The following is a 57,671-nucleotide window of genomic DNA, read 5'->3' as shown; positions in this document are numbered from 1 at the left end:
CAACGTCCACGATCGTCCCTGCTACTGGAACCAGAACCGGGATCTGCAAGGCTCCGATCCGCATCTTTGCCACCACATCTCCCGGCTGCACCAAGGTTCCGACTGTCGCCAGTTCCGTCAGGACCAGAGTGCCGAAATATGGCGCACTGACTGCAATACGGCTCGAGAGAGCCTCGACAGGCGGAACATTTTCTGCAACCTGCACATCCGATTTCACGACAGAGGACGTTACACGCATAAAACAGCGTGCACCCTTGCCATCGGAAAGCTCGATTGTCTCCAGCCCGGCCTTGATCAGAAAATCCGCAATCCGTGCAAGATCCTCTGCAGACGGAATGCCTTCAAACTCCGGAACCTGATTTTCTGCGGCGTTCATGATGGCGACCTCTCTGCAAGCCAGCGTTCGAGATGGTGAATATCGACGCCTCCCTCCTGAAACTGCGGATCGGCCAGAAGCGCTTGATGAAGAGCAATATTGGTAGAAATGCCCTCAACCCGTATTTCGGCCAGCGCCACGCGCATTCGGGCAATCGCCTGTTCGCGCGTTGCGCCATGGCTGATGATTTTCCCGATCAGAGAGTCATAGTAAGGCTGCACGGTATAGTTACTGACCACATGCGTATCCACGCGAATGCCTGGACCACCAGGCAGGTCCCACCGTGTCACCGTTCCCGGAGACGGCATGAACGTTGCCGCATCTTCCGCATTCAGACGACATTCAATCGCATGACCCTGCATCAAGATATCGTTCTGGCGCAGGCCAAGTGTTTCACCCTGTGCAATCCGAATCTGCTGGGCCACGATATCAATGCCGGTCGTTTCTTCCGTAATGGGATGCTCGACCTGCACGCGTGTGTTCATCTCGATGAACGCGAAGATCCCGTCTTCATACAGGAATTCGAAGGTCCCTGCCCCGCGATAGGCAATCTGTCGGCAGGCCTGAACACAGCGCTCTCCGATCTCGGCGATGGTTTCGGGCGGGATACCAGGTGCCGGGGCTTCTTCCAGAACCTTCTGATGACGCCGCTGCAAGGAGCAGTCCCGCGCGCCAAGCCAGAGTGCCGTTCCATGCGTATCACACAGGACCTGGATTTCGACATGGCGCGGCTTCTGCATGTATTTTTCAAGATACAGCGTTGGGTTACCGAAGGCCTGCTGGGCCTCCTTGGCCGTCAGTGCTACGGCGTTCTCCAGATCGTCCCCACCATGCACGACACGCATGCCACGCCCCCCACCGCCGCCGGAGGCCTTTACGATCACGGGAAAACCGACTTCGAGCGCAATAGCCCGAACTTCTTCCGCAGAAGCCGGAAGTGGTCCGTCCGAACCCGGCACGCAGGGCACCCCTGCCTCCCGCATGGCCCGCTTGGCGGTAATCTTGTCCCCCATCATACGGATGGAGTCTCCGGTCGGGCCGATGAATGTCAGCCCCGCGGCTTCAACCGCATCGGCAAAATCCGCATTTTCCGAAAGGAACCCATATCCCGGATGGATAGCTCCTGCTCCCGTCACTTTCGCAGCCAGAAGCAGGCCGTCCCTGTCGAGGTAGCTTTTCGATGCAGCCGCAGGGCCGATGCATAGAGACACATCCGCTTCACGGACATGCCGGCTGTCCGCATCGGCCTCCGAATAGACCGCCACTGTTTCCAGCCCAAGCTGACGACAGGCGCGCTGGATGCGCAGAGCAATTTCCCCACGATTGGCAATCAGAACTCTTTTGAAACGCTGCATTTTATTCATACCAGACGGAACAGAGGCGTTCCCATATCGACTTCAGTGCCACCCGCCACCAGAACTGCCTCAATCGTTCCTGCAATACCCGCACGGACTGGATTGAAAACCTTCATGGCCTCCAGCAATCCAACCTGCTGCCCTGCTTCCACTTTCTGTCCGACAACAACGTAAGACGAGGCATCCGGTGAAGGCGCAAGGTGGAAGACACCATAAGACGGTGCGGTAATGGTCGCCTGCGCATCTGAGGCAGGTGTCATCACGGAGGATTGAGGTACGACTGGTGTCGCTTCTGCTGGCTTTGCCGCAACAGCCCTCTGTCCGTTCTGCGCTTTCGCAAGGCGGACCCTGCGGCCATTTTCCTCAATCTCAAGCTCCGCAATCGGAGCCTGAGCCATGAGATCGATCAGGCGTCTGATCTGTGAGAGATCCACTGATATCAGCCCGGAGCAGAGGTTTTCTTTGCAAAATTCAGCCCACCCACGACCTGCATCGTCGGCAGCACTTCCATGAAGCTGACATTCATGCGTTGCGGCGCCAGAACCGCAAAGGCCACGGAGTTAGCAATGTCTTCAGGCAGCAGGGAATCATACTCATCGAAGAAACGCTTTTTCGCCTCGGCCATATCACCAATCAGGCGGCCGAAAACCTCGGTCTCCACACGGGCGGGCGAGACTTCCGTCACCCGGATCTGACGGCCGAACAAATCGCACCGCAACTGCTGGGATAGTGAGTGCACGCCGGCCTTTGTGGTATGATAAACCGTGTTGCCGCCTGCAAAGGCGTAGTGACCGGCAATCGAACTGATATTCACGATATGCCCGCGGTTGCGCTCAATCATTCCCGGCACCACCAGACGCGTCAGTTGCAGAACCGCACGCAGATTCACGTCCACAAGCGCATCAATATCGTCAGGCGTCGTGTTGGTGATGTTTCCTGTCCGGGACTGGCCCGCATTGTTGACCAGAACATCGACTTCCAGACCAGCGATGAGCGCCTCGAGCCCGGCCTGATCCGATACGCTGACGGCATGGGGGATACATCCCGTATCGCTTGCCAGGGCTTCAAGACGCTTTGCGTCACGGGCCAGGGCATGAACTTCAATGCCGCCTTCGCTCAACCGCCGGACAATGGCCGCGCCAATGCCTGAAGAAGCACCTGTGACGAGGGCTGTGCGGTAAGGAGTATTACTCATGCGAAGAAAACCCATTGCTGAAATAAGAGAAAGACTGCCATCAGCTTGACCCGCAAGACGGAGCATCAGACCGGAATATCAGCCTGACGCTAATGGAGTTACTGTGCAAACACCAAGAGTCGTTCGTTCTTGCCCCATAACATTATCCGATGGAACTCGTACTCCATCACTCAACCATAAGATTATCCGATGACCTCAAACGCCGAATTCCTCTGGTCATCATTCCCATGCCAGTCATATCGTTTCGATGCCGCCTCAAAACGGCTTTTGAGAGAATGAGACGGATCCGTCACAGCCCAGGAACTGCATGTTTTGACCGCAGACACGCTTCTCACATCTGATCGGCATCACGCCAGCAGCGCGCCAGTTATCAGCATGATGGGCACGCGCGCCATACTGTTCGAAGCACCCGGCGCCTTTACCATGGAGCAACAGCAGCGGATCTGGGCACTCATTGAGCATGCCGAAAAGCGTCCTGACATTCAGGAACTCGTCCCCGGCGTCACCAACCTACTTCTGATCTTCACCCACGCCCCGGAAGATCCGGAACAGATTACTGACTGGCTCCACAACGCCTGGGAGAGCCTTCCGCCCCGCCAGATCACCGGACGTCTCTTTGAAGTGAATGTTCGCTATGGTGGCTCGCTAGGCGAAGATCTGGCAGCAGTCTCCGCTCATACTGGACTGCCTCCCGAAGAGGTTATCCGGTTGCATCATGAAGGCGAATATACCGTATGCGCGGTCGGAAGCGCACCCGGGTTCGGGTACCTCCATGGCCTGAATCCGCGTATCGCAACGCCGCGAAAATCCGTTCCCTCACTCAACATGCCTGCAGGAACCGTGACGATCGGGGGGATGCAGGCAGGGATTTCCGCACTGACCGGCCCCAATGGCTGGAATTCGATCGGTTATACCGACATCTGTCTTTTCGACCCGTATCGCAGCTCTCCTTCTCTGTTTGCCTTAGGCGATCGCATCCGTTTTTGCCCGGAGAGCATTGAGCTGTGATCACTATCCTCGAAACCGCGCCGCTCAACACCATTCAAGATCAGGGACGTCCGGGCTATCGTAATCTTGGGGTTGGAAGCTCAGGCGTCATGGACTCGCTTGCCCTGGAAATTGGCAATATTCTTCTGGGAAACGCGCCGGAAGCGGCCTGTATCGAGCTTCAAACCTATCCTTTCGTAATCCGGTTCGACACCCCAACCAGCTTCGCCATCACGGGAATTGAAGCGACTCTGACACTGGACGACAGGCCTGTTCTTACGTGGTCCGTGGAAACCGCGGCTCCAGGACAGGTGCTACGGGTGGGTATCCCCAAAACGGGTGCTCGGGCATATATCTGTGTGGAAGGCGGCATTGACGTTCCTGTGGTGCTGGGTTCACGCAGCACCCAGCTTCGAGGCGGTTTCGGCGGAATGGATGGGCGCTTTCTCGAGGCCGGTGATGAGCTTGCCACGAAACCTGCGTCCGCTTCGCTCTCGGGTTATGGCGCGGTTCCACCAGCGCGCGTTCTTGAAAATCAGTCTGGCGACGGGAAAACCGTTCTGCTGCGCGCAGTGCCCGGAGCGGATTACGCGCGTTTTACACCTGAGTCCCGGGAGCGTTTCTGGGATCAGGGCTGGCGCATCACGCCCCAGAGCAATCGCGTAGGATATCGCCTAAGCGGCACCCCACTTACCCTGCTCGAACGGATCGAGCTGCGATCATACGGCATTATTCCGGGCATCGTACAGGTTCCTCCAGCAGGTGAGCCTATCGTCCAGCTCGCCGATGCGAATACCGCTGGGGGTTACCCTCGCATTGCAACCGTGATCGAGGCCGATCTGTGGCGTCTGTCCCAGGCGCGGATTGGAACATCTATCCGCTTTGTCGAATGCAGCCATAAGACAGGCATCGCGGCCCAGCAGCCAATCGACAGTTACCTTGATGATCTTCGCCTGATGGTCGCCCATTACCGCGCCTCCTGTCAGTCACGAAACGGTACAAACTCCCGAGGCACAGCATGAAGATCGACCTAAATTCCGACATGGGCGAAGGCTTTGGCCGCTGGCGTATCGCTGACGATGATGGGCTGATGGACGTTATTTCGTCTGCCAATATCGCCTGTGGCTTTCATGCCGGTGACTACGCCATCATGAACCGCACGGTTCAGCGCGCAAAAGCAAAAGGTGTCGGAATTGGTGCACATCCAGGATTACCGGATCTGATCGGGTTCGGCCGCCGTTCCATGTCTATTTCGGATGCAGATATGGAGGCCATGATGGTTTACCAGATCGGCGCGCTTCAGGCCGTGGCCGCCTTGCACGGACATCGAGTCACGCATGTCAGCTATCACGCTGCCTTCGGAAGCATGGCCAATGCCGATACTGGTCTGGCGTTGAGGCTTGCCCGCGCCATCGCCGCGCTGGATCGTGAACTGACAGTGTTCTGCATGCCCGGACAACTGACGGAACGTGCAGCGGAGACGGCAGGACTTCGTGTTCAGACACTGTTTCTTGCAGACCGGGCCTATACAAGTCTTGGAACGCTTGTTCCGCGCGACCAGCCGGGCGCCGTCATCCACGATCTGACTGCCATCAGAGCGCGGGTCAGGCAGTTTCTTGAAGACGGGTCTGTTATGACCTCTGTGGGATCAAGGCTTCAGGTCAAGGCACAGTCCATTCTGGTGCATAGCGATACGCCGGGATCACTGGAACTGGCAAAAGCCATCCGCTCAGAAATTGAAGCGACCGGGGCAGTCCTGACACCGGCGTTCCGACTTCGCGATTGCCAATCATAATGCCTCTGACCAGTCCTTCAGACACTGCTGCGTCAGTATCGTGCATCAAGGTATGAGTTAAAATGAAGCATGATCTGAAACGCGGCGCCCTGCTTCTAGCATCGGCCACGTTTTTTATTGCGGCGCTCAATGCTCTTCAAAAGCTCACAGGAACGCGGCTTCCAGCTCTTGAAATTATCTTTTTCCGCAATCTCTTTTCTCTGCCTTTTGTACTTCTGATCGCCTTCAGAACAGGTATGGTCCTCAGAACGCATCACTTTTCTGGTCACCTGACCCGATCTGTTGTCGGACTGATCAGCATGATCATGATCGTCATCACCGTGACACGGTTGCCGCTGGCAGAACAGCAGGTCCTTTCCTACACACAGCCCCTGTTTCTTGTGCTTCTCTCAATCCCGTTGCTAGGCGAACGGCCCTCCCTTCAGCGCTGGATTGCAGTTCTGATCGGGTTTTCAGGTGTCGTGATTGTTGCTCTTGGAAAAGGGCTTCTAAATACGAACGCTACATCAGTGTCCACCATCATCTATCTGCTGGCGCTGGCACAAGGAGCGGTCGGTGCGCTGACGACCATGCAGATCCGCCAGCTTTCGGCCACCGAGGCCAGTACAACGATTTCGTTATGGCAGGCCATTCTCATGACGCTCATGACGGCTGCGCCCCTCCCTTTCATCTGGGTCACACCGGGATGGCAGGATGGTTTGTGCCTGGTGGTCGTGGGCGCTTTTGCCGGAATTGCACAGGTTCTTCAGACTGAGGCTTTTGCTTCGGCGCAGGTCTCTGCCATTGGTCCATTCGCCTATACGGGTCTGCTCTGGGCTGCACTGATCGGTTGGCTCGGCTTTGGCGAAATTCCCAGCTCCGCCATGGCTGCCGGAGCAGTTCTGATCATCGGGTCAGGCGTCTGGATGCTGCGCCATGACCGGGCAACGAAAGCCAGATCGACAGTCGCGGCAACAGTTGAAGCTGCCGAGGGCTCTTGAGCTTTCCTCGTCTTTCCATACCCATCACCACACCTAACTGCAAAAACTCCCGGAGAATGACAGCGTGACACCCGATCAAGCCACAACGTTCATATCCCGGAAACTGAATATTCCGTCTCGATACATATTTTTTCTTTTGGTCTTTCTGATGTACGTCATCAGCTACGGTGACCGTGCAGCGCTTTCCATTGCCCTGCCCACGCTCGGAAAAGAATTCACACTTTCTCCCGTACAGATGGGCTGGGTCTCCTCCAGCTTTCTCTGGTCGTATTTCCTGTTGAATCTTCCTTCAACCATGCTCCTCGACCGCAAAGGCGCGCGGCTGATCGGCAGTCTAGCAGTATCAATATGGTCTTTTGCAATGTTGCTGGGGGGAATGGCTCACAACATTACCAGATTCCTGATGACGCGTATTCTCCTCGGCGTCGGAGAAGCACCGACCTTTGGTGTCGGCGCTACGGTTGTCCGTAGCTGGGCGCTCCCAAAAGAACGCGGCTCCGTTATGACGATTCTATTGACCGGCATGCAGCTTGGACTGGCCGGAGGCACGATCGCCGGTGCTTATCTGATCGCGTTCTTCGGCTGGCGCTTCGAATTCATGGCACTCGGAGTGATCGGGCTGGTCTGGGCCGTAATCTGGTGGTTGGTCTATCGCGCTCCAGCCGACAGGACGTCTCGCCCTGCCCGCGCGCCCTTCTCCCTCGGATCAATCCGGAATCTTTTCAGATCACGGTCTTTTCTGGGTATTCTCATTGTCCAGTGTACCCAGAACTACCTGAATTTTCTGGTCATGTCTTGGATGCCACTTTACCTCATTCACGAGCTTCATATTGATATTACCGGAACAGGTAATCGGACAGCACTCTGCTATCTCGCCGCAGCTGCTGGTGCGATCGTCATAGGCCGTATTCTTGAACATTTCACTTTCCGGAACGGCATCCATCCACCACGCCGCAGGTTCATCGTTGCAGCTTGCCTGGGAGGAGCCGCAACGATCGGCTTTCTCCCCCGGTTCCATACCATGACACCCATTCTCCTCATCCTTGGCGGCTCGCTAGCCTGCCTTATTGCAGCGAACGGGGCGAATACAGCGTTACTTACGGACCTAGTTGAGGAAGGAGATAAAATTGGCACGGTGACAGGGGTTACTCTTACATGCAGCAATTCTCTTGGTCTTTTTGCACCAATTATAACAGGATATATAATATCATATACTGGTCGCTTCGATATCGCCTGGTATGCATGCTCAGCATCCCTAGTGTTAGCAGGAGCTATTTCAATTATTCTAGTAAAAAATCCAATTTCCATAATATATTATGAAAAATAATCATCAACACATAGATAAAATAATCGAAATACCACTGCTTTTAAGAACTTCTGCGTAATTCCACTCTTCCGCTTCTGATTAGGCTCAAGCCCAATTAATATGAGTGATTGGGTGTGATTCAGGCACTGTGAAAAGACTGAAGATGAGCGACCTGTTTTCTGATCTTCGACACTCTGTCGCTTCCGCCACTTTGCAACGGTTTTCGGATTGATCCCGAACTCCTTGCTCAGCGCCGCGAGCGAGACCTGCGATCGCTGTATTGCTGGCTCGTACGCCGTACATGGTCGTGGCGCTGCCATGACGTCTCTGTCCCATAAGGCTTCCTTCCACTCTCGTGAAAATATCACACCACTAAAATACGGGACTAGACAACTAGAAGAAGCCCGCGACACGCAGACGGCGTTTGAAACTATCTAGAAAGGCACGCACACTGGCCTGCGTATATTTCCGGTTGGGCAACACGGCGTGAAGGTCGATTTTCTCTCCCTGCAAATCAGGAAAAATCCGCACGAGCCTTCCCTGTTCCAAGTCATGATGAACATCACAGAGCAACTTGTAGGCAATCCCTTCCCCCGAAAGCGCCCAGTCATGAATGATCTCGGCATTTGTACTCGAAAGACGGGGTTCGACCGTGATGATCTCGGTCTGTAGGTCGTTGCCGATAACCCAACGGTCCAGAAGAGCCATTGTCTTGTTGCGCCTCAGACAGAGACAATCATGGGCAGCTAGGTCTTGCGGCGTCACCGGTTGAGGGCGACGGGCCAGATACTCAGGTGATGCACACAGGACCCGCACTGTCGAGGCCAACCGGGTGACAACCGCATCGGGAGAATCAGGAAGGCCCAGACGCAGAACGACATCGAGAGAGTCACTGGTATCATAAAAACCTTCCGAGGCCAGTGCCAGATTGACCAGAAGATTCGGATATGTGGCGCTGAAAGTCGCCAGAAAAGGTGCGATCAGGCGTCGTCCAAGTTCTACCGGAGCGCCGATCCCGAGTGTTCCCCGGGGAATGTTGGTGTTGGACGAAATTTCTTCTTCCAGACCGTCAATGAGCGCCAGAATTTCCACCGCGCGCTCGTGGTAGATCCGCCCGTTTTCACTCAGCCCAAAATGCCGCGTATTCCGGACAACCAACAGGCTGCCCAGCCGACTTTCCAAACGGGCAAGACGACGAGACACCGTCGCAGGCGATGTCTGGAGATTGCGAGCACAGGCGGTCAAACTGCCGGAGGCGACAAGATGGGCAAAGAAGCGCAGGTCCCCTGTTTCGTCATGGCGCATCCTGCCCCCCCTAAAACGAAATTCGATTCATTATTGCGCCTGACGTAATATTCCCTTTCGAATGATGCGCCTACTGAAAGATGATCGGCCTGCGTTATAGAACGCCCGGAAACGCTACACAGGGTCGGGAAAACAGCATGGCTTCAGTCTTTCCAGTCACGACGTCTGACGACGGAAGTCCAGAAAAGCCAACCCTAAAAGATCAGCTTGTCGGCACCTGGAAACTCGTATCCTACCAGGTGGAAGAAAAAGATACGGGAACATTCATCAATGCGATGGGCCCTTCACCACGGGGACGGGTCATTTTTACGCCTGATGGATGGGTGGCGTTCAATCTAGAGGGTAGCCATCGCCACCCGGCTGAAACGGAAGCCGATTATCCGGGCCTTATGAAAACGCTAGTGGCCTATATCGGGCGCTATCGTGTCGAGGGAAACCAGTGGATTACGCAGGTCCAAACAGCCTGGGCGCCAGAATGGGTGGGCACGGAGCAGCGCAGAACCGTTGTGATCAGCGGCACAACCGCAGACGTCACGACACCATGGCGAAAGATGCCGAACTGGGCTCAGGGAAGACTGTCGCGCAGCCTGATCCGCTTCCAGCGCGCAGATGACGGCGCGTAAGAGCTCAAAAAGGGAGCCGTCTTTCAGAGACCGCCACGGTTAGGTTGTGCTGTTCACCCACCGTAACCGTGAGGATGGCTTTCCCGCCAGCGCAGGGCCGTCTCCACAATACTGTCAATATCCCCGAATCGGGGTGCCCATCCCGTATCTTTTCGGAGAGTCGTGGAATCCGCCACCAGAAGGGCTGGGTCCCCATCACGTCTTGGAGCAGGCTCCCAAGGCACTCTGCGGCCACTGACGCGCTCGACACTCTGGATGATCTCAAGGTTTGAGTAGCCTTGGCCATTGCCGATATTATACGTAACGCTACGATGATCGATCTGTGCAAGAGACCTGATATGGGCGTCGGCAAGATCCGTAACATGGATATAGTCGCGAACACAGGAACCATCCCGGGTCGGATAGTCGGTACCAAACAGCTTTAGTGCGGGACGGCGACCGAGTGCCGCATCAATGGTCAGGGGAATCAAGTGGGTTTCGGGACGATGATCTTCACCTGCCCGTCCCTGGGGATCCGCGCCAGCCGCGTTGAAATATCGCAGACATGCGCTTCTGAGGCCATAGATCGCATCTGCCCAGTGCAGCACACGTTCAATCATGAATTTGCTCTCACCATACGGAGAACCGGGCTGCACAGGCGCTGTTTCCGGGATAGGGTCGATCCGCTCCGGTCCACCGAAAAGAGCGGCCGTAGAAGAAAACACTATCTTCCTGACGCCATGTCCAGCACAGATCTGTACAAGGTTCAGGGCCGTCAGATAGTTCTGCCGCAGATAATGAAATGGATCGCGCATGCTGTCGCCGACGAGAGAAAGTGCCGCAAAATGCAGGACGCCATCCCATTCTCCCTGCGCCACCACGGCTGATGTAGCGGCATAATCCAGAAGATCCACTTGATGGAAAGGCACGCCGGCGGGGACCGCCTTACGATATCCCGTGCTCAGATTGTCCAGCACGGCAACATCATGACCTGCATCGAGTAGAGCGAGAACAACATGGCTACCGACGAAGCCTGCCCCACCGGTAACAAGATAGCGCATGCAAAACTCCCCAAAACACCGCCGCATCAGATGCGAGAAAGGCTATCAGAAACCTCTTGAAGAAGAGATACCATTAGCCAGACATTAAAGAGAACCCATTAACATCATAGTCATTTTGTGGTTCAGGGCGGATAGATACTCCGTGGATATCGGAGTGATCTGAAGAGTTCAAAAAAAACCACTGGTTTTGGGCGTCTCTGTGTAATTCCATCACTCTTGCGTCAGGCTCAGGACTCATTGATTTGATTTCGGAAATCTGATTCAGGCTCTGCAAGGAAACTGAAGATAAACGGTCTGACTAACGGAAAGGCAGAGCACCAGACGATTATGATTGATGCGACCTATCTCAAGGCACAGCGCACGGCTTCGAACCTGCGGCTAAAAAAGGGGATCCAGCCCGCCTGATCGGACGGACAAAAGGCGGCATGAACACGAAGCGGCATGCGGTCACCGATCAGAACGGACGACCGCTGAACTTTTTCATGACAGCAGGACAGGTCAGCGATTATGCTGGAGCTTCTGCTCTGCGGAACATCCTTCCCATGGTACAGTGGATGCTGGCAGCCCGGAGTTATGATGCTGACTGGTTCAGGGATGCCCGACGCCTTCTTCTCAGCAATCTGCCTCGCTACAACCCTCATCTTCTGCCTATGAGGTCTGAGCTTAGGGCCGGTAGCCCGTATGTCTAGGTTTCAATGATGAAGCGAGAATATGATTCCTTGGTTTTGTCATATCAGGTGGCGATACGTCGGCAATTCCGGAATTTATTGAAGAGACGCTCGACGAATTTACGCTAGCGAGATTCAGCCCTGTCATGAAGGACAGGGGGACGACGATTTCTTTTGCTCGAGATGACGGCTTCGATTTCAGCCAGGGTTTCAAACATCGCATCAAACACGTCCGTCATTACCAAGCGCCGGTAGCGCCGGAACACACTGTTCCATTTCCCATAATCATCAGGCAGAGGGCGCCATCTGCGATCCGGTTCGGGCAATCCACATCATCAATTCGAAAAACAGGCGATTGTCTTACGCAGGACGGCCGACCCGTCTCAGCCGAAAGCAGCACCCCGATAATGGCTCACTCTTCGCCCGAGAACCCAAGACGCTCGCTCAACAATGCCTCTAAAAGACAGCGTTAAATCAATCAGGAATCTTACTATCAATCTTCGTCAACGAACCCTAATTAGGAAGTTTTATTGCTATAATTGGAATATATTTTTTTCCATTGCGGAAAACAGAATATAGTTTGACATTGAGATCATATATTTGCCTCAATGCGGAGCGTGGCCTCGGGTTCACCGCTTCCGATTGCGGTCGGTTCAGCATTTCCAAGTCATCATCCGGCGTCAGGCCGTACGAGAAAGGTTGAGCGATGAATGTCAGGGATCTGGAATATTTCATTTCTGTAGCGGAATGTGGATCATTTTCTCGCGCGTCGGTCCAGCTAGGACGCCCTCAACCCGTGCTCAGCCGGCATATTCGTGAGCTTGAGACCGAGCTGCGGGTTCCACTTCTCTATCGAAATGGTCGCGGCGTCGTCATGACACAGGCAGGTGAGCGCCTCAAACAGCTTGGTGCCACGATCATTCGCCAGATCCAAGACGCACAGAACCAGATCCGCCACCTCTCACCAGACTATCTGGACTCTGCCTCCATCGGGATGCCTGCGAGCGTCAGCGCCATTCTACTACCACCGCTTGCCCGTGCCCTGCGCAACGCCCATGCGGATGCCGAACTCCGTTTTCTCGATGGCTGCAACGGCGATCTTCTGAACAACCTAAATGCCGGTTCACTGAATGTCGCACTGCTTTATGATGCACCAGGAATTGCTCATCCCAATCTGGAAGCCGTGCTCTCGCAGCCACTCTATCTCATCGAAGCCTGTCCTACCGCCTCGGAAGCAGCAGACATCGGGGCGACGATTGAGGCGGCTGAGCTTGCCGGGATCCCGCTAGTTTTACCAGGAAAGCGACATGGCCTGCGGCAGATCGTCGCCTCATGGGCCAACCGGAACGCGCTTGATCTGACCGTACAATGCGAATGTGATTCTTATTCTTCTATGCTTCAGGTGGTCTCTTCCGGGATGGCAGCGACCCTGCTACCGGCAGCATCCCTGAAACGCGAAATTCTCTCCGGCTATTTTCGCTGCCGACTGATCACTAAACCAGCACTCTACCGTACCATTGCACTCGCAGCGTCCCAGAGCCGCCCGGTTAACGCCGGGCTTGTCACCCAAATTAAGAAAATGATCGAAACTGTTCGGGACGATTTTCTCTGGCCCCAACTTCCCGCGAATACACAGCCAAACATACGGGCAATCCAGACATCCTCTCTGAATAGCGCATTACAGACAGCAGAAGAAATTGTTTTCTGAGGCCATTCAGAACGAATGGCCTCCCCCACTGCCGTCAGACTGAAATCCTGAGATATTCCTGCGGTTGTTTCGAAACGCCACGGATTGCCGTGACTTCAAATTCCACCTTCAGATCATCGCGCGCCAGAGGTGTGCAGGCCATTGTCGCGGCCGGATCAATTCCCTTGAAAACCTCCCCCAGAACCAGAGCCACGGGAGCCATGTTCGCGCGATCTGGAACATGCGTAATAATTCGCACCACATCCGCAAGAGACGATCCCACCGAATTGAGCGCCCCCTCGATCGTCTGAAGCGCGCGCCGGGCCTGGACCGCGACGTCAGGCGAAATTTCCCGCGTTCTATAATCAATACCTGCCGTATTAGCGACGAAAAGCATGTCACCAACTGCCACCAATCGCGAATAGCTGTTGCGCTCTTCGTACATGCTTCCTGATTTAACCTTGATGATATCCGGCATCTGTCTTTCTCCGAGAAAAGAAGAGGTTTCATCAAAAAGTATTGCTCACCGCAGCATTTTTTTCCTTCCATAACAGCTATACATAAAACCGCCTTGGTCCCCTTCCAGCGTCATGAAACAACACCGGTTGCACCTTTAAGCACAGGAATTCGCATCATGACTGAACAACCCATTATTTCCCTGGGCCGGGACGTCGCTATACCTCAGTTGGGGCTGGGTGTCTGGCAAACTCCCGCCGATCAGACGGCGGATGTCGTCAAATGCGCAATTGCTGCTGGCTACCGCGCTGTCGATACCGCCACGATCTATGGCAACGAAGAAGGTGTCGGGACAGGCTTAGAAGAGCATCCCGAAACTTTCCTCACAACCAAGCTCTGGAATACGGATCAAGGCTTCGATAAAACCCTCCGCGCCTTTGACGTGAGCAGCCACAAGCTGGGCCGAGCGTCAGTCGATCTCTACCTCATCCACTGGCCAGCACCCCGCCTTGATCTCTATGTCGAAAGCTGGAAGGCCATGATCCGTCTGCGGGACGAAGGCCGTGTTCGCGCGATTGGTGTCTCGAATTTTACACAAACCCATCTTGAACGAATTATCGGAGAAACGGGTGTCACCCCAACACTCAACCAGATCGAGCTTCATCCCGAATTCCAGCAACATAGCCTGAGGAGCTTTCACGCCTCAAAAGGCATCCATACCCAGTCGTGGAGCCCACTTGGGCAGGGACGTACGCTCAACAGTCCGATCATCGAAAAGATCGCCGCGAAGCACAGCAAATCTCCCGCGCAGATCATCATCCGCTGGCATCTCCAAAGCGACCTGATCGTGATCCCGAAATCAGTCACGCCTTCCAGAATCGCCGAAAACATTGACGTTTTCGATTTTACGCTCGACGCGACTGATATGGAACAGATCGCGGCGATGGACCGCCCCGATGGCCGCATCGGACCTGACCCTCTGACAGCAGACTTCTGAAACTTTCAGGTCTTATCCGGGAACAAACCCGGATAAGACCTCCCAACAACGGATTGGAGCAGGGCTTAGCGCCCTGTTTCAACAATGAGATTGAGATGTGGTTCGACAATGGCGCGTGTTCCCGGCGGCAATACCGTCGTGGCATCCATCTGTTCGATGATCGCTGGCCCGGCGACCTCATTCCCACTTCTGAGCAGGCTACGTTCATAAATCGGGCACGACACAAAGCCTTCCGTCTCAGGAAACCACACATCGCGCGCACCCGTAATAGCGGACTGCGCATCAGGGCCAGAATCCGGATGTGACGTAAATGCGGCTTTTTCCACTTTCCCGATCGCTTCGATACGGAAGGTCACGAACTGAACGGGATCCGTCTGTGAGGCAAAACCGTATTGCGCTTCATGCGTCGCAATGAAACTGCGGACCATATCAGTCACACTTTCATCACTCATGGCATCGATCGAAACCGGCATGTCCACCGCTAGCTCGTAATTCTGCCCAACATAGCGCATATCCGCACTCATCCTGAGGCCACGATCTTCCTCACGGACATTTTCCTGAGCGAACCAGTGATTAGCCTGTTTCAGAAGGTCCCGGAAAATCGACACGATATCAGTGTACATACCCGGATGCGCGACCATAATCTGCGTACTTGAAAAATCTGCCCGCAGATCTGTCAGCAGTAGGCCAAGTGCACACATCACACCGGGTGTCAGCGGGATAATAACACGCTTCATGTCCAGCTCCTGCGCCAGACGCACCGCATGCAGCGGACCCGCCCCGCCCAGCGCCATCAGGGCATAGTCACGCGGATCATGTCCCTTCTGCACGCTGATGACACGCACGGCGCGTGCCATGTTGGCGGTCACGACCGAAATGATTCCCTGCGCTGTCGCCATCACATCCATGCCGAGCTCTTTGGCCAAAAGACCAATGCGCTCCATGGTCAGATCCCGCCGGATCGCCATACGGCCGCCCAGCAGGAATTCCGGATTGAGAGTCTGCAATGCGACATTGGCGTCGGTTGTGGAGGGTGTGAGATTGCCCTGATCGTAGCAGACGGGTCCGGGGAAAGCGCCGCAGCTCTGGGGGCCGACCTTCAGCAGGCCACCATTATCGCGATAGGCCAACGAACCGCCCCCTGCACCGACCGTATGGATATCCAGCATAGGCGCCTTGACCGGATAGCCATGCACTTCCGCTTCACCGGTCAGACGGCAGGTGCCGTCCTTCAGCAGCGCAACATCCGTGCTGGTGCCTCCCATATCAAAGGTGATGATGTTGGGGATGCCGATGACGCGTCCGATGGCCTGCGCCGCGACAACTCCGGTGGACGGCCCCGAAAGAACCGTTCGCACCGGCAGGGCGCGCGCCAGATCGAAACTAATGACACCACCATTGGACTGCGTAATCCGAGGCGCAACCGAGAGACCCAGCTCCAGAAGACGTGCCCCCAGACGGGCAATATAGACTTCCATGACCGGGCCGAGATAAGCGTTCACCGCCGTGGTCGAGAAACGCTCATATTCACGGAATTCAGGGGCGACCTGATAGCTTGCGCAGGTAAAGGCTTCGGGAAACTCTTCCCGAACGATCTCATAGGCACGGCGCTCATGTTCCGGCTTTATGAATGCATACAAAAAGCCGATCGCCACCGCCTTGACGCCTGCTTTTTTCAGGGCCCGTGCCGCGTCGCGCACGCTTTCCTCATCAAGCGTGACCTCCACCGTGCCATCGTGCCGCACACGTTCCGGCACCTCGAACCGCAGGGCCTGAGCCACCAGAGTTTCCGGCTTGTCTTCCTGCGTATCATAGAGGCTAGGACGTTGCTGGCGACCAATCTCCAGAAGATCACGAAAACCATCCGTAGTGATAAACCCAGTCAGCGCGCCTTTATGCTGGATAAGCGCATTCGTGCCGACAGTCGTGCCATGACCCAGAAAGCTGATATCCGAGGTTTTGGCCGAAACCGTTTTCAGTCCTTCGGTAATACCGGTCAGAATTCCGCGTGACGGATCATCCGGCGTCGAAGAGACTTTCCAGATCGCAAATCTTTTCGATTCCGTATCATAAAGACAGATGTCACAGAACGTTCCACCAGAATCGACACCAAGTCTCCACGCCATTTTCCGCTCCGCTCATTGATTGCGTCGTGATCTGTTGAGGATACCCACCTCTTTCGGCGCGGAATAAGACCCGTTTTGAAATAACAGCTATGCCAAGACACGCCGCAAAGAGTCATGGCACGTCTTGTCATCGATAAAAAACGACCCTGTTTTCAGTTCGAGGACCAAAAAAGATGGCGCCGAAGGTCATTCCCGTGAAGTCGGATGAAAACCTGCCTGAAGCTGTCGATGTCGTCGTGATCGGCGGCGGCATTATCGGCGTAACGACCGCCTTTTTCCTGGCGCGCGCAGGCGTTTCCGTTGCGCTCTGCGAAAAAGGCGTTATCGGGGGCGAACAATCGAGCCGCAACTGGGGCTGGACCCGCGTCATGGGGCGCGACGAGCGTGAACTCCCTCTGGGAATGAGCAGTCTCAATCTCTGGCGCGAGATGAACAGACTGACCGGACGCGAAACCGGCTTCCGACAGTGCGGCATCCTCTATGCCTGCGATAACGAAAAGCAGCTCAACGAATTCCGGAACTGGAAAGATATCGCCGACCGCTACCAGATCCAGACAACGCTCCTGGATGGTGCCCGGACGGCCGAGATGGCAGCGGGATCACAGCGCACCTTCCAGGGCGGTCTCTTCTGCGGCACAGACGGCAGGGCAGAACCGACCATGGCCGCATCGGCCGTCGCCGAAGCCGCGCGGGAGCACGGCGCGGCGATCCTGACGCATTGTGCCGTTCGTGCTCTGGATCATCAGGGCGGTCGGATCTCGGGTGTCATCACCGAACGCGGGCGCATCAGATGCAGCACCGTTGTTCTGGCCGGGGGAGCATGGTCGCGGCTTTTCGGGAGGAATGAAGGCATCAACCTTCCAGCGCTCAATGTCCTTGGCAGCGTCATGCGCGTGGACAATGTGGAAGGCGCTCCGGAAGAAACAGTGGGCGGCAGCGACTTTGCCTTCCGACGCAACATTCAGGGCGGCTATAACATCAGTCGCCGGAACGCGAGTGTTTCGGAAATCACCCCGGATTCATTCCGTCAGCTACGCCAGTTTGCCGGCTCCTATCTGAAGAACCACAAGGAGCTGCGCCTTCGTCTGAGCCGCGCGTTTCTGGACGAATGGAAAATGGAGCGTCGCTGGACGCCCGACAGTGTCACACCTTTCGAAAAGATCCGCACACTGGACCCCGAACCATCACACGGCCTTCTGGAAGAGGCAGCACGGATCATCAAGCGAGATTTTCCGCCCTTCCGTACCATGCGTGAAGTGGAACGATGGGGTGGGATGATCGACGTCACACCGGATGCCGTGCCCATCATCGACCGTGCCGAAAAAATTCCGGGTCTGGTTCTTGGAGTTGGCTTCTCCGGTCATGGCTTCGGCATCGGACCAGGGGCCGGCAAGCTATTGTCCGAAATTGTCCGGAACGTGACGACCTCTGTCGATCCGGCCTCCTTCAGCTTCAACCGTTTCCGTTAACCTTTTCTGCCTTCTCTCAACATTCTGACGACGCATCGGAGATCCTGAATCATGACGTCTTTCCAACGCATCGCCCTCGACCCCGTCACCGTCGAAATCATCGGAAGCGCACTCGCTTCTGTCGTGGAAGAGATGGGCGAAGCCCTCGTACGCACCAGTTATTCAACGAACATCAAGGAACGCCGCGACTGCTCCACAGCACTGTTCGACCAGTTCGGCTACACGCTGTGTCAGGCTGAACACATCCCAATGCATCTGGGATCGTTCATCGAATTCATCCCCCTCGTCATGGAGCGTTATCCGGCAGATCAAATTGAACCGGGCGATGTGTTCATCGGCAATGATGCCTTCGTAGGCGGCGGCACGCATCTGCCCGACATCGTCCTGGCCGAACCGATTTTCGTGGACGGCGCGCTTGTAGCCTGGGCCATCAACACTGCCCATCATTCGGATTTCGCCGATCGGGGTGATGCCCACATCTTTCAGGAAGGCATTCGGATCCCACCGATCAAGCTCTACAAACAAAGTGTTCTGCAACAGGACGTGCAGGACCTGATCCTCCTGAACTGTCAGGTACCGGACGAGCGCATCTCCGACCTTCGCGCCCAGATGGCTGCAAACCGGCTCGGCGTGAGCCGTTTCAAGAGCCTCTGCACGAAATACGGCGTTGACGTCATGATCAGCGCAGGTCTGACCCTCCAGGATTATGCCGAACGCAAGATGCGCGCGGGCATCGCAGCCATCCCGGATGGCACCTACACAGCCTCCGACCTGTTCGAAACCATCGACCATCCCGAGATCATGGAAATCGGCTGCCTGATTACGATTGCGGGCGATGAAATGACCCTTGCCTTTCAGAGCCCGCCACAGGTCCGTGCCAATCTCAACATGACGCGTTCGGCTCTGCTGGCCACTGTGTATTACGCCATAAAATCAATCGTCGATCCGACGATCCCACCCAATGCCGGTCTGGCCCGACCGCTCCATGTCGAGGCTCAGTCCGGCACCCTGCTCTGCTGCGCACTTCCCGCTGCCGTCATGGGACGGATTTCGACGTGCCAGCGGGTTGTTGACGTCATCATGGCCGCACTGGCCCCTGTCTGCCCCGAAAGCATCACTGCAGCGGCCAATGGCTGCGTCGGCTCCGCAACGTTCAGCGGAACACGCAATGGCAGCAACAAGTTCTGGATCTATCTCGAGACCATCGGCGGCGGGTCCGGTGCGCGATACAACAAGGATGGTCTGGATGGGGTTCAGGTCCATCTAACCAACACCTCAAACCTGCCTATCGAAGCACTGGAGACTGAATACCCGCTAACCCTGCTACGATACGAACTGGTCGAAGGCTCCGGCGGAAACGGAAAATTCACCGGTGGCCGCGGCCTGCGTCGCGTTTATCGGGCAGAAGAGGAATGTTACGTTTCCAGCAGCATGTCCCGCCTCTCGACGGCACCCTGGGGCCTGGATGGCGGCGGTCCGGGTGGTATGGCGCAGGTGAAATGCACGGCGCCGATGGTCCGTGGCAATGCCACGCTCGCCCCCTCGGATATCGTGGAAATAGTTACCCCCGGCGCGGGCGGCTACGGAACACCAGACGTTTTATGACCCAAACGAGGAGATCACATCATGTCGGAACAGTGCTCTCCCCTGCCCTCCGGGCGTGTTGCCCTGATCTCAGGCGCATCCCGGGGGATCGGCCGCGCTATTGCGAAGCGTCTTGCAGATCAGGGCTGGCGCATCAGCGCCGGCATGCGGAACGTGGATGGAAGCTGGCTGACAGCACCCCATCTGACCTGTCCATATGATGCTGCAGATCCGGCTTCGGAAGAGGCCTGGGTGGCAGAAACGATGCGTGTGTTCGGCCGGATCGATGCCGTGATCCTGTCAGCAGGCATCATGATCCCCGGGTCGATCCTTGAAACCGACGACACCGATCTGGATCGCATGTTCCAGATCAACGTCCGCTCCCCCACACGACTGGTCCGGGCGGCGTGGGACGCCCTTGCGGCTGGCGGGCGGGGGCGCGTCGTTCTGCTATCATCCATGTCGGGAAAGCGCGTCAAATCCGCACGATCGAGCACTTATGCCATCACGAAATTTGCCACGTCCGGCCTTGCCGCTGCAATCCGGCGGACAGGCTGGAACAACGGAATCCGCTCCATCGTAGTATGCCCAAGCTTCGTCGCCACAGACATGACACGAGACACCGCCGGCTGGACAGCGCAAGACATGACGCAGCCTGCCGATATCGCTGTCATGGTTGCAACAACTCTTGCCCTGCCCAACACAGCCAGCGTTTCCGAACTCTGCTTCACGTGCCAGGATGAGGACATGGCCTGACCCCGAAACATAAGGAGGATCAGATTCCCAACGTCAGGACAGGAGCTCGAGATAACTCCTGATTTTCTCTATGATCTGTCCGGCCTCCTGGTCAGACAGATCATCCGTCGGTTTAGCAACAGTCACCGCCGCCCGACATGTCCCGTCTCCTTCAAGGATGGGTAGGGAAATACCGGAAATGCCCTGAATCACCGCGTTGCGTCGGGAATCGTAGCCCGCCTCACGGACGTGAGCCAGAAGATCCTGCAACGCCTCAAGGTCAACGTTCAGTGCCTGATAACGCGATGCATTCGCCTGCAGGATTGCCAGCTGATTGTCCGGGTCCTGATTCGCCAGAATAACTGTGCTTCCCATGCCGTAACCGAGCGGTAAACGTCCCCCCAACCCGTCATGGCCCAGAATGGGAAGACGACTATCGGTAATGTACATATCGGTAATGATCGCATCCAGCCCCGTCCGTTCGAGCAGGAACACCGAAGCCTTGAACTCCCGCCCCAGCAAGGCGAGATAAGGCTGCCACTGCCGGATACGCTCCACGGGACTTGTTCTAAATCTTCCCAACGCCAGAGCTGCCGGGCCAAGACGATAGCGTCCCCGCTGGGCCGCCTGCACGACCAAACCATGTCTTCGTAATGCCTGAAGGGACCGATGAACGGCCGATTTTTCTGCTGAAACAAGCTCGGCCAGTTGGCCTAGCGCCAGTCCCTGCGGCCCATGTTCGTTCAGAATCATGAGAAGCTGCGCGGCGCGATCAGAGTTCTGGGAATACTGCACCTGTTTCGCAGCAGGGACAGCCTGTACCGGCGTCTTTCCCTTCGATGCTCTCTTCTGGACGAACGGCGCCGATATCACCACGCTATGTTCCTTCAATAGGACGTTCCGGATGCGTGCCCGAACAGCAGACTACACCGATCATCCCCGCAATGAATGGCAGAAAAAGAGCCATGGACCAGCTTCCTGTCATCCTGACGATATACACCATGACGATTGGCGCAACACCACTAGCCGCATTTCCCCAGAACGTCGTCCACCCGGCCACAATCCCCGCCTGCCCGGACGTCAGATCCTGAACCGAGGTCCAGATGGAGATCTGGCTGAGCCCGGAACAGCCCAAGGCAATTCCGAAAATCACGATCATGCCCGTTACATTCTGCACATGATCACCAACCAGAACCAACGCACCACAACAGAACGTCCCGATCATGCCCATAGGAGTCCGAGCCTTCCACACAGAGCCCGTCCGCCTGAGCACAGCGTCCGCGATCATACCGCTCAGGAAGACGGAAACGTAAAGGAAGGCCCATGGCAGGGAATACAACCATCCCATCGACGTGAACTGAAGATGCCGGTGATCCATGAGATAGAACGGCATCAGCGTCAGGAAAAAGGACTGGATGGTCAGCAGGCACATGTAATGAATACCGATGCACCAGAACTGCCGTGAGCGCATAAAGCGTTTCATGGGCACACGATCTACCGCAGGTTTCACGCCTTCAACCGTCGCCTCCGCCATCGCCGGACGATCACGCATGAAGATGCTCCACAGGCAGCTCCAGATCACTCCTCCTACGCCAAAGACGTAAAACCCAAGTTTCCAAGAATAATGAGCCGTCATCTGCGTCAACATCGGGCCACCGACCACCGATCCCAGATAGAGAAAACCCAAAAGAACCGCGTTCGCCCGGGCCCGCCGACGGGGCTGAAACCAGTTGTTGATAGTCACAATGCTTGAAGACCAGTCCGGAGACTGCCCGATCCCCATCGCAAGGCGGATCAATAGAAAGCTGACAAACGAACTGCCCATAGGCGTCATGATAGTTGCGACCGACCATGCGAGACAGCCAACAAACAAGCATTTTCTAGGACCGTAACGGTTCACCAGAGCGCCGGCCGGAATCTGAAGCAGCGCGTAGGTCCACAATACACTGGCAATGATGATAGAAATCTGGACGAGGGAAAAACCGAATTCCGCCTGTATCCGGGGAGCTGACAGCGTCATGGCTTGACGGTCCAGAGACATGAGCAGATTGATCGGCGCCACCAAAGCGAAAAGGATTATCCAGCCAGCCCCCCACGATGTCCGAACAAGCCGCATCCCGAATTCATCGACAAGATCCGCGTCAATGCCGCTCAATTTTCGTTGCCTCCCCGGTCGTTCCCCTAGCATTTTGGTTCCTTTACGAAACATTCATGGCGATAGTATGCAATTTCCTGATGTACGGCCAGTATATCAGTTATACACCCGGGCCAGCAGCCAAAACGATTTACCTGCACTTTTTGAATAACAGCTATGTGTTGGATTCTAACGCCCTTCAGAAGATGCTTTCTAGATCGAAACGACGACAACCCAGCTCCCCCGATCGCAACCTGCTGCGAGCCCTGAAAACGGAGATCATGTCAGTGGCATCTTTCACATTCTCCAGACGCCTGTCGGCAACCACACTCCTATTTGCAGCCAGTGCGATGTCTCCCATAAGCGCCCAGGGTGCAACGTCTTCCGTGAAGAACGTCCGGCCTCACAGCGGGCATAGCGCTCCTCCCACATTTCACCCAACACCCCGCAGAGCGGCAGGCGCTGTCAAGGTGCAGTCAGATCCCGAGCAGATTCATGTCTCAGCCGGACGGCGCATGGCGGGCGGCTTTATGAAACGTCAGGTTGCCCCAGAGTCCACAAGCTCCATTACGGCTGCAGCCATTGCGCGCAAATCTGCCATCGCTTCACCGTTACAGCTCGTCTCCACCCTGCCGGGCGTCAATTACGGAACGCAGGATGCGTTTGGCCTAAGCATTCGCAACACAATTAGCGTCCGCGGCTTCCAGCAGACACAATTGGGCTATACAATTGAAGGCGTCCCAGGCGTCGATCAGGCCTATTACAATCCCTATACCGAGAGCTATGCCGACAATGAGAATCTGTCTGACATCACGCTGATTCCCAGCACCTCACGGATCAACGACCCGGTTCAATCTTCCTCAGGTGGTGAACTGATCGAAACGGTGCGGGATCCGTCAGAGAAAGCCGGTGGCATGATTTCCTATGCTGCAGGATCCTACCGCGCGCAACGCGTCTTTGGACGGCTCGACAGCGGCTATATCGGCCATTCCGGCATCCGCCTGTTCGGTTCCGCATCCTATACCGCTGCTGACATATTCGCGGGTTCAGGACGCAGCAACAAGACACATGTCGATTTTAAGGCTCTTAGGGAATGGGGTTCCATCGGCCGCAGCAGTCTGTTTGTTTCTTACGATGACTGGAAGAATGCACGTAGCAACCCCTATACGCTTGCAGCCTATGAAACCGCTGCAAAGACAAACAATAATTTTTCCGTAGGAAACTACGCTTCCAGTTATATTACTGGAGTAACTACCAACTACTGGAAGAACTACATTTATCACCGCAACAGCGTTCTGGTTTCATTCCAGAACGAATTCTCGCTTGCGCGTCACCTGAACCTGCATATCACGCCCTATTTCCACTGGAATTTCTCCAACAGCCCAGGCCAGACTTCGCTTAACCCCGACTCTCTGTATTCGGGAGAGCAGCGCGTCTCCCTGGATACGTCAAACCTGACGCTCGTCAATGGTCGCGTCAATGGCTTAGCGAATACAGCACAGCGTGAATACGAGACCGGAGTTAACACTTATATCCAATATGATCCGATCCACAGCAATCACCTGATTTTCGGTTACTGGTTCGATCACTGGAACATGGACGCAACATCCGGGGTTACGCCTCTCGACATTAACGGAAACGCGTCCAGCTATATGGGCAAGGACCTGCTTTACGCCACGAATGGCAGTCTCATCGCGGGCGCCAAGTATCAGATGTCTACGATGATCAATAATTTCTATGTCTCGGATACACAGAGCTTCTTAGATGACAAACTAAAAATTACTGCTGGTGTGAAAGAGATGATGTTTTACGTCTCCGGCACCAACCAGCTCGCCGGGCCACAATATCATTTCTCGCAGGCCATAACACAGCCCATGCCGCGCGTATCGGTGTCGTACAACATCACCAAGAACATGCAGGTCTATATCAACGGAACAACTAACGCACGACCGCCTGTCCCGCTGTCCACCTATCCCAACATCTACAGCACCGCAACGGGAGCAATCTCCCAGAGCGGCTCGAACAATTCCCGTATGGAATACACGATCAGCGAGGAGCTGGGCTTTCGTTACTACGGTGCTTTCAATTTCGACGCAGCGTTTTTCAATGCCAACCTAACGAATCACCAGGTAACGACCCAGGCTTTCATCAACGGCGCATCAACCAACACCGCCATCGCAGCAGGCGGCCAGACCGTACGCGGCGTGACGGCAGAAGCTTCCCTTCATCCGTTTTACGGCTTTGCGCCTTATGTGAACGGGCAATATCTCCATTCCACGATGGATAACAATTTCAACACGGCGTCGGGGACCTTGCCGACTGCCGGCAAAATTGCGGTTTTCAGCCCAAAGTTCATGGCTAATGTTGGGGTAATGTACACAAAAGGACCATTCTTTGCCAACGTCACCTTCAAATATGTTGATTCCCAGTACTCTACCTTTATGGACGATCAGTCGATGCCAGCTTACAAAACCGTCGATCTGGGGCTGGGTTACCACTTCCCGAAATGGTTTGTCCTGCATGAGCCAGTTCTTCGTCTGAACTTCATGAACCTGACGAACAAAGCCTATCTCGGCGGCATCAGTACTGTCACCCCCAATGCACGACCCACACGTGCCACGAATGGCCAGATCGTCGCAGGCTCGACACCCGCCTACTTCCTCGCAGCCCCCATGACCTTTGTCATCAACATTTCATCTTCTTTCTAAGCGAAACCGGAACTCTTTACACCGGGACCAGAACAACATTTTACGCCGCCCTGCGAGAACCCCTCGCAGGGCGGCGTTTCATTTGATCCCAACAGGCGATAACCAGGTCCCAAATCGCCGGACGTACCGCTTTACCAATCAATCAGGATCGAACCGTAAGAGCCTTTTGGCGATTACATGGCATCACGCCTGCAAGGAGACGTGATGCCATAACGATCCTGTCACTTTCAGAGCGTGTCTGTACCTTTCTGGATGCTCATGCTGTCCAACCGGCTGACCGCACCGTCCTTCCGATGCGCCAGCTGCCAGACGATGACGCCCATTCCACCCAGAACACAGATAACAAGCGAAACAGTGCCCCATCCGCCAGAACGGGCGAATATCATTTCATATCCGACCGGGGCAGCGGAAGAGGCAAGATTTCCTGCCAGAGCAACCGCCCCGGCCGCGATAGCCGCTCCCCATTCAAAACGCTGCACCTGCGTCCAGGTCAAAACCTGACACAGTCCGATTGACAGCATGCACACGGCAAACAGCCCCAGACACATCACGATATTGCTGCACAGGATACCGCCCCCCAGCCCCAGTGCGGCGATAACGATTGCGATGCATCCCATATATGTCTGCTGTCGCAGTCCGAATGACGGGTAGGCCTTCTTCAAACTTCTGATACCCGCGCCCCACCCGATCGCAGCCACGTACAGAACCAGCCAGGGCAGCGAAAAGACATGACCTGCTGTCGTCGCACTCAGCGCGAAACGATTCATGACAAAATGGGAAAAGGTCACGTGAAAGAAGCTCTGCAGGCAGCAGACGATGCCGTAAAACAGGGCAACCGGCATGACACCGAGTAACCTGCGAATGTCAGGCCGTTTTCCGGCATTCCCATCTTCCTTGACCTGCGGGGAAGGCTCCAGCGATGCCCCTCCATACAGCACAAACACGAGGACACTCACGGCTATTCCCACCAGTCCGAAGATCTGGAAGCTGCATCGCCAGCCTGCGAACCCCATAAGCCAGGCAGTCAGCCATCCGCTGGCGGAATAACCAATGTACAGAGATCCAAGCAGAACCGAATTTGCAGCTTCACGGTCCTTTTCCGAAAAAAGAAGCTTCAAGGCGAGGATCGACGCCACCCAGTCCGGCGCCTGACCGATCCCGAGGGCAATCCGGGCGGCCGCGAACTGCCACAGGGAATGTGGGAGCCCGGTTGCGAGCGTCGCGATTGACCATAGCAGACAAGCCCCGAAAAGCGCCCAACGAACACCGATCTTTTGAACAAACCACCCCGCTGGCAATTGCAGAAAAGCATAGATGGCCGTTGCAGTAGTAATCAGCCCCGCCATCGCAACTGCACCAATCTGCAGATCTGCCCGCACAAGGGGAGAGCATACAGTCAGGGCATTCCTGTCGACGCCCAGCAAAAAATTGAGTGGAGCAATAATAAGCAGGAGAATGGCCCATCGGTTCACGAGAAGTCCAGACCGTAGCAAACTCATGAATTCCCTCCAGAAAAGTTGTCTGTTGCACACTCTGTTTTTAGAAATCCGTGGACAAATTCATCATGAAGCCCAAAAGGGCGGCCATATAATACTCAGGCATACCGGCTGCGATGGTCGTACCGTAAACGCCCTGCATATAATTCGAAATAGCAACGACTACTGCGACAGATTTGAGATAACAACCATTAGTCACTCAGCGTCGCATTATACCGTGGCCCTTAAGACGGAAAATGATAACCAAAGCCCAGATCCACCGTCTTGTAAGCAGGCACGCTCTGATTTTTCACAAATATCGAATAATTAGAATTAATATCCCTAAAATAGGAACTGAAAAAATAAGATACATATAAGTAATTAAGGACAGAATTTTACATAAATATGAAAGATTTCATGGAAATTTTTCGATATTTTGGCAACCATTCATTTTCAATACTGAACTTAAACACATCCCACACCGTCTCTTTCCGATGAAAATATCCTGATTGCCCTGTGCTCCATTGAGGGATGCAAGAGTCGACATCGGGTAATTCGTACTTCCAGACCACAATTTCCTGTATCGCACGGATTGTTCTGATCTCGGTTAGAATGGCTGCAGACGGATCATGCGGGGTGGAGGGGGCCATGCAATAGGCCAGCTCTTCAGCCTCCAAGGCCGGGAAAGCGGCAAACGTTACGTCGACATTCATTCCTATTTGGAGCATGAGAGCAACCGTTGACAGACTATTTTCAGCGTTCAGGTTCTTTCCAGACATCATGCACACCTCAAGTTAGAAGACGGGCGACATCGAAGGAGCCAATATCGTAACGGGACCGACCGTAGGTGATGCAATCGGCGACAATCTCCCCTACCAAGGGAACAAGCTCGAACCCGTGTCCGGAAAAGCCGAATATGTGGAAGACGCCGGAAGCACGTGCGGACGGCCCGATGACAGGCAGAAGGTCAGGCGTCTTCCCCTCCAGACCCGTCCAGGCCCGCACGATCTGGACGTTCCGGATGGCCGGAAACAGCTCCTGCGCTGCCGCTGCCCCTTTAGCGAGGGCACGAAAATCAACCTGCGTTAACCCCTTTTCCAGATCGCCCCCCCCCTGGATCCCGCCACCGACAACCAGTGTTCCCTGCGAAGACTGCTTGAAGCTCAAGGACCGACCGACCGTGCTGAACACCGGTCTGAACGCCTGCTCCACCCGTTCGGTGACAAACACCATGGAAGCCTTGTACCCAAACTGGATTACCTCGCCGACCATCCGACAGACCTGAGCGCCCCAGGCACCTGCCGCATTGACGACATGACGCACTGTCCAACTTCCAGCATCCGTCACAACGCGCCAGCCTCCGACCGCAGGTTCAAGCGCCATAACTGCAATCCCTTCGCGAATGACGGCGCCATGTCCTTCGACAGCCCGGCGGAATGCGGCAATCGTCCGATGAGGGTCAGCCGCTCCATCGCGACGGGCGATTAGCCCTCCGACACAGTGCTCACTGATCATGGGAGCCAGCCGACGCAGTTCCCGGGCATCGATCAGTTCTTCATGATGGAACCCAAGCTCGCGCATCTGGGCGAAGCGGGCCGCCAGTGCCTCCATCTCGGCATGACTTTCGGCAACCTTGATCTGACCTCCCGCCCGAAATCCGCAGTCATCCCCGACAAGCGCATCCATCCGGTACCATCGTTCCAGCGCCTCAAGGGAAAGAGAAATTTCCGCGGGGTCACGCCACAGGGTTCGAACACCTGCCGCCGTCGCACTCGATGCCCGCCGCCCAATCCATGACCGTTCGAACAGCACAACATCCTGCCCCCGCTGCACCAGAGCCAGCGCACAGGCCAGACCATGCAGCCCTCCGCCGATCACGGCAGTCGTCGCCTGCCCTGCCCTCATGACGAACGACTTTCATCTGCCAGACCTGCCAGATCGCAGAGCCGGAGCGGTTTCAGGGGCGGCCGCACCCGGAAAGGCTGGACCTCACTCATGTGCCGCCCCTCGGCGGCGGCAATCAAGGCCGCCACGGTCAGACCGCACTGTCGCCCCTGACAAGGCCCCATTCCAGCCCGGGTAAAGGCCTTGAGCTGGTTCGACCCCACGCTCCCCGACAGCGCCGCACACAGATCACGAGCCCGCAGTTCCTCGCAGCGACAGACGATCGTGTCGTCATCCGGCGCAAAGACCTGCTCGCGCGGCCGGAAAACCCGATCCAGAAAAGGACGCAGCACCAGAGCATGCGCCAGGGCTGCCCGACAGTTCTCCTCGGTCATTTCGGGTTCAGCAGCGACTTTCCCGAGTCTTTGTAGAATGCGTAGAGCCGACAGCCTGCCCCGATGGACAGCAGCCACGGCGCCACCAATACCTGCCGCATCCCCCGCGATCAGAATATCGGGATGGCTGCACTCGCCCCATTCATTCAGAACAGGCCTGTATGCGGCCTGCCCGGCATCCCATTGGATTTCACATCCGAGACTGCGCACCGTATGCAGCTCGGGCAGAACCCCTTCATGAACCAGCAGAAGAGACGTCCTGATCTCTTCCACCCGTCCGGCTGCCGTCCGGTAGCGTACGCCCTCAAGCTGATCCGTCCCCAGAGCCTGAAGATCAACAACATCCGGAACATAGCGTCCCGCACGACAGTACAGTTCCGCATACCAAGACGCACCCTTGGCAAGCTCACGGCTGCTCCGTAGGGCGGCCCTGCCTGCAAGCTGCAACGTTTCACGCAGCGGAGTGGAAGGCCGAGTATCGAGAAAACCCGCCACCACTCCCCCCATTCTGATCAGCTGATGTGCATAAAGCAGCGCCAGCGGCCCACATCCTGCTATCCAGACAGGCTCCGAAGGAACACTTCCGGGATTTTTGAGCAGGATCTGCGCCGCTCCAACCGTCATGACCCCAGGCAACGTCCATCCCCGGAACGGAGCCGGACGCTCCTGCGCCCCTGTCGCGATCAGAACCAGACGTGGGGCGACCACACGTGTCCCCCCGGGACCAGTAACATATGTCCCCAGAGTGGACTCGACCTGCCAGACCCGAGTGGACGGCCAGTAAACCGCCCCACATTCACGAAACGTCCGGACTGTCGCCAGACCGGAGCAGTACTGCTCCCCCAGCGCCCTGCCGCGGGACGTCCCCGCATTCGCTTCGATCCCACGCCAGATCTGGCCTCCGGGGGTCGGCTGCTCGTCAACGACGACAACCTTCAACCCCGCACGCGCCGCAACGATCGCAGCACTCATTCCTGCCGGTCCGGCTCCCACGATCAGAAGATCAGGCCTCAACATGACGGCCCTACCTTCCTTGGCCCCATCTGCCGCTGCACCTTCAAACCCGCCCGGACAGATGTCTGGCACGCACGCACCAGCCCTTCTCCCTCGACGAGCATCAGACAGTCGAAACACACACCCATCATGCAGTACGGAGCCCGCCGAGCACCGGAGACCGGTGTCGTCCTGCTCCAGGAAGCTTCGACACGCAACAACGTAGACGCCACCGTTTCTCCGATCTGCGCGATGACCGGATACCCGTCGATCTCGATCGTCACCGTGCTCTCCACTCTGCCCCAGTCATCTTCAAGCAGCCTGAACATCGAATCTCCTGGCACTGAACTGCTGGACGTCATGCCCACTCACATATCCGAAGAGACGCTGAACGAGGCTGCGAGCATGATAGACCGCCAGCGTTACCCCCGAATGACAGATACAGAAATACGTTCCTGGAAACCTCGAACTGCGCCCAAAAATGGGTACGATATCCGGCGTGATTACGCGTCGACCGCTCCACTGACGAACGGCTGAAACACGCAGCAAATCAAGAAATACACTGATGGCTCGGGTCGCCAGCCGGGAGAGACGCTGATAGGCAGGCATACTCACACCCTTGCTCTGATACCAGACCAGTCCGAAATTCGCCTGAGCAGCGCGCGGATAGCTGTCTCTTCCGTCAATCATCAAAACAGAATCCAGATGCGAAGTCAGACCACAGGCGATGGCCGAACCGACAACTCCACCCCCGATGACGACGCAATCGAACATCACACCCCATTCTTTCGGCACAAGAACGTTGCATATTCAATTATGAATTGTCTAAGACCGTTTTTGACCCATCCTATTCCGGAAGGTTATGGCCGCGATGAAGCCCCTGAATTTCAGGCAGATCGAACTCTTCACGACCCTGATGGAACAAAAAACCGTCAGTGCGGCAGCCGTAGAGCTAAACATCTCCCAGCCTGCGGCCAGCAAACTGCTCCGGAACCTAGAAATCGATACCGGTTTGGAACTGTTTGAGCGCGCAAAAGGTCGCCTGTGGCCCACTGCCGAAGCCAGAACACTATATGAAGAAGTGTCCTACCTGTATCACAGCCTCAACAAGATCGAAGATGTCGTTCAGGCCATCAGGCGCCGCAAGAACAGGGAGCTGGTTATCGGCGTCCTGCCCGCTCTCTCAACAGGTTTTATTTCCCGGGCAGCCGCACTTTATCTTGAAAAAAACGAGAACGTCTTTCTCAATATCGTTTCCCTGCCCTCAATCGATATCATGCGTGGCCTTACCAACAAGACGATCGATATCGGTGTGATCGGCAGCCAGGAACTGTCGGACGAAATCACGTGCGTTTCGCTCATGGAGCGCCCGATGGTCTGCATCATGCCTCGCGATCACCCACTTACGGCACAAACCATCATCACGCCACATCACCTGACGAACGTCCCGTTCATCTCATTCAGTATGGAAACACTGACGGCCCGTCTGGTCCGGGACATTTTCCAGCAGGAAAACGCAACGCTGGATATCGCCCATGTCGTTAACACGGCACCGCTCTTGCTGTCCCTCGTCTCGGCAGGGCTGGGCGTCTCCATCGTGCATCCATTCTATATCCCACCTGACGATGCGAACATTATCGTCCGAAAATTTTCACCCGACATGAAATTTAAGTTTCGTGTATGTTACCCGACCGAGAAGAAATCCGACAACCTTACCCACCGCTTCTTGGAGATTATGCAGCGGCTAGATTATACCCAAGTCCGATCTTAGGCTCAGGCCTCATAGCCAGAAGATGATAGTCGCGGCAAGACAGATGGCGGAGAAGAAAACGTTTGGGAAAAAGCCAGACGCATGCGCTCGGGATCACGAAAACAGAGCCTATACTCAAAAAAAACTCTTTAGGACGATCAATGGTAACTGAGCACGTCACGAGCGGCTGTTAGCGTTTTTAGCCCCTCAGGTAGACAACTTTTTCCCTTGCGTTTCAGAAGCCCAGAAGCCGCAGATCACAGCACCTGCGAATAAAAGAACGGCAATCGCTGCCAAACTGGCCGACAGCCCGTATTCTGCGATGGCAGCGGGAAAGGCCATCGTGCTTAATGTCGCAACAAGCCGACTGCTGGAAACCATCAAGCTCACACCCGTGGCCCGCAGATCCGTCGGGAAAACTTCTGGCGGATAGACATAGGTCAGACAGTCCGCCGCGGTCAGGATAAAGCCAAAAGCCGTCAGAAGCAGGAGCGTCATCAGTGGCGGAAGCGCAAATAGACTGACGATGAAAAGACAGCTCCCCTGAAGAACAAAACTACCGACAATCAGCGCCCGTCGCTGGAAACGCTCTACAATCCATAATCCTGTGACAGCACCGCTGAACAACAGTGCATCATAAAACAGTCCGCTCTTGAACGGATCATGAAGCCCCACATTCCGCAGAACTTCTGGCAGAAACGCACTCAGGACAAGATAAGGAACATTGTGCAAAACATAGAAAAGCGTCGCGCCAATACTGCGGCGCCATTGCTGCCCGGAGAATAACTCCACCACACGACGCAGTGTGCCTGAGCGTCCAGTAGACTGCGTATCAGAACTCCATGACGGCAGTTTAACAGCACCAAAATAGCGGTCTGCGACTCTGCGGGCATCGCCAATGCGCCGCCGGGCCAGAAGCCACAGAATGGATTCCGGCATCCCGTAGCGCAAAATCGCTGCACAGAGTGCAGGAAAGGCAGCGCTCATGAAAATGATTTTCCACGTCCCCTGAGGCCAGACGAGATGTATGACATAGCCAATGGCGTAAGCAGACGTATACCCCCCCACCCAGGCCACACTCAGCCAGCTCATCAGCTTGCCGCGAAACGCCGAAGGAAGGAACTCACTGACATACAGCTTGCCGGCAACGTAATCGACACCCAGTACACAACCGATAATAAAACGCAGGATAAGCAGACTGGTCAGATCTGAAGTGAGAGCATGCAAAAACGCCAGAAATACAAAAGACATCATGTCGAATTCAAAAGGAATTCTGCGCCCGATTTTATCGAGGATCGGGCTAGCAAGAAGACTTCCGAACAAAAGCCCGGCCAGCGGAGCAGACGCCACCAGACCCGTCTGATGAGGGCTGAGATGTAATGCCGATGTCAGACTGGGAAGGGCAGGGCTGATGGAGCCCAGAACATAACCATCCGTGAAAATGCCGCACGCTCCAGCAATCAAGACCCTGATATGGAATTTTTGAACTGACAGTTCATCAAACAGCATTACATTTTCCCAGGCTGTGTCTATCATTCCAGCTTCACATCGAACGTACTGTCTTGTCACGGGTCTTTTGGGCCATCTCCTTCAGGAAATACGGAGTTCATCATGAATGAAGTCTCAGCCAACCGTGTCGTCATGATATCGGGTGCCAGTCGTGGTATCGGAAAAATTCTTTCCGAACAGTTGAAGCAGGCCGGCTGGCGGATTAGCGCGGGTGTCCGGGATGCATCTTCCATGACGTCCGGCCCGGACATGTTCGTGCACACATTCGATGCGAAGCAACATCAGGAGAAAGCATGGGTCGAAGCCACACTCGCCCATTATGGCCGGATTGACGCCGTAATTGCGAATGCCGGCGTCATGATCCCATCCTCAATCATCGATATCAGTGACGAGGATATGGACACGATGCTGACGGTCAATCTGCGCTCGCCAATCCGGCTGGTTCAGGCCGCATGGGCCTCTCTCAAGGCCTGTCAGCGGGGACGTGTCATCATTCTAGCCTCACTTTCCGGAAAACGTGTCAAATCCGCCAGCTCGGGCCCCTATGCCATCACCAAACATGCCGCCGTGGCCTTGGCGCATAGTATCAAGAAGACAGGCTGGGCAGATGGCATCAGGGCAACGGCCGTCTGCCCCGGTTTCGTCGCGACCGATATGGCCCGGAGCATTACCTCAAAAGGCGATGCGGACATGACGCAGCCAGAGGATATCGCACGCATGATCCTGGCTGTTCTGGACCTGCCGAATACAGCCAATGTGGCCGAACTTTCAATCAGCTGCTCGGAAGAAGACCTTTACTGAACCCTCGAAGGTAGATCGCTATGTCAGAGCGCTTTGCCTGCCATCGTCATATCCAATGCCATTGTGGCAGGTTCCACAAATTGGAGCGGACATTGACGTTACTTTCATAGCCCGCCAGATCATCCTTTACGCCTTCAATATTATTAACCTGATAGAACGGCAGCATGGGCAGATCTTCACGCAGGATTTTCTGGATCTGCCGATAACACTGAATGCGGGCTGCACGATCAAAAGTTCTGTTCCCTTCCTGAAACAGTCTGTCAACAACCGGATTGGCGTACTGGAACACATTCTGCCCCCGTCCACCTTTCGCCGGGGAGACCGTTGACGTGAAGAAACTGGATGCGTCCGGATCAGATCCGGTCATGTAATCAACGGAAACCAGCGCGCTATCGAACTCGGAATTGACCCAGTAATGCCCCCACATCACGGCTGCGGGCCGGTCCTCGATCCGCATGATGATGCCGATATCCGCCAAATACTGCTGAATGATCTCCTGCGCCTGCGTGCGAAGAGCATTGCTTGAGGTCGTCGCATTCGTAAATTCCAGCCGGATGCCATTGCGCGACCGCACCCCATCACGGTTTTTCCGCCAGCCCGCCTGTTCCAGTTTTTCCGCGGCCGCATCGGGATCGAAGCGGTGCGCAGGCAGATCGGGGTTAAAGAAAGGAGATTCAGCGGGCAGGAAGGATTCCGTTGATATCTCAATGCCCTGAAAAAGGGTCTTGAGCATGGTTTCTTTGTCGATGGCTTCGTAAATCGCCTGCCGGACGGCCAGATCCTGAAAATACGGCCGCCCCATATTGAAAGCGAGCCCTTCCACGAAGGGCTGGGGGGCCTGGATGATGGTCCGTTTCTGAAGAGTGCGGGCCTGCGGATAGCGGTCAGGCAGAATGCCCTGCATGCCGAGATAATCGATTTCACCGGTCTCGAACTGCGTGAACATCACGGTCAGATCAGGAATATACCGGATGATCGCTTCCTCGATCTCTGCTTTGGGAAGATGATAATGCGGATTGGCCTTCAGGCGGATCTCTTCGGATGGAATCCGATCGCCCCAGACGAATGGCCCGGACCCAACGGGCGCGCGCGAAAAGGCGGATGTGTCGCTCCTGTCCTTCAACAAATGCGACGGAACAATCATGGCACTCGCAAGTACGGCATGAAAGGGCGCATAGGGCTCGCGCATATGCCAGCTCAACTCGAAGGGGCCGGTCTGCTCGATATGGTCGATGAGGCCGAAGCCGCTGCGGGTATAGGCCGGAAATGCCGGATCGCGCAGGGTCTGGAGCGTGAACAGCACATCGCCTGCCGTGACCGGCTGTCCGTCATGCCAAAGCGCATCGCTCCGAAGCCGGATGCGCCAGGTTCTGCCATCGGGGGAAATATCCCCGTTTTCAAGGGACGGAATGGCGGTGACGAGATCCGGGATAAAGTCCCCCTTAGCATTGATCCGCCACAAGGAACTGAAAAGATTCATCAGTACCCCGTCATCCACTTCGATGTGAGGCAGAAGGGGATGAAAGACGGTCGGCTCCTGAGACAGACCAACAATGACCTGCCTCTGGCTGGATGGCGCGTTCCCCACCGCCGAAGTCGGGGCGTCGGCAGACACGGCATGTCGGGGAGAAAAGGCTCGGCAGGCCATCCCCCCCAGAAATCCCGCGGCAAGGGTCAGGCTCTGGCGGCGGGAGAGCTGAAAGGAGCCTGCCATTCGTCAGAAGCCACCGATCAGCCGGATGGGGGTGCCGTCCGTAAACCGCGAAAGCCGGAACGGCGTGGGATCCACAACAGGCGTCGCGCCCGTGACCAGATCGGCCGTGAGCTGACCGGCACCGGGGCCAATGCCAAATCCATGCCCCGAATACCCGGTGGAAATGGTCAGGCCGGGTACGGAAGAAAGCGTATCAATGACTGGCACCGCATCGGGAACAACATCGATCATGCCCCCCCAGTGCTGCAGAACCGGAATATGCCCGACGGACGGAAAGAAAGCCTCCAGTTTCGCGACCATGGAGCGTGTCAGCTTGACGTTGGGTTTGGGGTCAAGGGTCCGGGTCTTCTCAAAGGCCGTGGGCATGTCGAGGTCCCACCGCGTCGGCGTCAGAAGCTCTGTCAGGAACCGGTTGTCCAGACGTGGGGAAACGGCTTTGCGCTCAGCACGGAAGGCCGGAAGATATTGCAGTCCGAGTTTGAACATGTCCGGCACGATCGGCACGCTCAGCCCGACGCTGGGAGCAATATTGTAACCCCCGTCATCACGTTTGCGGAACGCCACGGAGCCCAGATAGGCCGAAACATCCGGAAGCCCCTGCACCGGAGCCGTCCGGCAGACCGAGGAGAGGACCTTCATCTGCGGCAGGGAGACCCCCAGATTGCCGCAGAAAAGCCGGGACCAGGCCCCGCCCGCCACAACAACCTGGCTCGTGCGGATATAGCCCAGCTCCGTCACCACGCCGCAGATGCGCCCGCCTTCCCTGTCAATGCCCCGCACCGCGCAGTTCTGCACGATGCTCGCGCCCATCTCCCGCGCCGCCAGCGCAATGACCGGGGCTGCGCGCTGTGGCTCGGCCCGGCCGTCTGTCGGGTTGTAGAGGGCCGACCTGAACGTCCCAACCAGACCTGGGAGAATGTTGTTGATCTCGTGCCCGGTCACGACCCGGCTGCCAATCTGGTAAGGCTGGGCATCGGCAACGAATTTCTCATGCCGCGCCTGATCCGCCGCCGTCTTCGCAACCGACAGCACACCACAGACAGTAAATCCCGTATCGATCTTTTTGTCGGAAAACTCCTTCCACATCCGGAAGCTTTCCATCATCAGTGGCAGTTCACGGGGATCACGCCCATTACGGCGGACCCATCCCCAGTTGCGGCTGGACTGTTCTCCGCCGACATGCCCCTTCTCGCACAGGACCACCGAGATGCCACGCTTGGCGAGGGCATAGGCCGTGCTGACCCCCACAATCCCACCACCGACAATGACAACATCCGCGCTCTCGGGAGGAAGCTGATCGGTTACGATGGATTTGACTTCAGGTCCCATAACACTTGTCCTTTGTTATCATGAACATTCAAACACCGCTCAGTTGCAGCTCTGTCCGAAGACAGGCCGACTGATGCGCTGGGCCGACCTCGCTGAGGTCCGGCTGCCTGTTGAGACATTCGGACGTCATGTGAGAGCAGAGTGGGGCGAAGACGCATCCCCCCGATGCCTGTGAAAACTGTGAAGATGCTGGCTCCGGAGGCAGCGGGGCGCCATGCCGAGGTGCTGCCGCCAGAAGCTGCGCCGTATAGGGGTGGCGCGGCCGGCGGAAGAGATCGGCCGTTCTGGCCACTTCCACCAGAACGCCGCGATACATCACGCCCACCCGGTCAGAAACAACGCCGACAACCGCCAGATCATGCCCGATGAACAGGATGGAAAGCCCCAGCCGGTCCCGCAGATCCACGAACAGATTGACCACCTGCGCTTGAACACAGACGTCCAGGGCAGACACAGCCTCATCCGCCACCAGCAGTTCCGGCTGCATCAGCAGCGCGCGCGCAATACTCAGCCGCTGCCTTTGCCCACCTGAAAACATGGCCGGTGTGCGGTTCAGGATATCGGGCGACATTCCCACAAGCGCCAGCGTTTCGAGAATGTCCTGATCATTGTCGATCCCTCGCAGCGCCAGAGGTGTCCTGAGAATACGGCCGATCGTCTGTCGGGGATTCAGCGATGCCGAAGGGTCCTGAAAAATCAGCTGCATCTTGCGCCGCACAGACCGCAGACGGGCATGCGAATAGACCGTGATATCCGTCCCCGACAGCACAACCTGCCCCGATGTCGCCTCCAGAAGACGCATGGCCATGCGCCCCACAGTCGTCTTCCCCGACCCTGATTCTCCCACAAGCCCCAGGATTTCGCCGCGCCCCACATCGAACGAGACATTCCTGACCGCATGCGTCTCCTTCACCGCGCCGAAAAGGCCCTTCCGCTGAACATAGGTTTTCGAAAGCCCGCGCACACTCAGAACAGCCGTACTCATGGTGCAAGTTCCTCCCAACGTGCACACCGAACGGTATGGTGAGCCTCTCCGTTCGCCGCGATGGAGACAAGGGACGGCATGGACGCGAGACAGGGCGTTTCCCGTACGTCATCGCAGCGTGCGGCAAAGCGGCAGGCCGTTCCTCTCTGTCCGGGAGAAGGAACCTGTCCACGCGGCGCCTCGAGATGGCCGTATCCCGCCAGCACAGCCTCAAGCCGAGGTGCCGCAGACAGCAGCGCCCGGCTGTAGGGCATGGCGGGCCGCCGGAAAAACACATCCGCCGGGGCATCTTCCACCACCTGACCGGCATAAAGAACGATCACCCGGTCGGCGATGGCGGATGCGACGGCAAGATTATGCGTGATGAAGACCATGGCCATCCCCGTCTGGTCTCGCAGCCCTTTCAGAAGGCGCAGAACCTGAGCCTGCACGGTGACGTCAAGCGCCGTCGTCGGTTCGTCCGCGAACAGCAGATCTGGCTCTGCCGCAATGGCGAGCGCAATCATGACCCGCTGCCTCATCCCGCCGGAAAGGCGCTGGGGAAGCAGCGCCAGACACCCCTCCGGATCGACAATCCCGACCTGCTCCAGCAGGGCAATCGCCCGGCTGTGCAGAGCCGCTCCTGTCAGACGGGTGTGGGCCTTCAGAACTTCCCGGATCTGGCCGCCGATTGTCTGAAGAGGATCCAGACTGGAAAGCGGATCCTGAAAAATCATGGAGATTCGCCGTCCCCGCAGGGCGCGCAGCCTGCGGGCAGGAAGACCGACCAGTTCAGTAGGTGCCTCCTGCCCGCCCGAACTCGCCCCTCCTGACAGGGAGGCCGAGCCCTGAATCGTCGCGTTTTCCAGCAGGCCCATGATCGCAAGGGAGCCAACACTCTTTCCAGATCCGCTTTCGCCAACAAGCGCCACAATTTCGCCCTGTCCGATATCGAACGACAGGTCATCCACGATATCGGGGCCACCGAAGTTGACGGTGAGGTTGCGCACTGAAAGGAGCGGTGCTGCATTTCTGTCAGTCATGAGCTGCGCCTCGATGGATCAATGGCATCTCGCAGGGCATCTCCGAGCAGATTGAACATGACGACCGTCAGAACAATCACCGCACCGGGGATAATGGCCAGCCATGGATCGGATTCCAGGTATTCCTGCGCATTGTTCAGCAGGTTTCCCCAGCTCGCATCGGGCGGCTGGATGCCGTAGCCCAGATAACTGACATAGGATTCCAGCAGGATGGCCCGGGCGATATTAAGGGTCGCGCTGACGATGATGGCCGGCAGAATGTTTGGGAGGATTTCGCGGAACAGAACCTGCGCATCGCCCGCGCCCATGGCCACGACGGCCGTCACATAATCCTGTCGCCGCACAATCCGCGTCTGGCTCTGGGCAACGCGCGCGACTTCCATCCAGCTCACCAGCGTGATGATGCCGATGATCGTCCCGATGCCAGGATGCAGGACCGCAGCAAGCGTCAGCAGCAGAAAAACGACAGGAAAACACAGCACGGCATCGATCACAGTCGTGATCAGGAAGCGCGCCAGACCGGCATGGTAACCCGCAACAATCCCCACCGTCGTCCCGATCAGGGTGCTGATGGCCGTCGAAACCAGCCCGACCAGCAGGGAAACACGCCCCCCCATCAGCACCCGGCTCAGAACATCGCGCCCTATTTCGTCGGTTCCCAGCAGATGCCCGTTTCCAAGAGGGGGCAGGAAACGATGGTAAAGATCAACATGTAGCTCCCCAAACGGCAGAAGCCACGGCCCGAGCCCGCACAGCACGATGATGGTGGGAACATAGAGTGTAGGAATCATGCCACGCGGATGGGCAAGCAGGCGTCGCAGGATGGAAGGCAGTCGCATCGTCATGCCCTCAGCCTCGGATCAGCGACATGATGCAGCAGTTCCGCCAGCGTGCTGCTGACCAGAACGAGAATGGCACTGAACATCAGAACCCCCATGACAACGGGATAGTCGCGGTACTGAAGGCTATCGAGAAACAGACGGCCAATCCCCGGCCAGCTGAAAACCGTCTCCGTCACGAGCGCCCCGCTAAGCAGGGTCGGAAGATAAATCCCCGCCACCGGAATCATCGGAAGCAGCGCGCCCCGCAACAGCCGGTGGACGATGATGCGCCCGGAAGACAGTCCCAGAGCCCGTGCCGTCCGGATCTGGTCCTGCTTCAGGATTTCGCCCGCGAATGTCCGCATGTACCGGCTCCAGACAGGGACGGAAACCAGCCCGAGCGTAAGGGCGGGCAGGGCAAGATGCCTGAGATACCCCACAATGGACCGGTCGCCCGGACTGCTGAAATTTCCGGTTGGAAACCACTGAAGCCGCACGGAAAAAATGTAGATGAACACCAGCCCGAGCCAGAAGGTCGGAAGCGAGAAAAGGATGATGGAGATCACGGACGTCACATCATCCACAGTTCGTCCCGCGCGCAGAGCTCCCATCAGCCCCATACCCAACCCCAGACTGAACGAGATCCCCAGCGCAGCCAGACCAAGCTCGATGGTTGCGGTCAGATGTGAGACGATGATGCCCAGAACCGGCGACTGATCCCGGAACGAGCGTCCCCAGTCGCCCGTCATGATGCCGTGCAGCCAGTGCAGATACTGCCGCCACAGAGGCTGGTCGAGCCCCATACCATGCGCGATCTGTGCAAGCCGCTCCGCCGTCATGCCGGGGGCAAGCGTGAACTGCGAGAGCGGATCTCCAGGTGCAAGATGAAGGAGCGTAAACCCGGTTATCGAAACCAGCAGCAGTAGCAGGATCTTCACGCCGCCCAGCCGCAACACATACAGGAGGTTCCCATTACCCATGGAGCGTCACGGGGCTGCTGGAAGGAGTGGTCAGACCGGAAAAACGGCTGAATGCAAAAGCCGAAATATCAAGCGGAGGAGCCTGCCCCTGAACAAGAGCGGCCATGATCCTGCCGGTTAAAGGCCCAAGACAGAACCCATGCCCGGAAAACCCCCGTGCCATCACCAGACCGTCCACACCGGGGACATGGTCCAGAACCGGCAGCGCATCCGGCGTCTGATCGACAAGACCGCACCAGTAAGCGTCGATTTCCGCCTCCCGGACCGCCGGGACGACATCCCCGAAACTCTGAAGGGTCTCAAGAAGGCTGGCGATAGTGGGAGCAATGACGGGCCGTCCGTCTTTTTCCCGCATGAGGCCATCCCAGGATTTGATCCCGCTTGTAAAACGGAACGCCCCGTCCAGTTGCTGCCGCCCGGCACAGGCGGCGTCCGAGTTGCAGGCGCTGGCAACCGACAGAACCTGCGAGAGCAGAGGCGGCAGAGGCCGGGTCCGCACGACCGTCACGTTTTTGACGTCAACCGGAAGGGGGCTCCCGAAAGGGGCAAGCAGCTCATTTCCGGAAATGCCGGTCGCCAGGACAACGGCATCTGTTGCAATGGTCCGCGAGGTGGTACGCACCCCGCAGATGCGGCGGCTCCGGCTCTCGAGAGACAGCACAGCCTCACCGTAAACGGTCTCAACGCCCAGACGTCGGGCAGCATTGATAAAGGCGTTTACCGTTGCATCCGGGTCCGCATGTCCGTCTGTCGGGCACCAGGTGGCCCCGGCAATCGCGGGTGAGAGAGCTGGCGCGATATCGCGAACGGATTGTGCATCCGCAAGAACTTCGATGGGTAGTCCCACGGCCTCACCGTCCTGCGCAATCACCCGCAGGGCCGGAAGGTCTTCTGGGGTCAGCCCAATTCTGAGATTGCCATGCTGCGTGTAGCCTGTGGAGGCCTGGAGTTCCTCGTCCAGACCTTCCCAGATTTTCACGGCTGCCATGGCAAGTGGCAGTTCAGAAGGATGGCGCCCGGACTGCCGGACGCCGGCCAGTGTCCACCCGCTCGCCATTGCTGCAGGACCGTATCGGTCCACGAGGGTGACAGAACAGCCTGATTTCGCAAGTTCCCAGGCTGTGGCCGCACCACTGATTCCACATCCGATGACAACAACATCAGGCATTTCGCGTCTCCCGGTGTGTAAAGGTCTTATTTCATGCTGTAATTGACTTGGAAAAAGTAATATCCGCCATTGAATCCAATCTGCTGGACGTCGAAATTATAGCGCTGAACACCAAGATAGTTCGTGCTCTTGGGCACAATAGGCTGCTTGGCATTAAAAATATTATTCGCCCCGAGCGAGACCCTCCATCGAGGAGAAATCTGATAGCCCACAAGGATGTTCGTCTGCTGGTTCGCCCCGTTGTTGAAGGGCAGATAAACCGTGTTGGAATAGGCGTAGGGGCCAGTCACATACTGCTGCTGTGAGACCACGTTTCCATAATGGATTTCATGAATGGAAACGGACCATTTGTCCTTGCGCCAGGTCCCGCCGATGATTTCCTTGCTGTGAGGCGTATAGCTTGTCAGGAACCCGCGATAGAGCGCGTTCAGCAAGGAATTGCCGTTTTCATCCGTCGCAGTCCGGGTGATGACGGGGTCGTTGAGATTGATCGCAACGTCCCAGTTGACGGTCCCGAACCGTCCGAAAGGCGTTTCGTAATTCGCCGTAATATCCATGCCGCGTGTGCGCGTATTGGCCGTATTGGCAAAATACTGCGCCGTCACATCCTCAGGGATCAGCCCGCTGGGCAGCCCAAACCCACCGGCCTCAAGAGCATCAATGGCTGTCTGCCCATTATAAACACCCCCCAGCGTGATCCGGTTGCGCAGGGAAATCTGATAGACATCCACGCTGATATGCATGCGCGGGATCGGGTTGATCACGATACCGGCGGAATAGTTCATTGACCGCTCCGGACGGAGAGGCCGAGACCCCAGCAGTCTAGCTGCAGCAGAGGAAACAGGCAGAATGCCCGAAGCGCCTGTCGGAGAAACCCCCATGTCGGAATAATGTTCCTCAGCAAGCGTCGGTGCGCGGAAGCCATTACTGATCGTACCACGCAGACCAATCATCGGATTGATATCGTAACGCATCGAGGCCTTGCCGGTCTCAGTGTTACCAACGTCCGTGTAGTGTTCGACGCGTCCAGCAAGATCCAGCTGCCAGCCCTTCATCAGCTGCGTGGAAAGGTCCATATAGCCGGCTGTCACATCACGGAAGTTCTTGGATGCAGACATGGGTGAGAGACCATCATCCGCGGACGGTCCGCCGCCGTAATAGGACGCCGGCTCACCAGCCCCGACCTCATACGTATCGTAGCGGTACTGGGCACCAAGAGCGAAATTGAGCGGCCCTGCCAGAAGAGGTACATCAAATCCACGGCGGATCCCGGCATCGGTCGTCCATTCCGTATCATTGAAGGTCATCATGGGAGAGAAGCGCGTGGGGGTTTTTCCTGTTGCGGCATACAGATCGGGATTGACTGTATCGAACATGCCAACATCGGCAACGTTTCCGCCATATGTGGTGCTGACATCCCAGTCCCATCCGATAAACTGCCCCTTGAAGCCGCCCGTAAAGCTGTAATCGTTCTGCGCCAGAGTGATCTGCGGTGAAAATCCGTTGGGATAGACTTCAGGCAGAACCGTGGGCAGACGATAGTTTTGGTAGCTTTCTCCGTTGACGTGCCCAAAGGAGGCGAAAGAGTAAGCTTGGATGTGGTCGGTGATATGATAGCCCATGTTATAGGAAATCGTCTCGCGCATCTGACGCGGATTGCCCAAGACATGGTTGTCATACGCTCCCGTACGATCATCCATACCGCCACGGTCGGTATGGTCCATGTACTTGTATTCAGCGCTCAGATCAAAGAAACCACGCCCCTTGCCAAGGTCCGTCCCCCAGTTGACGGATTCCCCTGAAGTAAAGCCGTCTCCTGCATAATAACCCCCATTGATGGCCTGTGCCGTAAGTTCGTGCGCCGAATGCTTGAGGATGATGTTGACAACACCCGCAATCGCATCAGACCCGTACTGGGCCGCCGCACCATCTTGCAGAATTTCAATGTGATCCACCGCCGAGACCGGGATCATGTCAATATCGACCGGAATCGAACCCTGCTGAGGCCCGGTATAATCCGTCATGACGGACGTCGTGTGCCGGCGCTTGCCATTGACCAGAACCAACGTCTGGTTAGGCGTCAGGCCACGAAGCTGTATCGCATCCGTCATGTTCGAATTGCCGATATTCATGTTCGAACGTGTCATGGACGGCGCCATCTGGATCAGCGCATCGCGCAGATCGGCCTGGCCCGTCTGCTGTAACTGTTTCGCAGAAATCACGACAATCGGGCTGATGCTTTTGCGCGCGGTCTGATGCGGGTCCCGTGTTCCGGTCACGATAACCTGTTCATCTTCCTTGCTAGCAACCTCGACAGGCCTGTGTGCTTTTTTGAGGACAGACGTTTTGATAGACTTGGTCGCTGTGGTGTCCGCCGTGGCGGCAGCCGCAAAATCGGGCAGGATCCCAGCAAGGCTGGTTACCAGAAGAGCCAGCTTACGTGTTGTAATAACACGCTTCTTTTCTTCAGCAAGACCACAACACACTGACCTCATTGAACTTCCCTCTCGCGGAGTTCCTGATGCCTTCAGGAATTTCTCATAACGTTTCCGATACGACGCTGCTGAAATGAACTGACAAAATCAATCATCTTGAATTAATCTCCAGAAGAATTCCGAATGGTGGAACAGCGGATGCGTAACGAATCGAAAAATGCAGTTCGCAAGGCAGCCTGTATCCTGAAAGCGCTCTCTTTATCCGGGATCGACGGAGAGGAGCTGGGTCAGCTGGCCGCATTGTGTGAGCTCCCGAAAGCGACAACACACAGGCTTCTGGCTTCCCTGATGCAGGAACATCTCGTGACGCGCGTACCGCAGACAAGGCGCTATATCCTCGCCCCGACCGGGCATTTTCAGCTTAATGAGTCACAGTTTCGGCTGATGCACAGTCGCCGCCTGCGAAGCGTGATCGCTGGTCTGCCCCTCCAGGAAAACGATGCCGTTTTCCTCCTGGCACGCTCGAACAACAGTGCGATCTGTATCGATGCCTATTTTGGAAACGAAATAATACCCTCTTTGACGCAGGGTGTGGGGGGGCGGATCCCATTGGGATTTGGGCCGGGTGCCACAATGATCCTTGCTGGCTGTGAGGACGAAACCATCAATGATGTTCTTCAGAAAAAAAGACCGAAGCGTCAGTATGAAATCCTGATTGAAAATATCGCCCGCGCAAAGGCTTCTGGCTACACGACGGATCAGGGCGCTTTCATAAACGGCGTCGGAGGCGTCGCCGTCTCGATCCCCGAGCGAAACATCGGTACAGGTCTGGTCCTGGGCGTGGCCCTCTCCATCAAGGACCACCCTGTAGGCATTTATGACACCCTCGGAAAAATCCTTTTGGACGCGGTGTCCACGACGCAACCTAAGGCTGCAGCGAGCTAGAAGGCCGTCGAATATCTATCATAGTGTGTGGTGATCCATCGCCTGTCCTTGTGTCGACTGGACATGATTTAGATGCGGTCGAGACGTTTGTATTTTCGTTTGTCATATTTGATTGCTTTTCCGCGGGATCTCCGTTCCTACCATGGGAGAGCTGATCCCTCGTTCCTCCAGGGTATCCCTGAACCTGTCAGCATCACGCCCTCGGTCCGGCCCAACGGCCACTGTACCATGGGAAGGCTGTTCAACAGAGCTGAGACACCGGTGTCCTCACTGACCTTTCCGGCTGTCATGAAGAAGCTGGAGGGTTCGCTCCCCTCGGCCATGCGCGACAGCCCCATTCCCAACTGGATGACATACCCCCGAGACACTTGTCATCCCATCAACCCCAAACCATAAAAACGGGAACTCTCCTTATGAGAGGATACAAAAAGGGAGCACGTCAATCAGATATTCCGTTCGTTCGTCAGACAAATTGTACAGAGCCTGAATGAGCAGAGTTTTGAACATCAGTACTAGATCGAACCTAGGAAGTCCGCCTTTGCTTCTGTCGAAATAGGCCAGAGCCTTCTCCAGGGCAGGAAGCAACACTTCCAAATCCGCAGTCCGGGAAAACACTTTGAGCTGATCACCAAGCCCGCTTAATCGCGCAAGCCGCTCCTCAACATCAAAGAAACATGGAATCACACAAAACAAGCCAGAGCCAAGAGGTTTTTCGAGCCGTCCCTCTGGATAAAAATCACGAACAGCGTCACGCTCAATGCAGGCTTAATGACGATCTCCCAAGATGGCGTCTCTCTTGCCAGCATGGCCGTTGCAACACCCAGAAAAATGGTCCGAAAATATAGTCCTACCTGATATTGCTTCAACACGTCGCGCGTCGTGCTGACAGTCACGCTTCTAACCCGTTGGAGCTGAAAACAAGTGGATAGCACATTAAAGTTCTCTAGGCCTGCATCTTAACGTTGATGCAGGATGTGCGGAGGAGCGGTCAACCCAACGAACTGGTCCAGTAATTATTGGGCCATCCAACCGCCGTCCACCATCAGATTGTGCCCGGCGATATAAGTCGCCTCGTCACTTGCAAGGAACAAAGCCGCATGAGCGACATCCTGTGACGTTCCCAATCGGGGCATGGCGGTCCGCTGGCGTGAATATTCCAGTTTCGCGGGATCAATAGCCGATCCCTTCTTACCGGTCAGGATCTTGCCTGGTGCCACGGCATTGCAGACAATGAATTCCTTCGCATAGTCCGTCGCAACCTGTTTGGTCATATAGACAAGACCTGCCTTACTGACCCCGTAAGCAAAATCGTCCGGCGCCCCAATCATGCCGTGTTGGGACGTGATATTGACAATACGCCCGCGGGTCTCGTTCACAATGTCCTGCTTCAGCATCTGCCGCACGGCCTCCCGCAGGCATAGATAGGCGCCTGTCAGATTGACGTTCATCACCCGGTCCCAGTCCGCCATTTCCGTCTCTGCCAGAGGCAGACCACCCCGGACCATGGCGTTATTGATCAGGATATCGACACGCCCGAAGGTCTCGACGGTTTGCCGAAACAGCGCTTTGACCTCATCCTCTCTGGAGATATCGGTTTTGATGAACACAGCCCGCGGTGTAATCTGACCAAGCGCCTGAATGACTGGTTCGCCACCCTCCACGACATCCTCGGTGATGTCCGCGGCCACGACAACCGCACCCTCACGCGCGAAAAGAAGTGCAATGGCCCTTCCGATCCCGGAGGATGCACCTGTAACAATTACTGTCTTATCTAACAGACGCATCGCGTAGCCCTCAGTGTCGGATGATCTGTTGAAGAAAAGCGCGGGTACGTTCATGCTGTGGGTGCAGAAAGAACGCGTCAGGCGCATTACGCTCGACGATCTGTCCGGCATCCATGAAGATGACTTCATCCGCGACGCTGCGGGCAAATCCCATTTCATGCGTTACGCAAACCATCGTCATGCCCTCGTCCGCCAGCTCGACCATGACATCCAGAACTTCCTTGATCATTTCCGGATCGAGCGCAGAAGTTGGTTCATCAAACAGCATGACTTTGGGCTGCATGCACAGCGCTCTCGCAATCGCAACGCGCTGCTGCTGACCGCCTGAAATCGCGGATGGGAGCTTGTCGGCATGCTGAGAGATTTTTACGCGTTCCAGATAATGCCGGGCAAGCGCCTCAGCTTCGGCTTTTGATTTGCCACGAACCTTCATCGGCGCAATCATGAGGTTCTGCAGAATGGTCAGATGCGGGAAAAGGTTGAAATGCTGGAATACCATACCGACCTCGCGGCGGATCAGGTCCAGGTTCCGAGATTTCCCGTTGATTGGCACCCCTTCCACCAGCAGTTCACCACTATCAAACGTCTCCAGACCGTTCATACAGCGGATCAAGGTGGATTTACCTGACCCAGACGGGCCGCAGATGACCACCCTGCTTCCTTGATTGATCGTAAGGTTGATATTTCGCAGGGCATGATAGCTACCGTAATGCTTTTCCAGAGACCGGACGTCAATTGCAACCGAAACATTCGGAACGGGTGGAATAGCGGGCGACCTTTCAGAAGTCATTGGGATAGTGCTCCAGCCATGTGAGATAATCATTCAACGTATCGGTGAAGGACGGGATGAAATCCGTATCCTGACGAAGGCGTGCGATGGAAAGCGGTGCCCTGTCCTGCTTCATGGGAAAATGGACGTTGGCATCGTCACCTCCGCCAGCCAACGAAATGCCGGGGGCGTGCAGGGCTTCCGCCATTACAGTTCCCCATGTTGCCACAGCGCTGACATGACCATTGCCGACATTATAAATTGCGTGACGCAAGCGGGTACTCAGCGCGATGGCCGCAAGCGCCGCCCCGGCATCACGACTGTAAAGCCAATCTCCCCACATCTCCCTCCCCAAAACGGCTTTTTTGCCAGCCTTTAGAAGGCTCAGCACCTGTGCCTGCGGGCTGAGGAGCGGGCGGACCCCGGTATCATGTTCCCACGGCCCGTAGACCGGCCCGATCCGCGCCAGGCGGATATCCATCCCATAAATATCCCCCAGACGGAGGGCCATCTTTTCCGCAGCCAGTTTGGTAATACCGTAAAGCGACTGCGGCGCCAGAAGACGGGTCTCTTCTATAGGGCCCTCCGCCGGATCAACGGGTCCATAGATTGCCACGCTGCTGGCGATCACGACACGCCGGACATTACATGCGTTCTGGAGGACGCAGAGCAGGTTTGCGACCCCGGAAACATTGATCTCGGTAATGCGGGCCGGAGACGCCTTTTCGGTAGCAAGATCCGGTGTCATGGCAGCAAGATGGATGACGATTTCAGGCGCGCAGGCTTCCACTGCGGCACCCACATCGGAAGCCGAGCAAACATTCCCCTCAATAAATTTTACGTCCCGAAACGGAGCCCGACTGCCGAACCAGGGCGCAACAGGCGTCATTGCAAAAAGCACGGGAACATGACCCAGCTTCAGCAATGCTTCCGCGAGTGCCAACCCGACAAATCCCGTGCCACCTGTTATGAGGATTTTCACGTTCTGGAACGCCCCGAAAGCTCTCTTTGCTCCAGACGCGAAACCCAGTGGGAAAAGGGCCACAACAGAACAAAGAAAATGACAGCAACTGCTGTTAGTGGTGTCGGGTTGTAAGTCTGCTCCTGTGCGATTTGAGCAGATCGGAGAAGTTCAGGGATTGCAACAAGACCCGCAATCGATGTTGTCTTAACAAGTTCGAGAGAATTACTGGCCAGCGGTGCAACAACCTTACGCAGAACCTGCGGCAAAATCAGGTAGATCATGGCTTTGGCGCGATGAAAGCCAAGAGACTGAGCCGCCTCCATCTGCCCTTTGGGAATGGAGTCCAGCCCGGCGCGAAAAATCTCGCTGAAATACCCGGTATTATTAAGAACAATCGCTGCCACCACCGCTGCGAAGCTACCCAGCGTGATCCCCAAAAAGGGGAGACTGTAATAGATCAGGATCAGCATCATGAGCACAGGAAAAGCCCGCATCAGATCGATCAGCACCAAAAGGATCCGACGCAATATCCGCCCTGAGAAGCTATAAAGAAGCGCCAGCGCAAGACCACACAGTAACGACAAGGGCAACGCTGCTGCCGAAAGGAGCAGAGTGAACTTCACCCCCTGCCAGAGCAGAGCCTGAACGGTTATCAGGGACGGAATATTGAAGAAATTATCCAGAAACAGATGCATTTTCAGGGCATCCTAGTGCGAGAAATGCCGTTCAAGATAACGACTGAACATGACAAGCGGGATAAAGAACAAAAGATAGAACCCTGCTGCAAGCGTAAGCGGTGACGAATTGGCCTTTATGGACATAACGCTCTGCGCGCTCCCGAGTGTTTCCTGCAACGATACTGCGATGCCAAACGCAGTTCCCTTTGTGATTGCAATCGTACGGTTCGTAACCAGAGGGAGCGCAAGGCGAATGGCCTGCGGAAGAATGAAAAGAAAAAGGGCCTGCGGGCGTCGGAAGCCCAGTGCAGACGCAGCTTCCCACTGCCCCACAGGCACTGCTGCAATGGCAGCCCAAAAAATTTCTGCCGAAAAGGCCGCCAGAACTGCTGACAGCGCAATGACTGTAGATAGAAATGCCGAAAAGCGGATGCCAGCATAAGGCAGTCCGAAGTATATGAAGATTAACACTACAAGCTGAGGGAGCGTCCGGAAAATTTCGACGTAAAACCGGATCGCTGCATCCAGAAGCCGATTGCGCAGACATCGCAACAAAGCCAGCCCCAGACCACCACTGACACCCATCGCAATAATGAGCACCGCTGCCCGCACAGTTACCCAGAAGCCTGCCAATACATCCGGAAAGGCAGCCTTCAGAACCTGCAGATTAAAATAGTTTTCAAAAATCTGCTGCATGGACCATCCAGGAGAAGAATATTCCGGAAATGACAGAGAAAGTCATGAAGCCCCGGTCAGTGACATTGAACAGAATGGGGCGCAGGATCGTAACCGGAAAAACCCGGTGGTCCGAAACCCGGATAAATGGTCATCAGCGGATTGTCCTTCGAAGGAGGCGCGCCGTACCATTTTGTATAAAGGCGCCCCAGAGCGCCTTCCTGTTTCAGACACTCGATTGCCATTTCTGTCCGGTTCCGCAACTCTACATCGTCCTTGCGAAATGCATAACCAAAATTACGTCCGTCGAAATCCTTGTATCCGACTTCGATAAGAGGATTTCGGCTGGCCGCATAAACGGTTGTTGGAATTTCATTCAGCGCTGTAAAGGCGCGGCCCGTCATGACAGCCAGAACCGAATCAGGAAAAGTCTCGTATCGCTGAACCGAAAACCCGTAGCGATCATGGTTCACTGTCGCCCAGGTATCGGAGAGTGTTCCGCGGTTCACAGCGAGAACCTTACCTCTCAGATCCGCCTGTCCTGAGATTTTCTGTCCCTTGAGAACAATAAACCCATTGCCCGTAGCAAAAATCGGCTCACTGAACAGCAATCTTTCACTACGATCCTGAGTAATATTCAATGGATTGACCATGATGTTGATCCGTGACGAAAACAACGCCGGAAACAATCCCGAGAAATTAATATCTTCGACATCGACCGAACGGTATCCCATCTTCCGTGCCACCATGTTGATGAGATCAATCCCGAAGCCTTCCGGGCCATTCGGACCACGGATGACCCAGGGCGCCACGCCGAAATCAGAACCCACCGTCAGGGTATCCTGAGCACGGGCGGCTTCACACGTTACTCCCGAAAAGAGCATGCATGCCATGGACAGAAAAGCGCAGAGAGATCTCCGCAAACGCATGGCATCAGCCCCTTTCAAAAACCATATCCAGAATTCGCACCCCAGAATGTTCCTGAAGCAGCACAAACCGTTCCCAGAACACGCCTTGATTAAGTTATACTTTTTAGAAATGAGCTCCTGCCTGAAGCCAGACATATCGGCCAATCATTTCTTCAGCGTACAAACCGCTGGCAGTGTTGTAAACACCGGTCGGAACGTATGGAGGCGCCTTGTTGAACATATTGTTCACGCCACCATCCAAGTGCCATTTGCCGAAATTGTACCCGACAGAGATGTCATGCGACGTGATAGGGCTAACATGGGAGACCGAGTTGGTCTTGGCGGTCAAATCAGTCGAACCATTATTGAGCTTCATACCACCTGTGAAGTTCATCATGTATGTCAGGCTGAAATTCCCATGATACCAGTTGGCAGAGAAATAGTCCTTGACGCGCGGGAAACCATAACCAGCAGAATAGATCATCCGACCGTTATAATTCAGCCACGCACCACCCGGGCTGTTCTGCTGCAGATAGCTTACCGTTTCCTGCATGTTATTGGCGATCACAACGGTATCATTCATCGATATGTGAATCGGATAACTCACGTCAAAGTCGATACCACCAGTCTTTACTCCACCCATATTCTGGTAAACTGAGGAAACCTGCGTAATCTGGCCGGAAGAACTCCTCGGAGCAATGCTGCTGCAATAAGAGTTGTTCAGACCCTCATAACACTGATCGAGAATGTACTGCGGGTTTACGGTATTGATCGTATTTTTGATTGTGTAGTGCCAGTATTCAACAGAAACATTCAGACCCGGAGCAAAGCGCGGCGTGATGACTGTGCCAAAAGTGTAGGTACGCCCCTGCTCCGGCCGAAGGGCCTTGTTGCCGCCCGACAGGACCGGGAGCTGTCCCGACCAGGCTGAGGTGAATTTATTGGCGTTCACGCCCGCCTTTGCGCAATTCGCAATCACTGCCGCCTTGAGGCCACCATAAGTACTCGCCTGTGAGCAGGGATCGATCGCAGAAGTCAATGCCAGCGTATTGCCGCCATAGAGTTCATAGATACTCGGCTGACGGTAGGACGTTCCCAGCGTCGCACGGAAGCGAATATCGCGTGTAGGCGCCCAGTTGATGCTAGCCTTCCAGTTCTGGGTATCACCAAAAGTATTATACGAGGACCAACGGCCCTGCGCACCTACTGTCAGGTCTTTGGCGAAAGGAGCATTCTGAAGCAGCGGCACACGAAGTTCGCCATAGACTTCATTCGCATTGAAGCCACCGCCCGTCGCAGCAGAGCTTTCACCCGCAATCTGCCCAGCAGCAATCAGCGGATCGGGACTGAAACTTCCCTGCTCGCTGCGATGTTCCATGCCAAATGCAAGACCGATATTGCCACCATTCTGGTAAGGCAGTTTTACGAGTTTGTTGTTGTTAATCCGAAGATTAAAATCTCTCAACTGATAGTTGGCATGACTATGCTGTGTATAGCTGATGTATTTGGCCGCCTGACCGGACCATGGCATGAAGGGATTGGCAAGCTGGCAGCCGGCAGCGCTGTTACAAACGGATGGGTTATAGACCACGGCGCTGGATGAACTGGATGGATTAAGCTGCTCTACGCCCAGCTCCTGAAGAAGATGCGCGTAGTTGATGTCATTGGTGGTCTGGAAGGATGACTGGCTTGACCCATAGGCCATGGACGCGTCGTAATTCCAGTTTCCGATGATTTTTCCGCGCGCACCGGAGGTAACCTGATAGGTATCCACGGCTGTGCTCAGCTCACGTGGCCCAAGCTCCGGAAAGCGTTTGTACAGGCCGACATCCTTGCCCCAGACATTATACGGATTTCCTGCGGGAAGGGTCAGAGAGCTCAGCAGCTCGGACTGCGGATTGCCACTGCCCGGTACACCCAGTCCAGTAATGCCCGATGTTGTACGATGGGCATAATTGACCTGACTATACAGCGTCATATGACGGTTAATGTCGTAATGGAAATCACCACTCAGATTGGCAGACTGCGTATAGCCCACCATCGTCTGATCCATGCCATAATTATAATTATCGGACGAATTGTAAGGGGAGAACGTGCCGTTATTATTGCTGATCAGGTTCATCCCGCTTGGATCAACACGTGTACGGGATGTAATAGCCGATCCAAAGATGGCCGCAGCCCCCTGAGCAGGATTGTTGCTGGAAGGATTGCGGGACCAGGCGCGGTCGCGCTGATATGTTCCGCCTTGCGTCATATACTGACCGAAGATCGAAATATTACCGCGGTCGTGGTCGAAATTAAATCCTTTATGCGCAGAAATACGACCCGTACGGTCATCACCAACATCCGTGATACCACCGCGCATCGAAATTGCTGCGTCATTCACATCATGCTTGAGCTTGATATTGACGACGCCCGATACAGCATCCGCACCATACAGTTCCGAACCACCGTCCTTAAGAATTTCGACCGAGGCAATTTGATCCGTTGCGATGGCATTCAGATCAACGCAGGCTGTGGAAGTGCCCATTGTCTGGACCTGACGTTTTCCGTCCACCAGAACCAGTACACGGGACTGACCCAGATTTCGCAAATCAACGCAGGACAGGCCATTTCCCGCAATGGACTTTGCGTTTGAACTTCCGGTGGATCCGATGGATGGCAGCCGGAGGAGATAATCTCCGATTGTCGTCGCAGATGTCTTCTGGATATCAGTGGCCTTGATGATCTGGACCGGGTTGGGATCCGCATTGCGGCCCGCACCGAGAAAAGAGCCGGTGACGACAATATTTTCGGACGCGGCGACCTTCTGCTTTTGTGCCGCCTGCACAACCTGCGTCTTTTTTTTCTCGGAGCCCGCAGGCAGTGTCACACCTTTCGTGGCAATGACCTTATTCTTTTTGAGGGCACCCACGGTCGTGGTCGCAGCAATAGATATATCAGGGTGCAGTTCAACAGCTGTCGAGCAGATGGCCACACCCAGGAAGACATATTTCATTCTATTCACGTTACGATCTCCTTAAGCGCGCTCAAAAACGGAACGGCAGATTGTCGTCAGGACGGCAGGGAGGGTATCGGTTCCAGATCGCCTGAAAAGCATCCTTTCGTCTCCACGAAGCATAAAGGACAACCGCTTCAGACTTCTGAACACGAAAAATCATTCTTCAGAACTACACCATATTGATTCCGGAACGTTATTCGTTTTCCTTGTTTGAGAATATAGTTTATCTATCTTTCCGGAAGAGATTCGCCGCTGTAGAACATTACAGGACCATTACAAAATCCAGGAAGGCCGCCGGTTCCCATGAAGCCTGCACACACATTCCTTGAAGATATTTTCGACAAACTCGCTTCCGTCGCGCCAGATGTGCGAGGCGTTCGCCGAGATACCTATGGCAAAGGCGAGCAGGCTGCTCACGACTTGCTGAAGTCAGTCGCGAAAGAGCTGTCCCTAGACATTGCCACGGATGCCGGTGCCAATCTCTATATGACGCTAACCGGCAAGGAACCCGGCTTGCCCGTCGTCATGACCGGCTCGCACATGGATTCTGTACCTGCTGGCGGGAATTTCGATGGGGCGACAGGTGTCATTGCGGCCTTGGAAATCGCAAGACGATGGCGTCAGGATAACTATGTCCCTGATCGATCTCTGGTCGTCATGGCGATCCGTGCGGAAGAAAGCGCCTGGTTTCCGGTTTCCTACATCGGGAGCAAAGCCGCTTTCAACCTTCTCAGTGCAAGCGATCTGGAGGCAAAACGCCATGATAATGGCAGTCTTCTAAAAGACGGCATCAGCAGTTCGGGCGGTGACCCACAAGCCCTTCTATACGGTCAACCATTCCTGAAAGCGGCGGATATCCACGCTTTTCTGGAACTTCATATCGAACAAGGCCCCTGCCTCCTTGAGCAAAGTGATACCGTCATCGGTGTTGTGACAGGCATCTGTGGTAGCACACGCTATCGCTATGCTAGACTTCATGGCGCCTATGCACACTCAGGCGCCACTCCACGGCTGTTCCGTCAGGATTCCGTAGTTGCCCTCTCCGATCTTGTGACCCGGGCTCAGGCCATGTGGGCGGAGCAAGAGGCACAGGGGCATCTTTTCACTCTAACTTTCGGTATCTTTTCCACCGACGCTGATCTGGCGAGTTTTTGCAAGATCTCCGGCGATGTTGCCTTCTCCATCGACATCCGTTCCACGTCTTCCGAGACCCTTCAGGTCATTGAGACGAAGCTGAAAGAGCTGTGCCTCGATGTTGAAAGAAAGTATGGTGTGAGTTTCGAATTCGGGACTCATTCAGGCTCCAAGCCAGCGATAATGGATGAAACGATTCAAAACGAAATGCTTGAAGCCGCGGCTGACCTTAGTGTGGGCGCACAGACGATGCCCAGCGGGGCCGGTCATGACACAGCAATTTTTGCCAATCAGGGAATCCGTTGTGGCATGCTGTTCGTGCGCAATCAGAATGGAAGTCACTGCCCTGAAGAGTTTCTGGATATAGCCGACCTGCGCAAGGCGATTGACGTCTTTGACGTTGTCCTGAAGCAGGAAACATCTCTCTCCCTCTGATCGACTTTCATGAAAGAACATTCCATGTTTGGCCTGTCTGATCGCGATTTCGTTGGCTACGCCCGTAATGTGCCTGTGATGCAGTGGCCGGACGGCAGCCAGATCGCCGTTTCCTTCGTTATCAATATCGAGGAAGGCTCTGAGCAATCTGTTACAGACGGCGATCCAGCTGGTGAGTCCCTTGGAGAGGTCGCTCGCTCTCCTGCGCCAGGAGAACGGGATCTAGCTATGGAAACAACTTATGAATACGGGGGCCGCGCTGGCCTGTGGCGTGTTCTGAAGCTCTTTGACCGCTACGGCATGTCGGTTTCTCTCTACGCCTGCTCAGTCGCTGTCGAGCGCAATCCTGACCTTGCGGACTATCTTTCCGGACCGATCTCACATGAAATCGTCTGTCACGGATACCGTTGGGAGGACGTCACACAGCTTGGAGCCGAGCAAGAACGGGAGCATATCCGACTTGCCATTGAATCCCTGCAGAAAACCACTGGGAAAACGCCTGCTGGCTGGTACTGCCGGTATGCGCCCAGCATCCACACGCGCCGCCTGCTGATAGAGCATGGCGGCTTCGAATATGATTGTGATTCCTACGCTGACGACCTGCCATTTACAGTCAACGTCGATGGGCGGGAGTGGTGCGTCGTCCCGCATGCCTTCGATACGAACGATATCAAGTTCTGGCGGGGCGGCCTCTCCACAAGCAATGATTTTTTCGAGTATCTGAAAGATTCTTTCGATGTGCTCTACAGAGAGGGCGAAACCCACCCAAAAATGATGACGATCAGCCTTCATACCCGGATCATCGGTCGTCCAGGGCGCTTTGCCGCTCTGGAAAAGTTTGTCGACTACATCCGCACGAAAGAAAAAGTATGGGTTTCCACCCGTGGACAGATCGCGTCGGCTTACCGGCAGTCGGCAGGACAGGAACGAGCGTAAGCCCGCTCCCGTCTCAGCCAGCCTTTACGCTCAGACGACCCTGTTGATCAGGGGTTCATCCGTTTCAAATCTGCGAATATTTTCCAGCAGAAGCTTGGCAACATTGGGAGCATATTTCTCACTGTCTCCGGCATTATGTGGCGTTACAATGACATTGGACATAGCCCACAGCGGGCTTTCCTTCGGCAAAGGCTCAGTCTCAAACGTATCAAGCGCCGTCCCTCCGATCAAATTTTGATCCAGAGCCGAAATCAGATCCCTTTCGCGAACTACACGTCCCCGTGCCACATTCACAAGCCAGGCAGAGGGCTTCATGCGCTCAAGAAATGCCATATCCACCAGTCCTTCGGTCTGTGGCGTCAGCGGGCAGCTCAAAACAACAAAATCCAAATCCGGAATCAGTGTACCGAGATCACTGTAAAGCACGGTTTCAACACCGCCCTGTCCATTACCTTTCTCAGGAAGGCTACGGCGGACAGCCGTCACTTTCATTCCAAGCAAACCACACAGCTCACCAATTGTGCTTCCGATTTTCCCATAGCCAATAATACCGACATGCTTTCCTTTGAGCTCCTGCTGCCGGTTTGAAGAGCCATGCCGAGGGGGATTCCAGTGATGGACTTTCTGGTCGTCCCGGGCTGCGTAAAGGCGACGAG

The 57,671-nt window shown here is 55.7% G+C and carries 51 protein-coding genes and 3 pseudogenes (1 of these 54 running past the window's edge); 18 read left to right on the top strand and 36 right to left on the bottom strand.

All coding sequences use genetic code 11. The features are described 5' to 3' along the window. The 4 genes in view from GSP01_RS08240 to GSP01_RS08225 are tightly spaced (at most 5 nt apart) and all read right to left on the bottom strand, a layout consistent with a single transcriptional unit that may run on beyond the window. Positions 1–376 carry the 5' portion of a hypothetical protein gene (locus tag GSP01_RS08240; protein ID WP_141352561.1) on the bottom strand. 68 nt of this gene lie to the left of the window's left edge, so the window shows 376 of its 444 coding nt (coding positions 1–376); the start codon lies at positions 374–376; its stop codon lies off the left edge, out of view. After that, a complete protein-coding gene (gene accC, locus GSP01_RS08235) occupies positions 373–1,740 on the bottom strand; it encodes an acetyl-CoA carboxylase biotin carboxylase subunit (protein WP_141352559.1) in 1,368 nt (455 codons plus the stop codon). The genes GSP01_RS08240 and accC overlap by 4 nt, the downstream gene beginning before the upstream one ends. After that, positions 1,737–2,165, bottom strand: a complete 429-nt coding sequence (locus tag GSP01_RS08230; RefSeq protein WP_141352557.1) for an acetyl-CoA carboxylase biotin carboxyl carrier protein — start codon at positions 2,163–2,165, stop codon at positions 1,737–1,739. Before GSP01_RS08230 ends, accC begins: the two co-directional genes overlap by 4 nt. A gap of 5 nt (positions 2,166–2,170) precedes the next feature. Continuing rightward, the gene (locus GSP01_RS08225; RefSeq protein ID WP_141352555.1) at positions 2,171–2,926 is read right to left on the bottom strand and encodes an SDR family oxidoreductase; all 756 of its coding nucleotides are present in this window, start codon (positions 2,924–2,926) and stop codon (positions 2,171–2,173) included. Between the two features lie 375 nt (positions 2,927–3,301). Here GSP01_RS08225 and pxpB point away from each other — a divergent pair, with 375 nt between their 5' ends. From pxpB to GSP01_RS08200, 5 genes are all read left to right on the top strand, one after another. Further along, positions 3,302–3,934 (top strand): 5-oxoprolinase subunit PxpB, encoded by a 633-nt coding sequence (gene pxpB / locus GSP01_RS08220; RefSeq protein ID WP_141352593.1) that lies wholly within the window; start codon positions 3,302–3,304, stop codon positions 3,932–3,934. Next, positions 3,931–4,935 carry a 5-oxoprolinase subunit C family protein gene (locus tag GSP01_RS08215; RefSeq protein ID WP_141352553.1) on the top strand — a complete coding sequence of 335 codons (1,005 nt, stop codon included), beginning with the start codon at positions 3,931–3,933 and terminating at the stop codon, positions 4,933–4,935. Before pxpB ends, GSP01_RS08215 begins: the two co-directional genes overlap by 4 nt. Further along, positions 4,932–5,708, top strand: a complete 777-nt coding sequence (locus tag GSP01_RS08210) for a LamB/YcsF family protein (RefSeq protein WP_141352551.1) — start codon at positions 4,932–4,934, stop codon at positions 5,706–5,708. The genes GSP01_RS08215 and GSP01_RS08210 overlap by 4 nt, the downstream gene beginning before the upstream one ends. A 62-nt stretch (positions 5,709–5,770) precedes the next feature. Then, positions 5,771–6,688: a DMT family transporter gene (locus GSP01_RS08205; RefSeq protein WP_141352549.1), complete on the top strand. Its 918-nt coding sequence runs from the start codon at positions 5,771–5,773 to the stop codon at positions 6,686–6,688. Between the two features lie 148 nt (positions 6,689–6,836). Next, positions 6,837–8,015, top strand: a complete 1,179-nt coding sequence (locus GSP01_RS08200; protein WP_141352591.1) for an MFS transporter — start codon at positions 6,837–6,839, stop codon at positions 8,013–8,015. A gap of 149 nt (positions 8,016–8,164) precedes the next feature. On the opposite strand, the pseudogene GSP01_RS08195 reads toward GSP01_RS08200, so the two are convergent. Further along, a pseudogene (locus tag GSP01_RS08195) lies at positions 8,165–8,330 on the bottom strand (IS481 family transposase); the annotation flags it as partial. A gap of 57 nt (positions 8,331–8,387) precedes the next feature. Continuing rightward, the gene (locus tag GSP01_RS08190; RefSeq protein WP_141352547.1) at positions 8,388–9,299 is read right to left on the bottom strand and encodes a LysR family transcriptional regulator; all 912 of its coding nucleotides are present in this window, start codon (positions 9,297–9,299) and stop codon (positions 8,388–8,390) included. 137 nt (positions 9,300–9,436) lie between these two features. Here GSP01_RS08190 and GSP01_RS08185 point away from each other — a divergent pair, with 137 nt between their 5' ends. Then, positions 9,437–9,922: a lipocalin-like domain-containing protein gene (locus GSP01_RS08185; protein WP_228123880.1), complete on the top strand. Its 486-nt coding sequence runs from the start codon at positions 9,437–9,439 to the stop codon at positions 9,920–9,922. A gap of 53 nt (positions 9,923–9,975) precedes the next feature. Here GSP01_RS08185 and galE read toward each other — a convergent pair whose 3' ends face one another. Continuing rightward, complete coding sequence (gene galE / locus GSP01_RS08180) at positions 9,976–10,962, bottom strand: UDP-glucose 4-epimerase GalE (protein ID WP_141352543.1); 987 nt, start codon at positions 10,960–10,962, stop codon at positions 9,976–9,978. A 318-nt stretch (positions 10,963–11,280) separates the two neighbouring features. Between galE and GSP01_RS08175 the strand changes: the two are divergent. Both GSP01_RS08175 and GSP01_RS08165 read left to right on the top strand, forming a co-directional pair. Beyond that, positions 11,281–11,561 (top strand): annotated as a pseudogene (locus GSP01_RS08175) (IS5/IS1182 family transposase); the annotation flags it as partial. 775 nt (positions 11,562–12,336) lie between these two features. Then, positions 12,337–13,338, top strand: coding sequence for a LysR family transcriptional regulator (locus GSP01_RS08165; protein ID WP_141352539.1), 1,002 nt, complete (start codon positions 12,337–12,339; stop codon positions 13,336–13,338). Between the two features lie 34 nt (positions 13,339–13,372). Here GSP01_RS08165 and GSP01_RS08160 read toward each other — a convergent pair whose 3' ends face one another. Further along, positions 13,373–13,795 (bottom strand): RidA family protein, encoded by a 423-nt coding sequence (locus GSP01_RS08160; RefSeq protein WP_141352537.1) that lies wholly within the window; start codon positions 13,793–13,795, stop codon positions 13,373–13,375. A 156-nt stretch (positions 13,796–13,951) separates the two neighbouring features. Between GSP01_RS08160 and GSP01_RS08155 the strand changes: the two genes are divergently transcribed. After that, entirely contained in the window at positions 13,952–14,770 is an 819-nt protein-coding gene (locus GSP01_RS08155) for an aldo/keto reductase (RefSeq protein WP_141352535.1), read from the top strand. A 65-nt stretch (positions 14,771–14,835) separates the two neighbouring features. On the opposite strand, the gene GSP01_RS08150 is transcribed toward GSP01_RS08155, so the two are convergent. Beyond that, complete coding sequence (locus GSP01_RS08150) at positions 14,836–16,896, bottom strand: hydantoinase/oxoprolinase family protein (protein WP_141352533.1); 2,061 nt, start codon at positions 16,894–16,896, stop codon at positions 14,836–14,838. A 173-nt stretch (positions 16,897–17,069) separates the two neighbouring features. Here GSP01_RS08150 and GSP01_RS08145 point away from each other — a divergent pair, with 173 nt between their 5' ends. From GSP01_RS08145 to GSP01_RS08135, 3 genes are read left to right on the top strand one after another with little or no spacing between them, the layout of a single operon-like run. Beyond that, positions 17,070–18,365, top strand: coding sequence for an NAD(P)/FAD-dependent oxidoreductase (locus GSP01_RS08145; protein WP_141352531.1), 1,296 nt, complete (start codon positions 17,070–17,072; stop codon positions 18,363–18,365). Between the two features lie 51 nt (positions 18,366–18,416). After that, complete coding sequence (locus tag GSP01_RS08140; protein WP_141352529.1) at positions 18,417–19,970, top strand: hydantoinase B/oxoprolinase family protein; 1,554 nt, start codon at positions 18,417–18,419, stop codon at positions 19,968–19,970. Between the two features lie 21 nt (positions 19,971–19,991). Continuing rightward, the gene (locus GSP01_RS08135) at positions 19,992–20,705 is read left to right on the top strand and encodes an SDR family NAD(P)-dependent oxidoreductase (protein ID WP_141352527.1); all 714 of its coding nucleotides are present in this window, start codon (positions 19,992–19,994) and stop codon (positions 20,703–20,705) included. Between the two features lie 33 nt (positions 20,706–20,738). On the opposite strand, the gene GSP01_RS08130 is transcribed toward GSP01_RS08135, so the two are convergent. Further along, the gene (locus tag GSP01_RS08130) at positions 20,739–21,560 is read right to left on the bottom strand and encodes an IclR family transcriptional regulator (RefSeq protein ID WP_141352525.1); all 822 of its coding nucleotides are present in this window, start codon (positions 21,558–21,560) and stop codon (positions 20,739–20,741) included. Position 21,561: 1 nt separating this feature from the next. Then, positions 21,562–22,839: an MFS transporter gene (locus tag GSP01_RS08125; RefSeq protein WP_167495501.1), complete on the bottom strand. Its 1,278-nt coding sequence runs from the start codon at positions 22,837–22,839 to the stop codon at positions 21,562–21,564. 266 nt (positions 22,840–23,105) lie between these two features. Between GSP01_RS08125 and GSP01_RS08120 the strand changes: the two genes are divergently transcribed. Beyond that, entirely contained in the window at positions 23,106–25,526 is a 2,421-nt protein-coding gene (locus tag GSP01_RS08120) for a TonB-dependent receptor (RefSeq protein WP_255320883.1), read from the top strand. A 227-nt stretch (positions 25,527–25,753) separates the two neighbouring features. Here GSP01_RS08120 and GSP01_RS08115 read toward each other — a convergent pair whose 3' ends face one another. The 6 genes from GSP01_RS08115 to GSP01_RS08090 all read right to left on the bottom strand — a co-directional run bounded on the left by GSP01_RS08115 (position 25,754) and on the right by GSP01_RS08090 (position 31,047). Further along, positions 25,754–27,025, bottom strand: coding sequence for an MFS transporter (locus GSP01_RS08115; RefSeq protein ID WP_141352521.1), 1,272 nt, complete (start codon positions 27,023–27,025; stop codon positions 25,754–25,756). 371 nt (positions 27,026–27,396) lie between these two features. Further along, complete coding sequence (locus tag GSP01_RS08110) at positions 27,397–27,783, bottom strand: hypothetical protein (protein WP_141352519.1); 387 nt, start codon at positions 27,781–27,783, stop codon at positions 27,397–27,399. 7 nt (positions 27,784–27,790) lie between these two features. Continuing rightward, positions 27,791–28,906: an NAD(P)/FAD-dependent oxidoreductase gene (locus tag GSP01_RS08105; RefSeq protein ID WP_141352517.1), complete on the bottom strand. Its 1,116-nt coding sequence runs from the start codon at positions 28,904–28,906 to the stop codon at positions 27,791–27,793. Then, positions 28,903–30,297, bottom strand: a complete 1,395-nt coding sequence (locus GSP01_RS08100) for an FAD-dependent oxidoreductase (RefSeq protein WP_141352515.1) — start codon at positions 30,295–30,297, stop codon at positions 28,903–28,905. The genes GSP01_RS08105 and GSP01_RS08100 overlap by 4 nt, the downstream gene beginning before the upstream one ends. Then, complete coding sequence (locus tag GSP01_RS08095) at positions 30,291–30,602, bottom strand: (2Fe-2S)-binding protein (protein WP_141352513.1); 312 nt, start codon at positions 30,600–30,602, stop codon at positions 30,291–30,293. The genes GSP01_RS08100 and GSP01_RS08095 overlap by 7 nt, the downstream gene beginning before the upstream one ends. After that, complete coding sequence (locus GSP01_RS08090) at positions 30,586–31,047, bottom strand: FAD-dependent oxidoreductase (RefSeq protein ID WP_141352511.1); 462 nt, start codon at positions 31,045–31,047, stop codon at positions 30,586–30,588. Before GSP01_RS08090 ends, GSP01_RS08095 begins: the two co-directional genes overlap by 17 nt. A 97-nt stretch (positions 31,048–31,144) precedes the next feature. Here GSP01_RS08090 and GSP01_RS08085 point away from each other — a divergent pair, with 97 nt between their 5' ends. Continuing rightward, a complete protein-coding gene (locus GSP01_RS08085; protein WP_167495500.1) occupies positions 31,145–32,044 on the top strand; it encodes a LysR family transcriptional regulator in 900 nt (299 codons plus the stop codon). A 186-nt stretch (positions 32,045–32,230) separates the two neighbouring features. Here the strand turns inward: GSP01_RS08085 and GSP01_RS08075 are convergent, their stop codons facing one another. Continuing rightward, a complete protein-coding gene (locus tag GSP01_RS08075) occupies positions 32,231–33,532 on the bottom strand; it encodes an MFS transporter (RefSeq protein ID WP_167495499.1) in 1,302 nt (433 codons plus the stop codon). Between the two features lie 102 nt (positions 33,533–33,634). Between GSP01_RS08075 and GSP01_RS08070 the strand changes: the two genes are divergently transcribed. Next, positions 33,635–34,333, top strand: coding sequence for an SDR family NAD(P)-dependent oxidoreductase (locus GSP01_RS08070; RefSeq protein ID WP_141352505.1), 699 nt, complete (start codon positions 33,635–33,637; stop codon positions 34,331–34,333). Positions 34,334–34,379: 46 nt separating this feature from the next. Here the strand turns inward: GSP01_RS08070 and GSP01_RS08065 are convergent, their stop codons facing one another. Genes GSP01_RS08065 through GSP01_RS08030 form a run of 8 tightly spaced genes read right to left on the bottom strand, consistent with a single transcriptional unit; the run spans position 34,380 to position 44,847 of the window. Next, on the bottom strand, positions 34,380–36,047 hold the full coding sequence (locus GSP01_RS08065) for a peptide ABC transporter substrate-binding protein (protein ID WP_141352503.1): 1,668 nt from the start codon (positions 36,045–36,047) through the stop codon (positions 34,380–34,382). 3 nt (positions 36,048–36,050) lie between these two features. Next, positions 36,051–37,376: an NAD(P)/FAD-dependent oxidoreductase gene (locus GSP01_RS08060; protein WP_141352501.1), complete on the bottom strand. Its 1,326-nt coding sequence runs from the start codon at positions 37,374–37,376 to the stop codon at positions 36,051–36,053. A gap of 28 nt (positions 37,377–37,404) precedes the next feature. Further along, the gene (locus tag GSP01_RS08055; protein ID WP_141352499.1) at positions 37,405–38,361 is read right to left on the bottom strand and encodes an oligopeptide/dipeptide ABC transporter ATP-binding protein; all 957 of its coding nucleotides are present in this window, start codon (positions 38,359–38,361) and stop codon (positions 37,405–37,407) included. After that, positions 38,358–39,383, bottom strand: coding sequence for an ABC transporter ATP-binding protein (locus tag GSP01_RS08050; protein ID WP_141352497.1), 1,026 nt, complete (start codon positions 39,381–39,383; stop codon positions 38,358–38,360). The genes GSP01_RS08055 and GSP01_RS08050 overlap by 4 nt, the downstream gene beginning before the upstream one ends. Next, positions 39,380–40,228: an ABC transporter permease gene (locus GSP01_RS08045; RefSeq protein WP_141352495.1), complete on the bottom strand. Its 849-nt coding sequence runs from the start codon at positions 40,226–40,228 to the stop codon at positions 39,380–39,382. Before GSP01_RS08045 ends, GSP01_RS08050 begins: the two co-directional genes overlap by 4 nt. Continuing rightward, positions 40,225–41,184 carry an ABC transporter permease gene (locus GSP01_RS08040; RefSeq protein ID WP_141352493.1) on the bottom strand — a complete coding sequence of 320 codons (960 nt, stop codon included), beginning with the start codon at positions 41,182–41,184 and terminating at the stop codon, positions 40,225–40,227. Before GSP01_RS08040 ends, GSP01_RS08045 begins: the two co-directional genes overlap by 4 nt. After that, positions 41,177–42,352 carry an NAD(P)/FAD-dependent oxidoreductase gene (locus GSP01_RS08035; protein ID WP_141352491.1) on the bottom strand — a complete coding sequence of 392 codons (1,176 nt, stop codon included), beginning with the start codon at positions 42,350–42,352 and terminating at the stop codon, positions 41,177–41,179. The genes GSP01_RS08040 and GSP01_RS08035 overlap by 8 nt, the downstream gene beginning before the upstream one ends. Positions 42,353–42,378: 26 nt before the next feature. Next, a complete protein-coding gene (locus GSP01_RS08030) occupies positions 42,379–44,847 on the bottom strand; it encodes a TonB-dependent receptor plug domain-containing protein (protein ID WP_141352488.1) in 2,469 nt (822 codons plus the stop codon). 138 nt (positions 44,848–44,985) lie between these two features. Between GSP01_RS08030 and GSP01_RS08025 the strand changes: the two genes are divergently transcribed. Then, positions 44,986–45,732 carry a helix-turn-helix domain-containing protein gene (locus GSP01_RS08025; protein ID WP_167495498.1) on the top strand — a complete coding sequence of 249 codons (747 nt, stop codon included), beginning with the start codon at positions 44,986–44,988 and terminating at the stop codon, positions 45,730–45,732. A gap of 438 nt (positions 45,733–46,170) precedes the next feature. On the opposite strand, the pseudogene GSP01_RS08020 reads toward GSP01_RS08025, so the two are convergent. From GSP01_RS08020 to GSP01_RS07980, 9 genes and pseudogenes are all read right to left on the bottom strand, one after another. Continuing rightward, positions 46,171–46,416, bottom strand: a pseudogene (locus GSP01_RS08020) (transposase); the annotation flags it as partial. Next, the gene (locus GSP01_RS08015) at positions 46,413–46,625 is read right to left on the bottom strand and encodes a hypothetical protein (protein WP_141352484.1); all 213 of its coding nucleotides are present in this window, start codon (positions 46,623–46,625) and stop codon (positions 46,413–46,415) included. The gene GSP01_RS08015 and the pseudogene GSP01_RS08020, both read right to left, overlap by 4 nt. Positions 46,626–46,745: 120 nt before the next feature. Beyond that, positions 46,746–47,516, bottom strand: coding sequence for an SDR family NAD(P)-dependent oxidoreductase (locus GSP01_RS08010; protein ID WP_141352482.1), 771 nt, complete (start codon positions 47,514–47,516; stop codon positions 46,746–46,748). 10 nt (positions 47,517–47,526) lie between these two features. Then, on the bottom strand, positions 47,527–48,306 hold the full coding sequence (locus GSP01_RS08005) for an amino acid ABC transporter ATP-binding protein (RefSeq protein WP_141352479.1): 780 nt from the start codon (positions 48,304–48,306) through the stop codon (positions 47,527–47,529). Continuing rightward, positions 48,296–49,267, bottom strand: coding sequence for an NAD-dependent epimerase/dehydratase family protein (locus GSP01_RS08000; protein WP_167495497.1), 972 nt, complete (start codon positions 49,265–49,267; stop codon positions 48,296–48,298). Before GSP01_RS08000 ends, GSP01_RS08005 begins: the two co-directional genes overlap by 11 nt. Continuing rightward, complete coding sequence (locus GSP01_RS07995; protein WP_141352475.1) at positions 49,264–49,944, bottom strand: amino acid ABC transporter permease; 681 nt, start codon at positions 49,942–49,944, stop codon at positions 49,264–49,266. Before GSP01_RS07995 ends, GSP01_RS08000 begins: the two co-directional genes overlap by 4 nt. A 12-nt stretch (positions 49,945–49,956) precedes the next feature. After that, positions 49,957–50,622 (bottom strand): amino acid ABC transporter permease, encoded by a 666-nt coding sequence (locus tag GSP01_RS07990; protein WP_141352472.1) that lies wholly within the window; start codon positions 50,620–50,622, stop codon positions 49,957–49,959. Between the two features lie 56 nt (positions 50,623–50,678). After that, entirely contained in the window at positions 50,679–51,665 is a 987-nt protein-coding gene (locus GSP01_RS07985) for a substrate-binding periplasmic protein (RefSeq protein ID WP_141352470.1), read from the bottom strand. After that, positions 51,634–54,507: a TonB-dependent receptor domain-containing protein gene (locus GSP01_RS07980; RefSeq protein ID WP_141352587.1), complete on the bottom strand. Its 2,874-nt coding sequence runs from the start codon at positions 54,505–54,507 to the stop codon at positions 51,634–51,636. The genes GSP01_RS07985 and GSP01_RS07980 overlap by 32 nt, the downstream gene beginning before the upstream one ends. 306 nt (positions 54,508–54,813) lie before the next feature. Here GSP01_RS07980 and GSP01_RS07975 point away from each other — a divergent pair, with 306 nt between their 5' ends. Together GSP01_RS07975 and GSP01_RS07970 are read left to right on the top strand one after the other, a co-directional pair. Beyond that, positions 54,814–56,079: a hydantoinase/carbamoylase family amidase gene (locus tag GSP01_RS07975; RefSeq protein WP_141352468.1), complete on the top strand. Its 1,266-nt coding sequence runs from the start codon at positions 54,814–54,816 to the stop codon at positions 56,077–56,079. A 9-nt stretch (positions 56,080–56,088) separates the two neighbouring features. Then, on the top strand, positions 56,089–57,015 hold the full coding sequence (locus GSP01_RS07970; protein ID WP_202256468.1) for a polysaccharide deacetylase family protein: 927 nt from the start codon (positions 56,089–56,091) through the stop codon (positions 57,013–57,015). A 30-nt stretch (positions 57,016–57,045) separates the two neighbouring features. On the opposite strand, the gene GSP01_RS07965 is transcribed toward GSP01_RS07970, so the two are convergent. Continuing rightward, positions 57,046–57,671 (bottom strand): NAD(P)-dependent oxidoreductase (locus tag GSP01_RS07965; protein ID WP_304363365.1); only part of this gene is annotated, 626 nt, incomplete at its 5' end.

It is taken from the genome of Gluconobacter sphaericus NBRC 12467 (assembly GCF_006539125.1).
In the GTDB taxonomy this organism is placed as follows: Bacteria; Pseudomonadota; Alphaproteobacteria; order Acetobacterales; family Acetobacteraceae; genus Gluconobacter; species Gluconobacter sphaericus.
The sequence above is the reverse complement of the archived record's forward strand: the minus strand, read 5'-3'. Positions and strand labels throughout refer to the sequence as shown.

Coding starts and splice junctions, on each gene's coding strand:
- accC (WP_141352559.1), bottom strand. CDS start 1,740: ATGAATAAAATGCAGCGTTTCAAAAGAGTTCTGATTGCCAATCGTGGG.
- GSP01_RS08225 (WP_141352555.1), bottom strand. CDS start 2,926: ATGAGTAATACTCCTTACCGCACAGCCCTCGTCACAGGTGCTTCTTCA.
- pxpB (WP_141352593.1), top strand. CDS start 3,302: ATGATGGGCACGCGCGCCATACTGTTCGAAGCACCCGGCGCCTTTACC.
- GSP01_RS08210 (WP_141352551.1), top strand. CDS start 4,932: ATGAAGATCGACCTAAATTCCGACATGGGCGAAGGCTTTGGCCGCTGG.
- GSP01_RS08205 (WP_141352549.1), top strand. CDS start 5,771: ATGAAGCATGATCTGAAACGCGGCGCCCTGCTTCTAGCATCGGCCACG.
- GSP01_RS08200 (WP_141352591.1), top strand. CDS start 6,837: ATGTACGTCATCAGCTACGGTGACCGTGCAGCGCTTTCCATTGCCCTG.
- GSP01_RS08190 (WP_141352547.1), bottom strand. CDS start 9,299: ATGCGCCATGACGAAACAGGGGACCTGCGCTTCTTTGCCCATCTTGTC.
- GSP01_RS08185 (WP_228123880.1), top strand. CDS start 9,437: ATGGCTTCAGTCTTTCCAGTCACGACGTCTGACGACGGAAGTCCAGAA.
- galE (WP_141352543.1), bottom strand. CDS start 10,962: ATGCGCTATCTTGTTACCGGTGGGGCAGGCTTCGTCGGTAGCCATGTT.
- GSP01_RS08165 (WP_141352539.1), top strand. CDS start 12,337: ATGAATGTCAGGGATCTGGAATATTTCATTTCTGTAGCGGAATGTGGA.
- GSP01_RS08160 (WP_141352537.1), bottom strand. CDS start 13,795: ATGCCGGATATCATCAAGGTTAAATCAGGAAGCATGTACGAAGAGCGC.
- GSP01_RS08155 (WP_141352535.1), top strand. CDS start 13,952: ATGACTGAACAACCCATTATTTCCCTGGGCCGGGACGTCGCTATACCT.
- GSP01_RS08150 (WP_141352533.1), bottom strand. CDS start 16,896: ATGGCGTGGAGACTTGGTGTCGATTCTGGTGGAACGTTCTGTGACATC.
- GSP01_RS08145 (WP_141352531.1), top strand. CDS start 17,070: ATGGCGCCGAAGGTCATTCCCGTGAAGTCGGATGAAAACCTGCCTGAA.
- GSP01_RS08140 (WP_141352529.1), top strand. CDS start 18,417: ATGACGTCTTTCCAACGCATCGCCCTCGACCCCGTCACCGTCGAAATC.
- GSP01_RS08135 (WP_141352527.1), top strand. CDS start 19,992: ATGTCGGAACAGTGCTCTCCCCTGCCCTCCGGGCGTGTTGCCCTGATC.
- GSP01_RS08115 (WP_141352521.1), bottom strand. CDS start 27,025: ATGAGTTTGCTACGGTCTGGACTTCTCGTGAACCGATGGGCCATTCTC.
- GSP01_RS08110 (WP_141352519.1), bottom strand. CDS start 27,783: ATGATGTCTGGAAAGAACCTGAACGCTGAAAATAGTCTGTCAACGGTT.
- GSP01_RS08105 (WP_141352517.1), bottom strand. CDS start 28,906: ATGAGGGCAGGGCAGGCGACGACTGCCGTGATCGGCGGAGGGCTGCAT.
- GSP01_RS08100 (WP_141352515.1), bottom strand. CDS start 30,297: ATGTTGAGGCCTGATCTTCTGATCGTGGGAGCCGGACCGGCAGGAATG.
- GSP01_RS08095 (WP_141352513.1), bottom strand. CDS start 30,602: ATGTTCAGGCTGCTTGAAGATGACTGGGGCAGAGTGGAGAGCACGGTG.
- GSP01_RS08090 (WP_141352511.1), bottom strand. CDS start 31,047: ATGTTCGATTGCGTCGTCATCGGGGGTGGAGTTGTCGGTTCGGCCATC.
- GSP01_RS08085 (WP_167495500.1), top strand. CDS start 31,145: ATGAAGCCCCTGAATTTCAGGCAGATCGAACTCTTCACGACCCTGATG.
- GSP01_RS08075 (WP_167495499.1), bottom strand. CDS start 33,532: ATGCTGTTTGATGAACTGTCAGTTCAAAAATTCCATATCAGGGTCTTG.
- GSP01_RS08070 (WP_141352505.1), top strand. CDS start 33,635: ATGAATGAAGTCTCAGCCAACCGTGTCGTCATGATATCGGGTGCCAGT.
- GSP01_RS08065 (WP_141352503.1), bottom strand. CDS start 36,047: ATGGCAGGCTCCTTTCAGCTCTCCCGCCGCCAGAGCCTGACCCTTGCC.
- GSP01_RS08060 (WP_141352501.1), bottom strand. CDS start 37,376: ATGGGACCTGAAGTCAAATCCATCGTAACCGATCAGCTTCCTCCCGAG.
- GSP01_RS08055 (WP_141352499.1), bottom strand. CDS start 38,361: ATGAGTACGGCTGTTCTGAGTGTGCGCGGGCTTTCGAAAACCTATGTT.
- GSP01_RS08050 (WP_141352497.1), bottom strand. CDS start 39,383: ATGACTGACAGAAATGCAGCACCGCTCCTTTCAGTGCGCAACCTCACC.
- GSP01_RS08045 (WP_141352495.1), bottom strand. CDS start 40,228: ATGACGATGCGACTGCCTTCCATCCTGCGACGCCTGCTTGCCCATCCG.
- GSP01_RS08040 (WP_141352493.1), bottom strand. CDS start 41,184: ATGGGTAATGGGAACCTCCTGTATGTGTTGCGGCTGGGCGGCGTGAAG.
- GSP01_RS08035 (WP_141352491.1), bottom strand. CDS start 42,352: ATGCCTGATGTTGTTGTCATCGGATGTGGAATCAGTGGTGCGGCCACA.
- GSP01_RS08030 (WP_141352488.1), bottom strand. CDS start 44,847: ATGAGGTCAGTGTGTTGTGGTCTTGCTGAAGAAAAGAAGCGTGTTATT.
- GSP01_RS08025 (WP_167495498.1), top strand. CDS start 44,986: ATGCGTAACGAATCGAAAAATGCAGTTCGCAAGGCAGCCTGTATCCTG.
- GSP01_RS08010 (WP_141352482.1), bottom strand. CDS start 47,516: ATGCGTCTGTTAGATAAGACAGTAATTGTTACAGGTGCATCCTCCGGG.
- GSP01_RS08005 (WP_141352479.1), bottom strand. CDS start 48,306: ATGACTTCTGAAAGGTCGCCCGCTATTCCACCCGTTCCGAATGTTTCG.
- GSP01_RS07995 (WP_141352475.1), bottom strand. CDS start 49,944: ATGCATCTGTTTCTGGATAATTTCTTCAATATTCCGTCCCTGATAACC.
- GSP01_RS07990 (WP_141352472.1), bottom strand. CDS start 50,622: ATGCAGCAGATTTTTGAAAACTATTTTAATCTGCAGGTTCTGAAGGCT.
- GSP01_RS07985 (WP_141352470.1), bottom strand. CDS start 51,665: ATGTCTGGCTTCAGGCAGGAGCTCATTTCTAAAAAGTATAACTTAATC.
- GSP01_RS07980 (WP_141352587.1), bottom strand. CDS start 54,507: ATGAAATATGTCTTCCTGGGTGTGGCCATCTGCTCGACAGCTGTTGAA.
- GSP01_RS07975 (WP_141352468.1), top strand. CDS start 54,814: ATGAAGCCTGCACACACATTCCTTGAAGATATTTTCGACAAACTCGCT.
- GSP01_RS07970 (WP_202256468.1), top strand. CDS start 56,089: ATGAAAGAACATTCCATGTTTGGCCTGTCTGATCGCGATTTCGTTGGC.